Raw genomic sequence first — 50,915 nt, forward strand, 5'->3', positions numbered from 1 at the left:
GCGGCCACCGTGACGGCGGTCAGCGCCTCCATCTCCACCCCGGTGCGGTCGGTGGTCCGTACCGTGGCGGCGATCTCCACGGCGTCGTCGGCGACCACCAGGTCGACCGTGACGCCGGAGAGCGCCAGCGGATGGCAGAGCGGCACCAGCTCGGGCGTGCGTTTGGCGCCCATGATCCCGGCGATCCGCGCGGTCGCCAGCGCGTCGCCCTTGGGAACGCCCTCGCCCCGCAGCAGCTCCACCACCCGGGGGGCGACCAGGACGCGGCCGCTCGCGCGGGCGGTGCGGACGGTGACGTCCTTCCGGGAGACGTCGACCATCCGGGCCGCGCCCGCGTCGTCGATGTGCGTCAGCCTGCCGTCGCTGTTCATCTCGTGGTCGCCGCTCCCGGTCTGACGGTCGGGCCCGCGCGGGCCCAGCTGGGCAGATACGGTACCGCCCCGTGGGCCAGGGTCTTTCTAAGGACCTCCTGGGTCAGCCGAGGAGGATCACCTCCACCTCGGTGCCGGGGTCGACGGAGGTCTCCCGCTCCGGCACCACGATCAGGCAGTCGGCGTGGGCGAGGGCCGCCACCAGATGGGAGCCGGAACCGCCCACCGGGGTGACGGTGGCCGAGGCGGGGTCGTACGCGCCCCGGAGGAACTGGCGCTTCCCGGCCGGCGAACGCAGCGGCCCGTCCGCCTTCAGCACGGCGGGTGTGCTGGGGCGGTGGGGGTCCGTCAGGCCCATGAGGGTGCGGATCGCGGGCCGGACGAACAGCTCGAACGAGACGTACGACGAGACCGGGTTCCCCGGGAGCGCGAGCAGCGGGGTGTGGTCCCGGCCGATGGTGCCAAAGCCCTGCGGTTTGCCGGGCTGCATCGCGAGCGTACGGAAGTCGACCACCCCTCCAACAACACCGCCCACCCCGCCGCCACCGGCCGCCGTCTCGCCGCCGGGGCCGCCGCCGGCTCCGGCCGGGTCGCCCGCCGTCTCCCCGGTGGCGTCGCCGACGACTCCGGCGGTGGTCTCCCCGACGGTGGACAGTGCCTCCTTGACGACGTCGTACGCGCCGACGCTGACCCCGCCGGTGGTGACCAGCAGATCGGCGCGGATCAACTGGTCCTCGATGGTGGCGCGCAGGGTGTCGGCGTCGTCGGTGACGGCGCCGACCCGGTACGCGATGGCTCCTGCGTCCCGCGCGGCGGCGGCGAGGGCGAAGCTGTTCGAGTCGTAGATCTGGCCCTCGCCCAGGGCCTCGCCGGGCTGCACCAGCTCGCTGCCGGTGGAGAGCACGACGACCCGGGGCCGGGGCCGCACCCGCACGGTGGCGCGGCCGATCGCGGCGAGCAGCCCGATCTGCGGCGGCCCGAGGACGGTGCCCCGGGCCAGGGCGAGATCCCCGGCCTGGACATCGCTGCCGCGCGGGCGGACATGGGCGCCCTCGTCGGCGGGCCGGTTGACGCGGACCTCGCCGCTCGCGCCCTCGGGCGCGGCCTGGGCCGGGAGCATTCCGGTGGCCGCCCCGCCACCGGTGCCCCCGTCGGTCCACTCCACGGGGACGACGGCCTCCGCGCCCGGGGGCAGCGGCGCCCCCGTCATGATCCGCGCGGCCTGCCCGGGCCCGACGGTGGGCAGTCCCGCGCCGCCCGCCGCCACATCGCCGACGACGGCGAGCACGGCCGGGAACTCCTCGGTCGCCCCCCGGACATCGGCCACCCGGACCGCGTAACCGTCCATGGAGCTGTTGTCGAACGGGGGCAGGGCCACCGGCACCGTGATGTCCTCGACCAGGACGCAGCCCTGCGCGTCCAGCAGGTGCAGCTCGATCGGGTCGAGTGGCCGGATGGCCGCCAGGATGTCCTCCAGGTGGTCGTCCACCGACCAGATCGCGCTGCTCACCAGGTCACATCTCCTCGGTCACATAGCTGCGGAGCCAGCTCTGGAACTCCGGTCCCAGGTCATCACGTTCGCACGCGAGTCTGACAATCGCCCGCAGATAGTCGCCCCGGTCGCCGGTGTCGTACCGCCGGCCTTTGAAGACGACGCCGTGGACGGGGCCTCCGATGGACTCGTCCGCGACCAGCATCTCCAGGGCGTCGGTCAGCTGGATCTCACCGCCCCGGCCGGGGCCGGTCTGCCGCAGTATCCCGAAGACGGCGGGGTCGAGGACGTAGCGGCCGATGACGGCGAGGTTGCTGGGGGCGTCGGCCGGGTCGGGCTTCTCGACCAGCTGGGTCACCCGGACGACATCGGACTCGCCGGTGGGCGCGACGGCGGCGCAGCCGTAGAGGTGGATCTGCGCGGGGTCGACCTCCATGAGGGCCACGACGCTGCCGCCCTCGCGCTCCTGGATCTCGACCATGCGGGCGAGCAGCGGGTCGCGAGGGTCGATGAGGTCGTCGCCGAGGAGGACGGCGAAGGGCTGGTCGCCGACGTGCGGGGCGGCGCACAGGACGGCGTGGCCGAGGCCGCGCGGGTCGCCCTGGCGGACGTAGTGCATGGTCGCCAGGTCGCTGGACTCCTGGACCTTCTTCAGGCGGCTCTCGTCGCCCTTGCGGGTGAGCGCCTCCTCCAGCTCGTAGTTGCGGTCGAAGTGGTCCTCCAGGGCGCGCTTGTTGCGGCCGGTGACCATGAGGACGTCGGAGAGGCCGGCGGCGACGGCCTCCTCGACGACGTACTGGATCGCGGGTTTGTCGACCACAGGCAGCATCTCCTTGGGAGTCGCCTTGGTGGCCGGGAGGAAGCGCGTTCCGAGGCCGGCGGCGGGAATGACCGCCTTGCTGATCCTGGTGTTCGACTGAGTCATGTCCCGCACAATATCCGGAGATCGGAGCTACGTAACGGGTAAAAGATGATGCTCCGGTTAACTTCGTCCGCAGAGCAGGGGATAAGCGAGGTTTGCGAGCGGTGACACAGAGGGATTTTCCGGATATGCCGTCCGAGGATTTTTCGGACAAGAAGACCGTACGCGCCCAATTCCTTGCCGCTCGTCGGCTGCTGTCCGCACAGGCCGTCGAACAGGCCGCCGCCGACCTCGCCCGGCACGCCCTGGAGCTGCCGGAGCTGGCCGGCGCCGGCACGGTCGCCGCCTATGTCTCCGTCGGCACCGAGCCGGGCACCCGGGCGCTGCTGGACGCGCTGCGCGCGCGGGGCACGCGCGTGCTGCTGCCGGTCCTGCTGCCCGACAACGACCTGGACTGGGGAGAGTACCGGGGCCCCGGCCGGCTGGTAAGAGCGGGGCGGGGACTGCTGGAGCCGGACGGGCCCCGGCTCGGGCCCGACGCCGTCACCACGGCGGACGCGGTGCTCCTGCCGGGGCTCGCGGTGGACCGGCGCGGCCTGCGGCTGGGGCGCGGCGGCGGCTCGTACGACCGGGTCCTCGCCCGGCTGGAGCGGGCCGGCGCCCGGCCGGCGCCGGTGGTGCTCCTGTACGGGTCCGAGGTCGTCGCCCGGGTGCCGGCCGAGGCGCACGACCGGCCGGTGCGGGCGGCGGTCACCCCCGAGGGCGTGCACCGCTTCCCGCCCGACGGCGCCTGACACATTCCGGCCATCCGGCGCCTGACGCTGACCCCGCCCTGCCCGGCGCCCGACGCACGCGTGCCCCCGGAGTCCTGTCTCCGGGGGCACGTGCTCGTACTCGGCGCCGGGTCAGCGCGGGGTCAGCGTCAGCTTGTCGACGGTGTTGGTCTCCACGGCCTTCGGGGTGAAGGACCAGTCGAGCAGTTCGCCGTTGGCCCACTTGTCCGTCTGGTCGGTGTAGTGCGCGCTGTAGGCGTGGCCCGAGGCACCGGACAGGTTGATCCAGTCCGACTTGTCCCAGTCGCCCACGTTGACGACCATCCGCATCGACGGCACCCAGACGACGTCGTACCCGGCGGCCGCGTTCCAGCCGCTGGCGTTGACCGCCGCCTCGCCGCCGCCCAGGTTCCACGGTCCCCGGTTGAGCAGGAACTTCAGGAAGCCGGGGCCCTCGGTGCCGAGGGTCTGGTTCCGCAGCGTCAGCTGGTGCAGCCGGCCCCAGTTCCAGCTGGACATGTCCTTGCCGAGTTCGGCGACCAGCTCCCAGCGGGCGTCCTCCATGGCCCGCGCGAACAGCTCGTCACGGGTGTCGGTCGCCTTCTCCGTGCGCGTCCTGGGCGACTTCCACCACTCGTTCTTCTCGTCCTTGACGATGCCCCGGACCACCTCGAACCAGCGGTCGCCGCCGTCCGGCTGCGCCGAGTCCGCGTCCCGCTCACCGCACTCCAGCTCCGGCTCGACCTGCTCGTCCACGGGGCCGGTGCTGTCCGCCGGGCGGACGAAGAGGCAGTCGTCCTCGACGCGCAGCTCCTTGGGCAGCTTGTTGCCGAAGGACAGCTTGAGGATGTTGCGCCACACGGCGTTGAAGTACGCGGCGGCCGCCGAGTCCGGCTCCTGGGTGTAGTCCCAGGTCTCCAGCAGCTTCTGCGCCTCGCGGACGTGCTTGTCCTTGACGTCGATCTTCAGCAGATAGGGCGTGAGCAGCCGGGCGATCTCGCTGGCGTTGTCCATCTGCATCGTGCGCATGTCCTCGGTGGAGATCTTGCCGCCACCCTTGATCTTGGACTCGATCAGATTGTTGATCCGCTGGCTGCGCGCGCCGTAGCCGTAGTCGGTGGTGATGTGGTGCGGGTACTTCTCCGGGTCCATGACGGCCTGGTTGGCGGTGACGATGTAGCCGCGCTCCGGGTCCTCCTCGTACGGCATCTCGTCGAAGGGGACATAGCCGTCCCAGCCGTACTCCTTGTCCCAGCCGGGCGCGGGGACGGAGCCGTCGCCCTTGGTCCGCTGGGGGATGCGGCCGGGCGCCTGGTAGCCGATCTTGCCCTCGCTGTCGGCGTAGATGAGGTTCTGCGAGGGGACCTCGAACTTCTTGGCCGCCTTGCGGAAGGAGTCGAAGTCGTCGGCGCGGTTGAGCATGAAGACGGCGTCCATGGAGGAGCCGGGCTCCAGCGCGGTCCACTTCAGGGCGACGCCGTAGCCGGTGGCGCGGTCGGGGGCGGAGTTGGAGACGGGGGCCCGCTGGCCGACCTGCTCCAGCTCGGTGCTGCGGTCGGAGACCAGCGGCCCGTTGCGGGTGGAGCGGACGGTGATCGTCCGGCTCTTGCCGCCCGCGACCTGGATGACCTCCTTGCGGCTGGTCAGCTCCTTCTGCTCGTCGCCGACCTGGTAGCTGTTCCCGTTGAGCTTCTCCAGGTAGAGGTCGGTCACGTCGGCGCCGAGGTTGGTGAAGCCCCAGGCGATGTCCTGGTTGTGGCCGATGACGACGCCGGGCATGCCGGAGAAGGTGAAACCGGCGGTCTGGTACTGGCAGTCCTTGGAGACCTTCCGGCAGTGCAGGCCCATCTGGTACCAGAGCGAGGGCAGCTGGGGGGCCAGGTGCGGGTCGTTGGCCAGCAGCGGCTTGCCGGTCGTCGTGTACTTGCCGGAGACGACCCACGAGTTGGAGCCGATGCCGCTGCCGTTGGGGCCGAGGAGCTGGGGGATGGTGTCCAGGGTCTCGGAGAGGGCGGAGAGCTGGGTGTTCAGACCCTGCACGGCGTCCCCGGTGCTTCCGGTGCCTGTGCCTGTGCCGATCCCTGTGCCTGTGCCCGTTCCCGTACCGGTTCCGGTTCCGTTTCCGAAGGTCCCCGTCCCGGTGCCCGTGCCCGTACCCGTCCCCTGGCCGTCGGCGGCGCCCGACGGCTCCGCCTCCGGGTCGAAGGTCCCGGTGAGGGGGTCGATCCCGCCCTGGTCCACGATCGGCTTGTTCCGGTCGGTCGGATAGGCCGGATACAGCTCCTTGATCTGCTTCTGGTCGAGCCGGCTGGTCAGCAGCGAGCGATCGATCTCGTCCTGCATGTTGCCGCGCAGGTCCCAGGCCATCGCCTTGAGCCAGGCCACCGAGTCCACCGGGGTCCAGGGCTCGGGCCGGTAGCCGCTGTCCAGGTCCAGCGCCACGTACTCGACGGAGATCTCCTTCGGGGCCTTGCCGTCGAGATAGGCGTTGACCCCTTCCGCGTACGCCCGCAGGTACTTCTTCGTGGAGTCCGAGAGCTTCTCGTCGTACTCCTTCTGCGCCACCCGCCGCCAGCCGAGGGTGCGCAGGAACGCGTCCGTGTCGACCTGGCTCTCGCCGAACATCTCGGACAGGCGCCCCGCCGTCATATGGCGGCGCACGTCCATCTCGTAGAAACGGTCCTGAGCGTGGACGAAGCCCTGGGCGCGGAACAGGTCCTCGTCGGTGTCGGCGTAGATCTGCGGGATGCCGTAGTCGTCCCGCTTGACCTCGACCTCCCCGCTCAGCCCCGCTATCCGGATCGTGCCGGTGGTCTGCGGGAAGGAAGCACGAACTGCACTTACCCCCCAATAACCGGAATATCCGACACCACCGAGCAGTGCCAGCACCAACAGGATCACAAGGAAGCGGGCGCGTCGCCCCTTCTTCTTCTTGGGGGAAGAGGCGGAAGTGTTGGAGGGCATCGCTGTCCTTCGAGGCGCAGGCTGGTCCAGGAGTGCTGGAGCCAACCATAGGCGCAGCGCCCCACCACCCCTGACGCGGTATCCGGAAGCCGCCCGCCGCAGCGATGCGGAATCCCGCGCATCGGAGCGTCAAGAAAACGTTAAAGATTAGGTAAGGTAACGAAGTGTCGCCGCCCGGATCAGCGATCCGGCACGTAGAGGCGCGAGGGGAAGGATCGGCCACTGACTGTCCAGCAGCTCAACGAACTCCTGCTCAACTGCTCGCTCGTGCTGCTCATCGCCGTCGCGGCGGTACGCGTCTCGTCGCGCAGCGGACTGCCCAGCCTCCTGATCTACCTCGGCATCGGCGTCGCCATCGGGCAGGACGGCATCTTCGACGTCAAGTTCGACAACGCCGAACTGACCCAGGTCATCGGGTACGCGGCCCTGGTCGTCATCCTGGCCGAGGGCGGCCTCGGCACCAAGTGGCAGGAGATCAGACCGGCCCTCCCCGCCGCCGTCGCGCTCTCCACCGCCGGCGTCGCGATCAGCGTGGGCATCACCGCGGCCGCCGCGCACTACCTCGTCGGACTGGAGTGGCGCCAGGCCCTCATCATCGGCGCGGTGGTGTCCTCGACGGACGCGGCGGCGGTCTTCTCCGTGCTGCGGAAGGTGCCGCTCCCGTCCCGGGTGACCGGTGTGCTGGAGGCCGAGTCGGGATTCAACGACGCCCCCGTCGTGATCCTGGTCGTGGCCTTCTCCGCCGCCGGCCCGGTGGACTCGTGGTACGTCCTCGTCGGAACGATCCTGCTGGAGCTGGCGATCGGCGCGGCCATCGGTCTCGCGGCGGGCTTCCTCGGCGCCTTCGGACTGCGGCACGTGGCCCTGCCCGCGTCGGGCCTCTACCCGATCGCGGTCATGGCCATCGCGGTGGCGGCGTACGCGGCCGGCGCCATGGCTCACGGCAGCGGCTTCCTCGCCGTCTACCTCGCCGCCATGGTCCTCGGGAACGCGAAGCTGCCGCACGCCCCCGCCAACCGGGGCTTCGCCGAAGGGCTGGGCTGGATCGCGCAGATCGGGATGTTCGTCCTGCTCGGACTGCTGGTCACCCCGCACGAGCTGGTGGACGACTTCTGGCCGGCGATCATCGTGGGCCTGGTGCTGACGATGGTGGCGCGGCCGGTGTCGGTGCTGCTCAGCCTGGTGCCGTTCAGGATCCCCCGGCGGGAGCAGATCCTGCTCTCCTGGGCCGGGCTGCGCGGCGCCGTCCCCATCATCCTCGCGACCATCCCCATGGTCGGCGGAGTCGCGGACAGCGACCGGATCTTCAACATCGTCTTCGTCCTGGTCGTCGTCTACACCCTGATCCAGGGGCCCACCCTGCCCTGGCTCGCGCGCGCCCTGCGGCTGGGCCCCGGCAGCCCCTCCGACCTGGGTGTGGAGTCGGCACCGCTGGAGCGGCTGCGCGGACATCTGCTCTCGGTCTCGATCCCCGGCGAGTCCCGGATGCACGGGGTCGAGGTCTCGGAGCTGCGGCTGCCGTCCGGGTCCGCCGTCACCCTCGTCGTCCGGGACGGCAAGAGCTTCGTCCCGCTGCCGTCGACCGTGCTGCGGCGGGGCGACGAACTCCTCGTCGTCGCCACCGACCCGGTCCGGGACGCGGCCGAGAAACGGCTCCGGGCCGTCGGCCAGGGCGGCAAACTGGCGGGCTGGCTGGGCACGGGATAGCCCTCCACCGCCCGGTCACCGGCCCCGTCGCGGCCCTGTCCCGGGCCCGTCCCGGGCCCGTGGGCCGGGGATTCCCGGGGCGGGCGGTGGCCGGGCGCCCGCTGTACGATGGGACGACATTTGATCGATCCACCTCTGCCTGACGCAGAGCTGGCGCGACCGTATGGCGGCCGAGCAGTCCCGTTCCCGGACCCGGTATCTACCGCAGTCCCGCGCAAGAGGACAGCTCTCGGCCGCCCCCGCATCCCCGCGGGGGCGGCTACCAGGCGGCAGAAAGGCACGGGCCGTGGCACCCACGGTCTCCGACAGCGCCCGACCCGGGTACGGGCAGCTGCTCCGCACCCCCGGGGCGTGGACCTTCCTCCTCCCCGGCTTCGCCGCCCGGCAGCCCTTCGCCATGCTCACGATCAGCATCGTGCTGCTGGTCCAGCACACCACCGGCTCCTACGGGCAGGCCGGCGCGGTCGCGGCCGCCACCGGCGTCTCCATGGCCCTCTTCGCCCCGCAGAGCGGCAAGCTCGCCGACCGCTTCGGCCAGCGCGCGGTGCTGCTCCCCGGCGTCCTCGTGCACGCCGCCTCCGTCTCGGCGCTGACGGCGCTGGCCCTCGCCGACGCCCCCCTGTGGGCCCTGTTCGCCGCGGCCGTCCCCGCGGGTGCCTCGGTGCCCCAGATAGGCCCCATGGTGCGGGCCCGCTGGGCGGCGCGGCTCGACGGGTCGCCGCTGATGCCGACGGCCGCCGCCTTCGAGTCGGTGACGGACGAGTTCACCTTCGTCGTGGGCCCCGTCCTCGCGACCGCGCTCTGCACCGGGGTGCACCCGGCCGCCGGACTGATCGCCGAGGCCGCGCTGACCCTGGTGGGCGGCCTGCTCTTCGCCGCCCAGAAGCGCACCCAGCCCCCCGTCGTCCGCGCCGCCGCCGGTGACGGCTCCACCCCGCGCGCCTCCGCCCTCTCCATCCCGGGCGTCCGCGTCCTGGTGATCGCCTTCCTCGGCATCGGCTCCGTCTTCGGCGGCATGCAGGTCTCGATCACCGCCTTCACCGAGGAGATCGGCGACCCGGGCGTCAACGGCGTCCTGTACGGGATCTTCGCCGCGGGCAACATGCTCGCCGGCATCGCCTGCGGCGCCATCGCCTGGAAGAAGGGCCCGCTGCACCGCGTGGTGCTCGGTTATGTGGGTCTGACCCTGGCCGCCTCCACTCTGTGGGCCGTCGAATCGGTCGTCCTGCTCGCCGCCCTCGGCCTGCTCGTCGGTCTCTGCATCGCCCCCGCCCTGATCGGCGGCTACACCCTGGTCGAGTCCCTGGTCCCGGCCGGTGCCCGCACCGAGGCGTTCACCTGGCTGACCGGCGCCGTGGCCCTCGGCCAGGCCCTGGCGGTCACCGCGGCCGGTCAGCTCGCCGACACCCGGGGCGCCAGCGCCGGCTTCGTCGTCCCGCTGGTCGGAACGGCGCTGGCCCTGATCACCCTGGTCGCCCTGCGCTCCCGTCTGACGCCCTCCACCGGCCCCACCGGCCCCACCGGGGCCGCCGCCACCGGCCGGATCGCCGCCCGGGGCGCGAGTGGCGTGGATCACCGCTCGCGGGTGACGGTGGACTGAGACCGCGGAATACGTCACTATGGAACGTCGTTAGCACTCATTGAGTGAGAGTGCCAGGAGGAAGACCAGTGCCGACCTATCAGTACCAGTGCACCGAATGCGGCGAGGGCCTTGAAGCGGTGCAGAAGTTCACCGACGATGCCCTGACCGTGTGCCCGAACTGTGACGGACGCCTCAAGAAGGTGTTCTCCGCCGTCGGCATCGTCTTCAAGGGCTCCGGCTTCTACCGCAACGACAGCCGCGGTTCCTCGTCCAGCAGCACCCCCGCTGCCGCGTCGAAGTCGTCCGACACCAAGACCGCGTCGTCCTCGTCGACGGCGCCGTCCTCGGCCTCTTCGTCGTCCACCAGCTCCAGCGGCTCCTCCGGTTCCTCGTCGAGCAGCAGCTCGGCCGCCTGACCCAGGACTCCGCTCCGCCGGACCCCGCCGTCCCTGACGGTGGGGTCCTCGGCGTACCGGGCCCCCTCCGGCCACTCCCGGCCCGGGCCGGGACCGGCGGCGGACCGTCCCTGTCGGGGGCCGGCGGGCCGTCGCTAGGGTGAGCCGCATGGCTGACACGAGAGCAGAGATCGGTGTTATCGGTGGTTCGGGCTTCTACTCCTTCCTGGAGGACGTGACCGAAGTCGCGGTCGACACTCCTTACGGCAGCCCCAGCGACTCGCTGTTCCTCGGTGAGCTGGGCGGCCGGAAGGTCGCCTTCCTGCCCCGCCACGGCCGGAACCACAAGGTGCCCCCGCACCGCATCAACTACCGCGCCAACCTGTGGGCCCTGCGGTCCGTCGGCGTACGGCAGGTGCTGGGCCCCTGCGCCGTGGGCGGCCTGCGCCCGGAGTACGGGCCCGGGACCCTGCTCGTGCCCGACCAGCTCGTGGACCGCACCAAGACCCGGGCGCAGACCTACTTCGACGGCGAGCCCCGGCCCGACGGGACCGTCCCGAACGTGGTGCACGCGACCTTCGCCGACCCCTACTGCCCGGTGGGCCGGAGCGTCGCGATCAAGTCCGCGCGGGACCACGAGTGGGACGCTGTGGACGGCGGCACGATGGTCGTCGTGGAGGGGCCCCGCTTCTCCACCCGCGCCGAGTCCCGCTGGCACGCCGCCGCCGGCTGGTCGGTGGTCGGGATGACCGGCCACCCCGAGGCGGTCCTCGCCCGTGAGCTGGCCCTCTGCTACACCTCGATCGCCCTGGTCACCGATCTGGACGCGGGCACCGAGACCGGTGAAGGCGTCTCGCACACCGAGGTGATGCGGGTCTTCGGCGAGAACGTGGGCCGGCTGCGGAAGGTCCTCTTCGACGCGGTGGCCGGGCTGCCCCGGACCGAGGACCGGGACTGCCTCTGCACCGGCGTCCACGACGGCTGGGACCTGGGCATCGAACTGCCCTGACCCGGACCGGCCGGACCGGCCAGACCCGGACCGGCTGGACCCCGACCGTCCTGCCCCGGACCGGCCGGACCAGCCGGTCCGGCCCGCCGGGGGTGCCGGGAGCGCCGGAAGTACCGGGGGTGCCGGGGGCCGGGCGGCGGATGCGGCCCACCGGGCTCCGGCCGCCGCCGTACCCTGGAGGTATGAACCCCGCCCCCGCCCCCGGCCCGCGAGACGCGAAGCCTTCCCGACAGCGGCCCACCCGGCCGGGAATCGTCTTCGACGATCCGCTGGACCAGCAGTCCTCGGACGACACGGACCGCGGGTGGGGTGAGCGGCCGGCCACGAGCAGCAGCGCCGACGATCTGGCGCGCTTCCTCGACGAGAAGCCGCCCCACCACCTCTGAGCCGGCCCACCCCCTCCGAGCGGCGGACGGCGGTGAGCCGTGTCCGTGCCAGGGCCGCACCGACCGCCGCCAGCAGGTTCAGAACGGCCAGGAGGGTCAGAAGGACTTGCCGGGTGTGCCCGTCCCCGGACCGGAGCCGGTGCCACCGCCGAAGCCCGCACCACCACCGGAGCCGGAACCACCGCGCGACTGGGCGACCAGCGCGTCCCGGATCTCCTTGAGCACCTCCAGCTCGGACAGCTCCACGACTTCCTTCGTGCCTTCCTTCGCCGCGTCCCGGGCGGCCTTGCGCGCCAGGTAGCGGGCCATCGGCAGCACCATCAGGAAGTAGACGACGGCCGCCGTGATCACGAAGGTCAGGATGGCCCCGAGGACGGAACCCCACATGATCTGGATGCCCTCGGCCTGGCCGTTGACCACCCGGCAGGGGCCCTTGAGGCAGGAGCTGTAGGCGTCGAGATTCTGCGTGCCGAAGGCTCCGACCAGGGGGTTGATGACGCCCTTCACGACGGAGTTCACGACTTGGGTGAACGCCGCGCCGATGACGACGGCGACCGCCAGGTCGATCACATTGCCGCGCATCAGGAAGGCTTTGAAGCCTTCCAGGAGGCTGACCTTCTTCTCGCTCACGAGTGAGCCTTTCTTCGCTGGTACGACGGGGAACGGAGCTAAACCCTCCGCAACCTACGGCACCGCGCCGTCGCGCTGTCCACTTCGTACCCGCGAAGAGGTGACAGTCCGGTACTCCTGTACGAAGAAACGCGCCGGTCGTGCGCGGGGAGGTCAGCACACCGTCACCGCCAGCCGGGCGGTGACGCCGGCCGCCGCCAGCGCCGGGGCGAGACGGCGTGGCACGGAGATCGGCACCAGCGCCCCGCCACCCGCCTCGGCCGCGAGGGCCCTCGGCGCCGACGCGACGCGGACGCACGCCGCGACCACGCGGGCCGCCGGCGGCTCCGGCACCCCCGGAGCCGGGTCGGGGGCCGCGATCACATCGACCCGGTCCCCGGGGCGCAGCAGCCGGACCGTCTCCGCGTCCGCGATACGGACCGGGACCGTCACCGTGCGCGCCCCGGCCGCCGCCCGGAAGGACCGGCCGGTCCCGGTGGTGGTGGCCGTGGGTGCGGAGGCCATGGGGCCCTCGCCCGCTCCGGCCGCGCGGTCCCGCAGATCCCCGCCGCCCCGGTCCTGGCCCGCGCGGGGCCCGGAGGCGGTGAGGGCCGCGGCGGTCAGCGCGAGCCCGGCCGCCAGCGCGCGCCGACGCCGCCGCACCGCCCGCTTCAACCGCCGGGCGGCATGCCGGCCCCGCACCCGCCCCCGGGCCGCCCCGGGCACCACCAGCGCCTCCGGCAGGAACACCCGGCCCCGCCCGTGCCGGGGCCTCGGCACACACCGGTGCCGAACGCGGTGTCCCCCCGAGAAAGAGGAGGAAGGAGAGGAGCGGGAGGAGCGGGAGGAATGAGGAAGGGACATCGGCTGGAGCACCACCCATCGTTGAAGTCGCCCAAGAGGCCTGAGAAATCGAAGGGATCGAGGAGGTCAAGGGGGTCGAAGGGATCAAGGAGCACGAAGACCGGCGTACGAAGACCGAAGGATCCGGAGCAGGTCGCCGAGTCCACGATCCGGCATCCGCACCGATCCCGTCGGCGCCTGTGGATCGTCCACCGACTGTGGATAACTTCCTCGCCCGCGCGGGTGATCCTGCGGGCGCTCCCCCTCACCGCCCCGCCCCCGTCCACAACCCTTCTGCTCTGCTGAGCGCATGACCGCCTCAGGAAGTACCGGTCGCCCCGAAGACCACGAGGACCACGAAAACACCAAAGACACCAAAGACACCAAAGACATCTCCAGCACCACCGACAACGACGGCTACGCACCCCTGCGGCGGATGGTGCCCCGGCGGCGCGACGAGCCCCATCGCGCGGCCACCCCGCTGGAACTCTTCTTCGACCTCTGCTTCGTCGTCGCCGTCGCCCAGGCGGGCGCACAGCTCGTCCACGCCCTCGCCGAGGGCCACCCGGCCACCGGCCTCGTCGGATACGGCTTCGTCTTCTTCGGCGTCTGGTGGGCCTGGATGAACTTCACCTGGTTCGCCTCGGCGTACGACTGCGACGACGTCCCCTACCGGATCGCGACCCTGGTGCAGATCGCCGGGGTGCTCGTGTACGCCGCCGGGGTCCCGCGCGCCTTCAACGCGAACGACTGGACGATCGCCGTCATCGGCTACCTGATCATGCGGCTGGCGCTGACGACCCAGTGGCTGCGCGCGGCCGCCGCCGAGCACGGCGAGGCCCGCCGGGTCGCGCTGACCTACGTCACCGGGATCACGCTCTGCCAGGCGGCCTGGGTGGTGCTCCTCTTCGCCCCCGTGTCCGCGCGCCACTGGCTCTTCCCCATCGTGGTGGTGGCCGAGCTGCTGGTGCCCCCGCTGGCCGAGCGGCACCAGGAGACGCCGTGGCACGCCCACCACATCGTGGAGCGGTACGGCCTGTTCACGCTGATCGTGCTGGGCGAGACGATGGCGGCGGCCACGGTCGCCGTCCAGTCGGCGCTGGACGAGCACGACGCCGTCGGCGAGCTGCTGCCACTCGCGGCGGGCGGGCTGCTGATCATCTTTTCGGCGTGGTGGATCTACTTCGCGGTGCCCGCGCACGAGCGGCTGATCTCCAACCGGCAGGCGCTCCCCTGGGGGTACGGGCATGTACTGGTCTTCGGTTCGGCGGCGGCGATCGGCGCGGGCATGGAGGTGGCGGTGGAGCACGCGGTCGGGGTGGCACCCATCTCCGCGCTGGCGGCCGGTTCGGCGGTGACGGTGCCGACGGCGGTCTTCCTGCTGATGGTCTGGCTGCTGCACTCCCGGCACTTCAAACAGGGCGCGGTCCAGCAGGCGCTGCTGCCCCTCGCGGCGGTCGCGGTCCTGCTGTGCGGTCTCGCGGAGGGTGTGACGGTGTTCCCGGAGGGCTGGGCGGTGTTCGCGGCGGGTCTGGTGTCAGCGGCGACCGTGGCTGTCGGAGTGGCCCTCAGCCGCCGCGTGCGACCGGCCGCCACCGCATGACACCGGGGCCGCCCCGGGCCGCCCCGCCCCTCTACCCGGGCGTGGCGCACCCGACACCCGTGATACGCAAGGGGAATGAGTGACAGAACAGGCCAGTTGACCGGAAATGACGCTCTGACGGATGTGGCCGGGCTCCGGGTGGGCCATGCCCGGGTGCCGGGCGGCGGGGCCCTCAGCGGTACGACCGTCGTCCTCGCCCCGGAGGGCGGCGCGATCGCCGCCGTGGACGTCCGGGGCGGCGGTCCCGGCACCCGGGAGACCGACGCGCTGGATCCGCGCAATCTGGTGCAGCGCGTCGACGCCGTGGTGCTGACCGGCGGCAGCGCGTACGGGCTGGACGCCGCGTCCGGCGTGATGGCCTGGCTGGAGAAGCGGGGCCGGGGCGTGCCGGTGGGCAGCCCCGGGCAGGTCGTCCCGGTGGTCCCCGCCGCCTGCCTCTTCGATCTGGGGCGCGGGGGCGACTGGCGGGCCCGTCCGGGCGCCGCCACCGGGCGGGCCGCCGTCGAGACCGCCGCCCGTACCCCCGTCGGCGCCCCGGTGCCGACCGGCTGCGTCGGCGCGGGCACGGGCGCGGTCGCTGGCGGGATGAAGGGCGGCGTGGGGACGGCTTCCGTGCGGCTGCCGTCCGGGGTCACCGTCGGGGCGCTGGTCGTCGTCAACGCGGTGGGGGACGCGGTCGACCCTCGGACCGGGGTCCCGTACGGGCGGTATTTCGAGGGCCCGGTGACCCCGCCGGCGCCCGAGGTGCACGCGGAGGCGCAGCGACGGCTGGCCGCCGCCCGCGCGTCGAGCGGCCCGCCCCCGCTGAACACGACGCTCGCGGTGGTCGGCACCGACGCGGAACTGACCCGGGCACAGGCGCAGAAGCTCGCGGGGACGGCGCACGACGGCATCGCGCGCGCCGTCCGCCCGGTGCACCTCCTCAGCGACGGCGACACGGTCTTCGCGCTCGCCACCGGGACGGTCCCGCTGACCCCCGCCGGAGCCCCCGCCGGCCCCCTCGCGCTCAATGATGTGCTGGCAGCGGGCGCGGACTGTGTTTCCCGGGCCGTCGTCGGGGCCATGCTCGCGGCAGAGGGATTCAGCGGACCGGGCGGGGTCTTCCCGTCCTATCGGGAGTTGTACGACATCAACTGATCCACGACTTATGGGCGTTGCCCCGGACCGGGGAACTTCACAAAGACTTGCCTCGTTTTCCGGAACGACTGGACGCGGTGTCAGACCGAGAGGCTACTTTTAGCAATCATCGAGTTACTTGTGGCGACTGCCTGGAGACCCACGTGAACGATCCGTACGAGACGACCGAGACTCACCTCAAACGGCTCCTGGGCCGGGCGCTCAACTCGTTCGAGCTGCCCGACAGCGTCGTGGAGCGCCTCGACTCGGCGCTGGCACACGCGAGTTCACTGCACTCGTCGCACCACAGCGGCACCCTGGACCGGGCCACCTACAGGCACGCCTTCCTGCTGAGCGACGGCAGCCCGCTGGTCCTGTGGGAGCTGGTCCACAGCAGCGGCGCCGACGTCCCCGAGCAGCACGAGCTGTACACGGAGGAGGCGGAGGTCCGGCTCGCCGCCTCCCGGCTGCCCGCCGGTTTCCCGGGCTTCGCCGACTGCGGTGACGCGGCCGACTCCCACGGCACGAGGGGCTTCGGGGACCCGGTCGAGCCGAGCCAGCCCTTCGGCCATCCCTTCGGCCGCCCGGCGCGGGCCCCGGCCGGTCCGGACGAGCCACCGCAGCGGGACCGCCTGGGATCCGGCGGCGGGTTCGGGTCCGACGTCGACGCGGATTTCGCGCTGCTCGCCGGGCTGATGTCCGCCCCTCCGGCCGCGCTGCCCCGGATGTACGTCCCGGACAACTCGGCGGACCACGGCCGCCGGGTGCTCCGCCGCGCGGAGAACGCGGACCGCCCCGGCGCGGAGACGGCGGCGCTGCTGCGGTCGGCCTTCGCCCACCACATCACCCAGGTCTTCGCCCGGCAGTGCCAGGTGGCGGGCAAGGACGCCGGTTTCACCCTCTACGAGCACGCCTTCCTGCTGCTGGACGGCACCGAGCTGAGCCTGTGGGAGGTGGAGCACACGGCCACCCCGGACGGCCGCCACATGTGCGAGGTGTACGAGGCGGAGCACACCGCTCGGGAGGCGATGGAGCTGCGCGCCCGGGTCCGCTGAGCCGTCCCGTACCCACCGCTGTCCCCGTACCCGCACCTGTAGCCGTATCTGTAGCTGTAGCGCCACCCCCCACGCTCCACCCCCGGCGTGCCGTGAGCCCCGGCACCGCCCGCAGCACCCCGCAGCACCGCCGTACCCGGCATCACCGCAGAACCCGGCACCACAGCGCATCACAGCGCATCACAGCGCACCACAGCGAGAGACTGCCCCGAGACCACCCCGGGGCCGCCCCCGCCGCCCCTGCTCAGTGGCTGAGCACCGGCTCGCGCTCCTTCACCGTGCCGCCGCCGTCCGGATCATCGCCGTCCCGGCTGCCGCCGTCCGGGCCATCGTCGTCCGCCCCGCCGCCTTCAAGATGCTGCTTCGGCTTCGCGGGCAGCAGGAACATCAGCGCGAAGATCAGACCCAGCACCCCGGCGACCCATCCCAGGGAGTTCTGGAAGCCCTCCCCGAAGGCCGAGCCGACCATCTGCCGCATCACATCGGGATCCCCCTGGGGAGCGCCCGAAGAGCCCGGGTCGGCGCTGCCGTGGCCCGAGATGCCGTCGCCGACACCGCCGGGCATCGCCCCGAAGAAGACGACCGCCACCAGGCCGAGCCCCAGCGCGGTGCCCGTCTGCTGGACCGTGCTGAGCAGGCCCGACGCCGAGCCGGCGTGTTCCCTGGGCACCTCGGAGAGGATCGCGTCGGTCAGCGGCGCCACGATCAGCCCCATGCCGACGCCCATCACGACGAGGGCGGGCATCATCCGCCAGGGGCTCATGTCCGGGCCGTAGTGGTCGGAGGCCCAGAGGAAGAACAGCACGCCCACGGCCATCGCCAGCGCCCCGGCCTGGAGCACCTTCCGGCCGAACCGGGGGACCAGCTTCTGCACGGACATACCGGCGGCGACGGAGACCGCGATCGAGAACGGCACACCCGTCAGACCGGCCTTCAGGGCGCCCCAGCCGAGTCCTATCTGCATGTAGAGCGTCCACACCAGGAAGAAGACACCCATGACGACGCCCATGGTGAGCTGGACGGCGATACCGGCGGCGAAGCTGCGCACCCGGAACAGCGACAGCTCCACCAGCGGGGAGCCGTCCTTGCGGGTCTTGTACCGCTCGTACGCCACGAAGGCGGCGAGCACCACCGGGCTCGCGAGCATGGAGACATGGCCCCACAGCGGCCAGTCCAGCTCCCGGCCCCGGGTCAGGGGGTAGATCAGCATCAGCAGCGCGGCGGTGACCAGGACGACGCCGACCAGGTCGAGCCGGAGCGCCTTGGGCGCGCGGGACTCGGTGATGTAGATCCGGCCCAGGATCACGCCCGCGATGCCGACCGGCAGGTTGATCAGGAAGATCGGCCGCCATTCGAGACCGAAGAGGTTCCACTCGGTGAGCAGCGCCCCGAGCAGCGGTCCGGAGACCGCGCCGAGGCCGACGATCGCGCCGAAGAGGCCGAAGACCTTCCCGCGCTCATGGGCGGGGAACGTGGTGTGCACGATGGCCAGCACCTGCGGCACCATCATCGCGGCCATGGCGCCCTGGAGGATCCGGGAGCCGACGAGCATCTCGGTGCTCAGGGCGAAGCCGCAGAGCGCGGAGGCGATGGTGAAGCCGGTGATGCCGATGAGGAAGAGCCGCTTGCGGCCGTAGATGTCGCCGAGCCGCCCGCCGGTGATCAGGCCGGCCGCGAAGGCGAGGGCGTATCCGGCGGTGATCCACTGGATGGCCCCGAAGGAGGCGCCGAGGTCGCGTTCGATGGCGGGGATCGCGATGTTCACGATGGTGACGTCGACCAGGTCCATGAAGGCGGCGGTCATCACGATCGCGAGGGCTATCCAGCGGCGGCGGTCCTGCTCCGTACCGGCAGCACCCGGAGCGCCGACGGCAGCCGGAGCACGGGTGGCCCCCGGAGCGCCGGTGGTTCCCGGAGCGGCCCCGGCTTCGGTAGTGGCGGGGCTCGGGGCGGCGGCCCCGGACGGCTGCGCGGGAACCGTCGGTGTCGCGGGCTTGGCGGGTGTCGCGGGCGTTGCCTGTTCTCCCAGGGGTGCGGTGGTGTTCGGTGAAGGCGGCGGGCCGCCGTCGGCGTGGTGCTCTGAACTCATACCCCGACAGTAGGAGGCATCTAGGCCAGTCCGCGTCCTCTTTTGACGGCATCCTGTGCGCATGACGGACACTCCGGCGAGACTTCTGAACCTTCTCTCCCTGCTCCAGACCCCGCGCGAGTGGCCGGGCAGCGAACTGGCCCGGCGGTTGGAGGTGAGCCCCCGGACGATCCGCCGGGACATCGACCGGCTGCGTGACCTGGGCTATCCCGTCGAGGCCACCCGGGGCGCGATCGGCGGGTACCGCCTGGTCGCGGGCTCGGCGATGCCACCGCTGACCCTGGACGACGAGGAGGCGGTGGCGATCGCCGTGGGGCTGCGGGCGGGCGCCGGACATGCGATCGAGGGCGTCGAGGAGGCGTCCGTCCGGGCGCTGGCCAAGCTGGAACAGGTGCTGCCGCCCCGGCTGCGGCACCGGGTCTCCGTGCTCCAAGCGGCGACGGTCCCCCTGACCAGGGGCGACGGGGCGACGATCGACCCGTCCACCCTGACGACGATCGCGGGCGCCATCGGCAACCAGGAGCGGCTGCGCTTCGGCTACCGGGCGGGGGACGGCACCCGGACCAGACGGCGGGTCGAGCCGTACCACCTGGTGTCGGCGGGGAACCGGTGGTACCTCGTGGCGTACGACATGGAGCGCTCGGACTGGCGGACCTTCCGGGTGGACCGGCTGTCGGAGCCCTTCCCCACGGGGGAGCGCTTCCCGGCCCGGGAGCTGCCGGAGGGCGATGTCGAGAAGATGCTCGGGCACACGGTGGTGCCCCGCCAGGAGCACGACGTGGAAGTCGAGTTCGACGCTCCGGCGGAGCGGGTGGCGGCCCGGCTGCCGCGCTCGTTCCCCGCGCCGGAGCCCCGGGGGGACTCGGCCTGCCGGCTGCGGATGCGGTCGACGGACACCCCGGAGTGGCTGGCGATGCGGCTGGCGCTGGCGGACTGCGAGTTCCGGGTGGTCCGCCCCGAGTCGCTGATCACCCACGTGGGCGCGGTGGCGGCCCGGCTGGCCCGCGCGGCGGGCCTGACCGCGCCGGGAACCGGGACCGGGACCGGAACCGGGACCACGCCGGGAGCCAGGCCACAGCAGCCACAGCAGGGCTGAGCGACCGACCGACCCGCCGCCCGATCCACGGCACCCCGGCACGGCGGCCCCGCCGAGACCGAGGCCAAGGCCGGACGCCAGGCGCCAGGCGCCAAACGTCAGACGCCAGGCGTCAGGCGGCCGCGTCGAAGCCCGTGTCGCGAGCCATCCGCTTCAGCTCCAGCAGCGCGTGCTTCTCGATCTGCCGTATCCGCTCACGGGTCAGCCCGTGCTCCTTGCCGACCTCGGTCAGCGTCCGCTCGCGGCCGTCCATGATCCCGTACCGCATCCGGATGATCGACGCCGTCCGCTGGTCCAGCTTGCCGATCAGATCCTCAAGGCCCTCGCTGCGGAGCAGGGTCAGGACGGACTGCTCGGGCGAGACCGCCGAGGTGTCCTCCAGGAGGTCACCGAACTGGGTCTCACCGGCGTCGTCCACCGGCATGTTCAGACTGACCGGGTCACGCGCCCAGTCCAGGACGTCCACGACGCGCTCCGGCGTGGAGCCCAGCTCGGTCGCGATCTCGACGGGCTCGGGCTCGCGGCCCTTCTCCCTGTTGAACTCGCGCTGGACGCGGCGGATCCGGCCCAGCTCCTCCACCAGGTGGACGGGGAGCCGGATGGTGCGGGACTGGTCCGCTATGGACCGGGTGATCGCCTGGCGGATCCACCAGGTGGCGTACGTGGAGAACTTGAAGCCCTTGGCGTAGTCGAACTTCTCGACCGCGCGGACCAGGCCCGCATTGCCCTCCTGGATCAGGTCGAGCAGGGGCAGCCCGCTGCGCGGATAGCGCCGGGCGACCGCCACGACCAGGCGGAGGTTGGACCGGATGAAGACGTCCTTGGCCCGCTCGCCCTCGGCGACGAGGGCCTCCAGCTCGGCGCGGCTGGCGCCGGCGGCGTCACTCTCGATCCCCTCGTCGAGGATCTGCCGGGCATACACGCCCGCTTCGATGGTCTGGGACAGCTCGACCTCCTTGGCGGCGTCGAGCAGCGGCGTCCGCGCGATCTCGTCGAGGTACATACCGACCAGGTCGCGATCGGCCGTCTCCCCGCTGACTGCGCGCGCACTGCCGGCCCGACCAGCGGTCCCCTTGCTCTCGGACTGGCGACGGGCGACGGCACGGGTTGCCATGCGAGCTCCCTTGCTGAGTAGGTCGCGACACCCTTCCGGGTGCCCTGCATCCGATGGAAACAACGACTGGAATCCGGACAGAATTCCCAGGCCCCTCGTCAATTTTTACGATCTTGCAGTATCCTGCCCGGCCACCAGGGGAGGGCAGCTCCCTGAAGGGGCGGGAGAAATGCAGGTCAGCCCCGTCACGGACGGTGCTTTCCCGCACTCGCCGCGCATGGCCACCACGGCCTCCATGAGACGTCCGTCACACGGGATCCCGTATCCGCCCATGGCCGCTCCCCCGGTCGCTCCCCCCCACCGGAAAGGACGGCCCGCACCCGCCCGATGGTTGCCTGCCCCTCGTCAGAGGCTCACGGGACGGGACGGCAGGTGGACGGGTACGAGGGGACTCGGCCCGCAGACGTAGGTCCCGGGCCCGTACCCGAGGGGTCCTCCGGCCCGTTACGGAGAGGTACCGCCGCTGCCTAGTCTCCACGCCATGGAGAAGCCCACGCAGACGCTCCATCGAGCTGAACGTCCCGTTCCTCCCACCGAGGCGACCGACCGCGTGACCAGCCGCGCGACAGACCGCGCGACCAGCCGCGTGACAGACCCCGCGACCGACCGCATGACCGGGCTACCCGTACTGCACCGAGCGCTTCGCCAGCCCCATCCAGAAGCCGTCGATCACGCTCCGCCCGCCGTCCAGCTCGTCCTGGGCGGCCCCGAGGGTGACGAAGAGGGGCGCGAAGTGTTCGGTCCTCGGGTGGGCGAGCCGGCCCGCAGGGGACTTGTTCTCGAAGTCGAGCAGGGCGTCGACGTCCGCCGCCGCGAGGGCCCGCTGCCCCCAGTCGTCGAACTCGGCGGACCAGGCCGGTACGCCGCTCTGCCGCAGCGCGGCGAGGTTGTGGGTGAAGAACCCGCTCCCCACGATCAGGACGCCCTCGTCCCGCAGCGGGGCGAGCCGGCGGCCGATCTCCAGCAGCTTTCCGGGGTCGAGCGTCGGCAGGGAGATCTGGAGCACCGGAATATCGGCGTCCGGGTACATCTCGACAAGAGGGACGTAGGCGCCGTGGTCGAGCCCACGGTCGGGCACGTCCTGTACGGGGGTGCCGGCGCGGCCCAGCAGCTTGCGCACGGCGCCGGCGAGCCAGGGGGCGCCCGGGGCCTCGTACCGCACCGTGTAGTACCGCTCCGGGAACCCCCAGAAGTCGTACACCAGCGGCAGCGTCGTGGTGGCGCCGAGGGCGAGCGGCGCCTCCTCCCAGTGGGCGGAGACCATCAGGACCGCCCGGGGGCGCGGCAGCCCGGCGGACCAGGCCGCGAGCTGTCCGGGCCACAGAGGGTCGTCCGCGAGCGGCGGCGCCCCGTGGGAGAGATAGAGCGCGGGCATCCGCCCACCGGAACTCCAGTCGGAACTCCAGTCGGATCCCCCGGAGCCCCCGGCATGCTCAGCACCGCTGCCGACACGGTCCGCACTGTGGTTCATGGCGTCCTCACAGCTCCACTCGCTCCAGCGTATCCATCGACCATTACTTGAAACTTAAAGCTAGAACCCATCATAAAGGTATGTAGTTCAACTTTCAATGACAGTCGTAGAGTGGTGTACATGAATACGGCATCCAAGTCCGGAGGCGACCTCGCCCCGCGCTGGCTCACCGACGAGGAACAGCGCGTCTGGCGCGCATACCTGCACGCGACCACCCTGTTCGATGATCATCTCGATCGTCAGCTCCAGCGGGACGCCGGGATGCCCCACATCTATTACGGGCTGCTCGTGCAGCTCTCGCAGGCCCCGCAGCGGCGCCTGCGGATGACCGAGCTGGCGATCGACGCCAAGATCACCCGGTCCCGGCTCTCGCACGCCGTCGCCCGCCTGGAGCAGAAGGGCTGGGTCCGCCGCGAGGACTGCGACACCGACAAGCGGGGGCAGAACGCCGTCCTCACCGACCTGGGCTTCGAGGTGCTGGAGCAGGCGGCGCCGGGGCATGTGGAGGCGGTCCGTCAGGCGATGTTCGACCGGCTCACCCCGGAGCAGGTGGAACGGCTCGGCGAGATCATGCGGATCATCGCCGAAGGACTCCAGCCGCAGGACTCGGGCGCGGACCTCCCCTGGCTCCGCTGACCGCCACCGGACGCCGCCCGCCGGCCGCCGGCCGCCAGGTGCCGCTACCGGCGCACACAGGTGTGCCCCGCCCGGAGGAACCGATCCCGGACGGGGCACACCTGCATTCAGTCGTTCAGTCGTTCAGTCGTTCAGTCATTCAGTCACGCGGCACGTACGTCAGCGGACTCAGTGGACTCAGTGGACGACGACGGGGATCTTGATCTCCTCGTCCGAGCCCTCGCCGTCGGCCGACACGGGGCCCATCTGCGGACGCCCGCTGTTGATCAGCGCGAAGGCGATGGCCGCCGAGGCGACCAGGATGCCGACCGCCCACCAGATCGCCGTGGTGAAGCCGTGCACCATGCCCTCGAACTGGAGCACCTGGGCATTGGTGGCCCCGGCCGCGTTGTCCTTGACGAACGCGGTCGTCGCCGACGCGGCGATCGTGTTCAGCAGCGCCGTACCGATGGCGCCGCCGACCTGCTGCGAGGTGTTCACCATCGCGGAGGCCACCCCGGAGTCCGCCGGGTCGACGCCGAACGTCGACAGCGACATCGCCGGCATGAACGCCGTACCCATACCGAGGCCCAGCAGCAGCTGCGCCGGAAGCACCACGGTCGTGTACGAGCTGGTCAGGTCGAGCTGGGTCAGCAGCAGCATGCCGAGGGCGGCCAGCAGGAAGCCGGGCGCCATCAGCAGCCGGGGCGCGACCCGGGTCATCAGCCGCGTACCGATCTGGGTGGAGCCCACGATCATGCCGACGACCATCGGCATGAAGGCGAATCCGGTCTTGACCGGCGAGTACCCACGGACCACCTGGAGGTAGTACGTGAGGAACAGGAAGAGGCCGAACATCGCGATGACGGCGAGACCCAGCGAGAGGTAGACACCGGCACGGTTGCGCTCGGTGAGCACCCGCAGCGGCAGCAGCGGGGCCTTCACCTTGGACTCGACGGCGACGAACGCGGCCAGCAGCACCACCGACAGGACGAACATGCCGATCGTCAGGCCGTCCGTCCAGCCGGAGTGCTCGGCGCGGGTGAAGCCGTACACCAGGGCCACCAGACCCGTGGTGGAGAGGATCACGCCGGGGACGTCGAGCGGCGAACGGTTGCGGGCGCCGCTCGGCTCCCGGATGACGAAGTACGCGCCGACGGCCGCGACCACGGCGAACGGGATGTTGACGTAGAAGGTCCAGCGCCAGTTCAGGTACTCGGTCAGGAAGCCGCCGAGCAGCAGACCCACGGCACCGCCACCACCGGCGATGGCACCGTAGATGCCGAACGCCTTGGCGCGCTCACGGGCGTCGGTGAACATCACCGCGAGCAGGGAGAGGGCGGCGGGCGCCAGCAGCGCGCCGAACACGCCCTGGAGGGCGCGGGAGGCCAGCATCATGGCCTCGGTGGTCGCGGCGCCGCCGAGTGCGGAGGCGATGGCGAAGCCCACGAGTCCGGCGACGAAGGTGCGCCGGCGGCCCCAGATGTCGGCGATCCGGCCGCCGAAGAGCAGCAGACCACCGAAGGCCAGGGCGTAGGCCGTGATGACCCACTGGCGGTTGCCGTCGGATATGCCCAGGTCCTGCTGGGCGGTGGGCAGCGCGATGTTCACGATCGTCGCGTCGAGCACCACCATCAGCTGCGCCAGGGCGATGAAGATCAGCGCCTTCCAGCGCTTCGGATCGGCCCCGGTGTCGCCCGGCGCGACGGAGGAGGAGGTTTTTGACATGGGTCTAGCCACCTAAGAGTACGAACGCATCAAAAACGGACAGTTGGCTGACAGGCGGGACGGACAGGGACAGCCGGGACGGACAGCCAAAGCAACAGCCAAAGCAACGGCCAAAGCGACATCCGAAGCGGCGTCCGAAGCGACATCCGGCGGACAGCCAGGGGAGGAGAAGGGGGCGACGGCATCGTGGATCAGGCCACGCCCGCCGGTCTACGGCTTGTTCACAGCGCCCCCACACTGGCTCCGCAGGTCACCCAGCGTCACCGGACTGCCGGTCAGCTCGGAGCGCGCGGGCGCTTCGAAGCCGTCGAGCAGGATGTCGAGGTGCCGGTGGACGAACCGGTCGAGGGTGGTGGGACCCGTCCCCGGCAGCGGCCGGGTGAGTTGGGAGAGCGCGACCACCAGATCCCCCAGTCCGACGTCGGACCGCATCCGGCCCGCGTCCTGGGCCCGCCGGACCAGCAGGCCGGCGGCCGCGTCGAGCCGTTCCCGGCAGGCGACCAGATCGGGATGGTGGTGGTCGAACGAGTCGGAGATCATCAGGCAGAGCGCGCCCATCCGCTCGTCGGCGGCGGCGTGGGTGAACTCCCGCAGCGCGACGAAGGGGTCGCCCCCGGACGCGAGGGCCGCCTCCGCGCGCGCCGTGGTGCTGGAGACCACCGCGAGCACGACCGCGTGGACCAGCGCGTCCCGGTCGGGGAAGTGCCGGTAGAGGGTGGCATTGCCGACGCCGGCCCGCCGGGCGACGTCGTCCAGCGGCACGGCGGAGCCGAACTCCACGAACAGCCCGCGCGCCGCCGCCACGATCCGCTCCCGGTTCCGCAGGGCGTCCGCCCTGGGCCGGGGCACACCGGGGCGCGCAGTCTCCGTGACCGTCATGGGTCCATCCCCCATCCGTCTCCCACCGCCGAAGCGGGGACCTTCTCCCCGTTTTCCGGGGCCGTGAGTGCAAACGGGGAAGAGATCCCCGCTTATTTCCCCATCCGCCTGTGACCCGCGTCACCCTCCCCGCCCACCCCCGGACGGACCACCCCGCGCGCGCCCGGCCGCCCGCCGCCACAGGCTGATCGGAAGCGCGGCGCGGAGGCCGCCCGGCAGAAGGCGGTGGGCGATATGCGGCGCGGAGGACGCCACCGGATACCCGGCCTGCGCCATGTCGGCACGCTCGCCGCTCTCACGGCCTTCGCCTTCGCCGCCCTCACTACCTCGGGCGGCACCCCCACCGCCCCCGTGCGCACCGCCCCGGCGGGCCCGGCGGCCGTCCCCGGCCGGCCCGGCGTCGGCCTCTGCCGCATCGCCCCGGGCGCCGGCATCCAGATGTCCGAGGGCATGCCGACCCCCGTCGGCTACTCCCGCTCCACCGGCGAGGTCCGCGCCCTCAATCTGATGATCGACTTCCCGGACGCCCCCGGCGAGGGCAAGGCACTGGACCGGCTGGCCGAATTCTTTCCCCAGACCTCGGAGTGGTTCAGCACGAGTTCGTACGGACGCCTCCGCTATCGGCCGTACTCACCCATACGCACCTGGCTCCGCATGCCGCTCCGGTTCGAGGAGTACGGGATAGAGCGGGGCGCCCCGTACGACCCCGCCTACCGCAAGCTGGTCGACGACATGATCACCGTGGCCGACCCGGACATCGACTTCAGCGCGTACGACCTGGTCAACATCCTGGTCACCCCCAACGCCGGGCCGTCCGCCCTGGACACCGTGCTCTCCGTGACCTTCTCCGGCAACGCCGAGGCCCCCGTCGCCGACGGCGTCCCCCTCGCCAACACGTCCTTCGTCTACAGCCGCCAGGACGACGGCTCGGGCACCCACGCCGAGACCGGCTACCGGGTCCTCCCCCACGAGAACGGCCACGTCTTCGGCCTGCCCGACCTCTACACCTCCGAGGGCGGCGCCTCCGTCGGCCACTGGGACATCATGTCCGAGGACTGGGGGGTCAACAACGACCTCCTCGCCTGGCACAAATGGAAGCTCGGCTGGCTCGACAACGAGCAGATCACCTGCGCGTCCGCCCCCGGCAGCTCCATCTACACCCTCACCCCCCTCTTCCGGCCGGGCGGCCGGAAAATGACCTACATACCGCTGACCGAGGATTCCGGTTACGCCGTCGAGGTCCGCGCCCGGGGCGGCAACGACGAAGCCGTCTGCGACCCCGGCGTCCTCGTCTACCGCGTCCACGGAGGCATCGACACCGGCGAGGGCCCGGTGACGGTCATGGACAGCGACCAGAACAGCGGCGGCTGCACCCGCCGCCCCAACGTCCACGCGGAACTCTCGGACGCGCCCTTCCAGCCCGGCGAGACCTTCACCGACCGCGAGCACGGCGTCAAAGTCGCCGTGATCTCCGGCAAGCAGGGCGAGTACCGGATACGCGTCACCCGCGCGTGAACAGCCCTCGCGACTCCCCCAGCTCGCCCAGCTCCCACAGTTCCCGCAGCTCGTGTTTGAGGATCTTCCCCGTCGGATTCCGGGGCACAGCGGCGAACGCCACCAACTCGGGCACCTTGAACGCGGCGAGCCGCCCACCCGCGTACGCCCGCAGCCCCTCCGCGCCCACCTTCGCACCGGGACACAGCTGCACCACGGCGGCGACCTCCTCGCCCAGCTCCGGATGCGGCACCCCGAACACGGCCGCGTCCTCCACCTCCGGGTGGCCCTGGAGCACCGCCTCGACCTCCACGCAGTACACGTTCTCGCCGCCCCGGATCACCATGTCCTTGAGCCGGTCCACGATGCTCACCCGGCCGTCGCACACGGTCGCCAGATCCCCTGTCCGAAACCAGCCGTCCCGGAACGCGGCGGCGGTCGCGGCCTCGTCCCGCCAGTACCCCCGTACGAGCGACTGCCCCCGCAGCCACAACTCCCCGACCTCGCCCTCCGCCAGCAGCTCCCCGTTCGGACCGGCGATCCGCACATCCACGGCGGGTACGGGCCGGCCCACGCTCCCCGGGTCCTCCCGGTACTCGTCGCCGTAGCTCGCGAGCACGCCGCCGCTGGTCTCCGTCAGCCCGTAGCCGTTGCGCGGCACGATCCCGGCCCCGACCTTCCGTACGAGATCGGGCGGCGGAGGGGCGCCGCCGGTACTGAGCACCTGGAGCGACTCCAGACCGCCCCGGCACTCGGCGGCGGCCAGCAGCTGGAGCGCGGTCGTCGGCACACCGGCGTACCCGGTGACGCGGTGCCGGGTGACCAGATCCAGCGCCCGGTCGGCGTCCCACTTGCGCATGAGCACCAGGGTTCCGCCGACGCCCATCGTCACGTACAGCGTCGCGAACGCGGCGACGTGGAAGAACGGGAACGTCATCAGCGTCACCGGCGCGGGCCCCTGCCCGGGAACCCTGCCCTCCGCGAGCGTCGCGGCGGCCCCGTAGAACTGGATGTGCCGGGCCGACCCCGCCTGCGCCAGCTGGGTCGCCACGGCGCCCTTGGGGCGGCCGGTCGTCCCCGACGTGTAGATGATGGTGGAGTCGTCCTCGGGCCGCACCTCCAGGAGCGGGGGCGCCTCCATCGGATCGGGCGCGGGGAAGTCCTCGTACCGCTCGACCCCGTCCCCGGCGGACCCGGTGACCTCGGCGTCCCCGGACCCGCCGTGGAACACCACCGTCCGGACCGTGTGCGCCCGCCGCCAGGCGTCCACCCGGGGCAGCCGCTCACCGTCCACGAGCAGCACGGAGGGGGTGCAGTCGTCCAGCGCGTACGTCAGCTCCGCCTCGGTCCACCAGGCGTTGAGGGGTACGGCGATCAGCCCGGCCAACTGAGTCGCCCAGAACGCGATCTGCCACTCGGGGTGGTTCCGCATCGCGATGGCGGCACGCTCACCGGGGCGCAGCCCGTACGTGTCGTGCAGCCGCCGCGCGAGGGCGCAGGAGGCGGTGAAGAACTCGCGGTAGGTGTAGGTGGCGGACTCCCCGACCAGGAACGGCCGGTCGCCGTAGGCCCAGGTGGTCTCCACGAACTCCTTGAGCGTGCGGGGGCCGTCGGCGTAGACGGGCACCCCGTCGTCGTCCCGTACGACCGCGAACGGCGCACCGGGTGCGCTGAGGGCGGCCTCGAACTCCCGGGCCTGCGACACGTTTACGCCTCCCGCCAGCGGCTTTCTCCGTCCGTCGGGCGACGCTATGCGGAGCCTCCGCGCCGGTCAAGGGACGCGAACAGGCCCCGGTCGCCGAAGGCTGACCGAGGCCTGTGGGGCCGTCTCTACGCCTCGCTGCGGGCCAGGCGTACGAAGGCGCGGAAGGCGCGGGGACCGACCATCAGGACGGGCCCGTGGGCCTGCTTGCTGTCCCGCACGGGGACGGTGCCGTGCGCGGCGGCGAACGCGGGCGCCCACTCGACGCAGTTGCCTTCTCCGCCACTGTGGCTGGACTTGACCCATACGCCGGCCTCGATCGCCGGCTGCGGACGGCTAGACATCGCCCCTGGCCAGCCGCACGAGACCGTCAAAGGCACGAGGGCTGACCATGAGCACGGGTCCGTGGGCCTGCTTGCTGTCCCGCACCGGAACCATGCCCCGTGCAACGGCGAACGCGGGCGCCCACTCGACGCACTCGCCTTCGCCACCGCTGTAGCTGGACTTGACCCATTCGAAGCTCATCTGCCGTACTCCTCTGCGACCTGGGTGATAAACGCCTGCGATTTCTCACACGGCAGGGCGGCAGCCCGCAACCGATCGTACGTCGCCTGGCTCTCCGTCACATCCCCACGGGAATCAGACACATGGCCGAGACCTAGGGTTTCCGAATAGAGGACGGTGGATCCGTCCTCCTGCGCAAATAGCGTGAACGGGAGATTGGACGCGGGGGCTCCGGCCACGAAGGGGAGAACCTGCACCGTGATGTTCGGACCCACCGAGTTCACGATGTGGTGCAGCTGCTCCGCCATCACCCTGCGACCCCCCACCACCGTGCGCAGCGTCGACTCATGCAGGATCGCCCACAGCAACGGCGGGGTGTCTCGCTCCATCACCTCGCGACGGCGCATCCGGTCGTCGATCCGTGCGGCTGTGCGCTCCTCCGACTCCCTCGGGAAGGCTGATTTGAAGATCGCTGACGCGTACGCGGGGGTCTGAAGCAGTCCCGTGACGGTGGAGTTGCTGTACTGAGCGATCTGCGTGGCCTCCCGCTCCAACTTCAGGAACGGGATGAACCACGAGGGATGGCCACCGCGCTCGGAGATCCGGACCAGCGTCCGCGCGAAGAACCCCGAGGTGTCGAAGAACGCGTCGCACTTGCGAGCGAATTCCGGCGACGGCTTCGCCTGCCCGTGCCGCACCTTCGAGACGTACGGTTCCTTGTACCCGGAGTAGGCCACCAGGTCCCGTGCCTTGGCGCCCTTGTGCCTGAGCGCTTCCTCGACTTCGCGCCCGAACCATTCCAGGCCGTTCGCCGGTTCGCCTGACGACTCGCGCATATGTTCAACTCCCTAACTTGTCCGCGCCATTTGGAAAGGGATTCCGCTTGGTGCCGGGCCCCTGGATGCGTCATTGTGGAAGAGCCAAGGGAAAAGCACCACCCGCATGGAAGGGAATTGGCCACCGGCATGCACACCACCCTCTACAGCTCCGCCATAGCCCTCGCGGCCCTGGCGGCACGGCGAGCGCGGGTACGGGCGCGGGTGCGGGAATGATCGACCGCAGGCCCGGACTTTCCCCCGGACGGGAATTCAACCCGTTCGATTTCGGTCCCTGCCACTGCCCGAACCCGTCCTGTCCGCTGAAAACGAACCGGCCGCCGGCGATCCCACGGAAGAAGTACTCGGACCGGCCCGCGCTGGAACGTCTGCGTGCGGAAATCCAGGCGGACATCGAAAGACGTCAGAGATTCGGCACATGGGGTCGCGACGGATTCTGAAAGGCGCCGCTCAGTGAAACGAAAGCGTATGCGCGCGCCCGAATGGCTGCCGTGGTCCTGTCTGCTCGCGGTGACGTGCCTGTCGTCCATAGGGCTGCTGGGCGCGGGCATAGCCGAACAACTCTGACGGTCAGAAAACGGCCGTCCGCCGCAGGACCGCCCGATCAAGTGCGACCACGCCTCCGCACCCCGGGCACGCGACGGACGGCACCCCCGGCCTGCCCCTTGCCCCTGCCCGGGCCGGGCCGGGGGAACAGGTGGGGCCCCGGCGCCGACCCCGCACCCGGCCACCGGGGCCCCACCCACACCCGTACGACGGGGACTACTTAGCGTCGCCCGCAGACCCCTCCGGCTTGACGTGCAGGAGGTCGCGGGCCTGGTTCGCGGCGCGGGTGATGCTCTCGCTGACGAAGTCCACGAAGCGGGCGATGTTCTCCAGGCGGACGGCGGCGGGGGTCTGGGGGCCGAGGACGCCGACGCCCTGCCGTGCGATCGCCGCGAGCTGGTCGATACCGCGCGCGCTGCCGATCATCGACTGGTACCAGACGTCGTCGTCCACGACATAGCGCTCGCGGCGGCGTTCGTCGCGTTCCCGGCGTACGAGGTCCTGGCTTTCGAGGAACGCGACGGCCTTGGAGACGGACGCGGGGCTGACCTGGAGCCGCTGGACGAGGTCGGACGCGGTGAGACTGCCGGAGTCGCTGGTGTAGAGGCAGGTCAGGACCCGGGCCATCATCTTGGGCGTGCCGTTCCGGATGAGGGCTTCGGTGAAGACGTCCTCGTACGCGCGCACGGCCTCCGCGTCCCGCCCATGGGCGAGCGGGGCCGCCTCCGCGCCTCCCCCTGTGGACTGCCGGCTCCGCTGCGCGCGGCTCCCGGTGGCGCGGTGGGCCGCGTCGGCGCGGTAGGCGGTGGGGCCGCCGTTGCGCATCACCTCGCGTGTGACGGTCGAGGTGGGGCGTTCGAGGCTGCGGGCGATCTCCGCGTAGGCGAGGCCGTCGGCCAGCCCCAGCGCGATCTGCCGGCGTTCCTGCTGGGTGAGCCTGCCTCCGGGCATCGTGATCTCCTCCGTGGTCCCTGGTCTCCGTAGCCCCCGCTGCTGCGGCCAGCATAGCGTTCACTCTCACCTCATTGCAACGCAACGACTCTCTGTCGTTGCGTTAGATGCCAACCCATTGCAACACTTTCTCCACTCTGACCTGCATCAATGCCCATCTTGCGCAACGATTACGTTGCCAGATTCCTGAATGCAACGTAGCGTTTCTCTTGCCAGAAAGAGCGAGCGCAAGGAGAGAACGATGCAGAAGTTCGACACCACCGCCCCCATCACCGCCGTCCTGGACATCCCCGCCGGAAGCGTCCGGCTGATCGCCGCCGACCGGATCGACACCACGGTCGAGGTCCTGCCCCTGAACGCCGCCAAGAGCCGGGACGTGGAGGCGGCCGAGCGGACCACGATCGGGTTCGCCAACGGTGTCCTGCGGATCGAGGCCGCGCCGCCGAAGAACCGGGTCCTCGGCAACCCGGGCGCCGTCGAGGTGACGGTCCTGCTGCCCGCCGGCTCCCACGTCGAGGCGAAGACGGCGGCCGTGGAGTTCCGGGGCGTCGGGCGGCTCGGGGACGTCACCTTCGACGGCGCGCAGGGCCCGGTGAAGCTGGACGAGGCCGCCGGCGCCCGGCTCACCCTCCTCTCCGGTGACATCGAGGTCGGCCGCCTCGGCGGGACCGCCGAGATCAGCACCCAGAAGGGCGACGTCACCGTCACCGAGGCCATGGGCGGCACGGTCACCCTGCGCACCGAGTACGGCGACCTGTCGGTCGGCGCCACCCGGGGCGTCTCCGCCTCCCTGGACGCCGGGACCACCAGCGGCCGGATCCACAACGCGCTCACCAACACCGGCGACAGCACCGGCCTCGCCATCCACGCGACCACCGCCTATGGCGACATCACCGCCCGCAGCCTCTGAACCGCCCGCGCCCAGAGAACTTCCGAGACCTCAGGAGTCCCGACCATGACCAACCTGGCCATCGCGGCGAACGGGCTGCGCAAGTCCTACGGCGACAAGACCGTCCTGGACGGAGTCGACCTGGCCGTCCCCGAGGGAACGATCTTCTCCCTGCTCGGCCAGAACGGCGCCGGGAAGACCACCGCCGTCAAAATCCTCTCCACCCTGATCGGCGCGGACGCCGGGGACATCCGCATCGGCGGCCACGACCCGGCCACCGACCCCCGGGCGGTACGGTCCGCGATCGGCGTCACCGGCCAGTTCTCCGCCGTCGACGGCCTGATCACCGGCGAGGAGAACATGCTGCTCATGGCGGACCTGCACCACCTCTCCCGCAGCGAGGGACGGCGCACGGCCGCCGAACTCCTGGAGCGCTTCGACCTGGTGGAGGCCGCGAAGAAGCCCGCGTCCACCTACTCCGGCGGGATGAAGCGCCGTCTCGACATCGCGATGACGCTGGTCGGCAGCCCCCGGATCATCTTCCTGGACGAGCCGACCACCGGCCTGGACCCGCGCAGCCGCCACAACATGTGGCAGATCATCCGCGATCTGGTCTCCGGGGGCGTGACCGTCTTCCTCACCACCCAGTACCTGGAGGAGGCCGACCAGCTCGCCGACCGCATCGCGATGCTGAACAACGGCAGGATCGCCGCCGAAGGCAGCGCCGAGGAGTTGAAGCGGCTCATTCCGGGCGGACATGTCCAGATCCGGTTCACCGACCCCACCGCCTACCGCGCCGCCGCCACCGCACTGCGCGAGGTCACCCGCGACGACGAGGCACTGGCGCTGCGGATCCCCAGCGATGGCAGCCAGCGCGAGTTGCGATCCCTTCTGGACTGGCTGGATTCAGCCGGTGTCGAGGCGGACGAGCTGACCGTGCACACCCCCGACCTCGATGACGTGTTCTTCGCCCTGACCGGCCCCACCCCCACCGCCGCCCCCACCGCCGTCCCCGCCGCCGTCCCCGCCGCCCGCAAGGAGACCGTCCGATGAGCAGCACCCTGACCCTCGCCGTCCGCGACTCGACCACGATGCTGCGCCGCAACCTCCTGCACGCCCGGCGCTACCCGTCGCTCACGCTGAACCTGCTGTTCACGCCGATCATGCTGCTGTTGCTGTTCGTCTACATCCTGGGCGACACGATGAGCGCGGGCATCGGCGGCGGCGGTCCGGACCGCGCCGCGTACCTCGCGTACGTCGTCCCGGGCCTGCTGCTGATGACCATCGGCAGCACGGTGATCGGAACGGCGGTGTCCGTCTCCAACGACATGTCCGAGGGCATCATCGCCCGCTTCCGGACGATGGCGATCCACCGCCCCTCCGTGCTCGTCGGGCACGTCGTCGGCAGTGTGCTCCAGTCGATCGCCAGCGTGGTCCTCGTCGGCGCGGTCGCCGTCGCCCTCGGCTTCCGGTCGACGGACGCGACCGCCTTGGAGTGGCTGGCGGCCTTCGGCCTGCTGGTGCTGTTCGCCCTGGCGCTCACCTGGATCGCGGTCGGCATGGGCCTGGTCAGCCCGAACGCGGAGACGGCCAGCAACAACGCGATGCCGCTGATCCTGCTGCCGCTGCTGTCCAGCGCGTTCACCCCGGTCGACTCCATGCCGGGCTGGTTCCAGCCGGTGGCCGAGTACCAGCCCTTCACTCCTGCCATCGAGACCCTGCGGGGCCTGCTGCTCGGCGGCGAGATCGGCCACAACGGATGGCTGGCGGCCGCCTGGTGCGTCGGCCTCACGGTCCTCGGCTACTTCTGGTCGACGTCGACTTTCAACCGTGACCCGAAGTAATCGCCATGCCGACCGCCTCCCCGGACAGCACAGAGCCCCGGACCCCCTCGTGGGGGATCCGGGGCTCCGGCGTTACGGGACCGTCCGGCTCAGCTCGGCTGAACCCGGCTCAGGTCGTCGTACGGCGGCGACGGCCACCCGGCCGGCGCTCGGACGGGCGCAGCACGTGCTCCCCCGCCTCCACCGCCGCGCGGCGGCGCGCGGCGCCGAACTCGGCGAGCGCTTCCGCCAGCCGGTGCACGGACGGCTCGGGCGACAGGACGTCCACCCGCAGCCCGTGCTCCTCGGCCGTCTTCGCGGTCGCGGGACCGATGCACGCGATCACGGTGACGTTGTGCGGCTTGCCGGCGATGCCGACGAGGTTGCGCACGGTCGAGGACGAGGTGAACAGGACCGCGTCAAAGCCGCCGCCCTTGATCGCCTCGCGGGTGTCGGCCGGCGGCGGCGACGCGCGCACGGTCCGGTACGCGGTGACGTCGTCCACCTCCCAGCCCAGGTCGATCAGGCCCGCGACCAGGGTCTCCGTCGCGATGTCGGCACGCGGCAGGAAGACGCGGTCGATCGGGTCGAAGACCGGGTCGTACGGAGGCCAGTCCTCCAGCAGGCCCGCCGCCGACTGCTCGCCGCTGGGCACGAGGTCCGGCTTCACACCGAAGTCGATCAGGGCGCGGGCGGTCTGCTCGCCCACCGCCGCGACCTTGATCCCGGCGAACGCGCGCGCGTCGAGCCCGTACTCCTCGAACTTCTCGCGGACCGCCTTGACGGCGTTCACCGAGGTGAAGGCGATCCACTCGTACCGCCCGGTGACCAGGCCCTTGACGGCACGTTCCATCTGCTGCGGCGTACGCGGCGGCTCGACGGCGATCGTCGGGACCTCGTGCGGCACGGCACCGTAGGAACGGAGCTGGTCGGAGAGGGACGCGGCCTGCTCCTTGGTGCGGGGCACGAGGACCCGCCAGCCGAAGAGGGGCTTCGACTCGAACCAGGCGAGCTGGTCGCGCTGTGCCGCGGCGCTGCGTTCGCCGACGACGGCTATCACCGGACGATGTCCGTCCGGGGACGGCAGCACCTTCGCCTGCTTGAGGGTCTGCGCGATGGACCCGAGCGTCGCCGTCCAGGTCCGCTGCCGGGTGGTGGTGCCGGCGACGGTCACGGTCAGCGGGGTGTCGGGCTTGCGGCCCGCCGCGACCAGCTCGTTCGCGGCGGCGGCCACGGAGTCGAGGGTGGTGGAGACGACGACGGTGCCATCGCTCGCGCCGACCTCGGTCCAGCAGCGCTCACTCGCGGTACGGGCGTCCACGAAACGGACATCCGTGCCCTGGGCGTCCCGCAGCGGGACACCCGCGTACGCGGGCACGCCGACAGCGGCCGCGATACCGGGGACGACTTCAAAGGGAATCCCCTCGGCGGCGCAGGCGAGCATCTCCTGCCCGGCGTCGCCGTCGAGACCGGGGTCGCCGGCCACCGCTCGGACGACCCGCTTGCCGCCCCGCGCGGCCTCCATGACAAGATTGACCGCATCCCTGATTGCAGGGATTCCGGCGGCTGTTGACGCATCGTCAACAACCGTCAGCTCCGGCGCGCTGACGCTCGCCCGCGCATGGCCGCGTACCACGTCGAGCACATCAGGCTCGGCGATCAGTACATCGGCCCCCGCGAGTGCCTCGACAGCGCGCAGGGTCAGCAGTCCGGGATCGCCGGGACCGGCGCCGAGGAAAGTGACGTGCCCGTGTGCCGAGAACGCCGAGGACGGGTTGGTGGTGGGGCTCAATGTGCTCGCTCCCCCATAAGACCGGCCGCACCCTTGGCGAGCATCTCGGACGCGAGTTCGCGACCGAGCGCGATGGCGTCGCCGTGCGACGTGGGTACGGGACCGGTGGTGGACAGCTGCACCAGCGTCGAGCCGTCGGTGGTGCCGACGACGCCGCGCAGGCGCATTTCGGTGACAACCTCCTCCTCGCCCAACAGGTCGGCGAGCGCACCCACGGGTGCGCTACAGCCGGCCTCCAGGGCGGCGAGCAGGGAACGCTCTGCGGTCACGGCGGCCCGGGTGAGCGGGTCGTCCATGTCCCCCAGAGCGGCGGCGAGGTCCGCGTCGGACGCGGCACACTCGATCGCCAGGGCCCCCTGGCCGGGGGCGGGCAGCATGAAGTCCTCCGACAGCACGTCGGTGACCTCATCGGCCCTTCCGATGCGGTTCAGCCCGGCCGCGGCGAGTACCACCGCGTCGAGTTCCCCGCTGTGGACGTATCCGATCCGGGTGTCGATATTGCCCCGGATCGGCACGGTCTCCACGCGCAGACGGCGCGCGCGGGCGTACGCGTTCAGCTGCGCCATGCGGCGCGGCGAACCGGTCCCGATCCGGGCCCCGTCGGGGAGCCGGTCGAGGGTGAGGCCGTCGCGCGCGATGAGCACATCACGCGGGTCCTCGCGCGGCGGCACGGCCGCCAGCACGAGGTCGTCGGGCTGCGCCGTCGGGAGGTCCTTGAGCGAGTGAACGGCGAAGTCCACCTCACCCCGGGCCAGCGCCTCGCGCAGCGCGGCGACGAACACACCGGTGCCGCCGATCTGTGCGAGATGCTCGCGGGACGTGTCCCCGTACGTGGTGATCTCGACCAGTTCGACGGGACGTCCGGTCAGTCGGCGCACCTCCTGAGCCACTTGTCCGGACTGGGCCATGGCGAGCTTGCTGCGCCTGGTCCCCAGCCTCAGTGCCCTCTCGGTCATACGCGTCCTCGGTTCTTGACGTCTGCGTCATTCAGGTCGGCCCGGCTGACGGAGGCGACCGTCTCCGGGTCGAGATCGAAGAGAGTCCGCAGCGCGTCGGCGTACCCGGCGCCACCGGGCTCGCTGGCCAGCTGCTTCACCCGCACGGTGGGCGCGTGAAGGAGCTTGTCGACCACGCGGCGGACGGTCTGGGTGATCTCCGCGCGCTGCTTCTCGTCCAGCGCGGGGAGCCGCCCTTCGAGCCGGGCGATCTCACCGGCGACGACATCGGCGGCCATGGTGCGCAGGGCGACCACCGTCGGCGTGATCCGGGCGGCGCGCTGGGCCGCGCCGAAGGCGGCGACCTCGTCGGAAACGATCCGGCGCACCTGGTCGACGTCGGCGGCCATGGGCGCGTCGGCGGAGGCGTCGGCCAGGGACTCGATGTCGACCAGCCGGACGCCGGGGATCCGGTGCACGGCGTGGTCGATGTCGCGGGGCATGGCGAGGTCGAGGAGGGCGAGCCGCACGGGGCCGCCGCCGTACCCGGCACCGGCCGCAGGCACGCGCGGGGCGGCGGGACGGTCGGCGTTCTCCAGCCACAGGCCGTGCTGGGCCAGCTCACCGGGGGTGTGCTGGTCGTCCAGGCCGACGGGGCAGGTGTCGGCGCCCTCGCCCGTACCCGATCCCGTACCCGTGTCCGCGTCGGCGGTCAGGGGCACGGCGACCGTCTCCACGGAACGGTCGTGCACCCGCCCGTCACGGGCGGCGGTCGCGGCGAGCCGGGCGACCAGGCTGCCGTCGGGCGCGCGCAGGTCGGCGGGGAGCGCGGGGGACGGGACCACGGCGGACGCGGCCGTCCGGGAGGCGGCGAGCGCGGTGACCACGGCGTCGGCGGTCAGGACGAGACCGGTCGCACCGGTGCAGGACACCACCGCGTCGGCACGTGTCAGCTCGTCGGCGACCGAGGACATCGGGACGGCTCGGGCGACGACGGCACCGGACGCGGAGAGCACGTCGGCCAGCCGGGAGGCCCGCTCCAGCGTGCGGTTGGCGATCACCAGCTCGCGCACGCCCAGGCGCGCGAGGGTGGTCGCGGCGAGCGAGGACATCGAGCCGGCGCCGATGACGAGCGCCCGCTTACCCGCGACCCACTCCGCGACGTCCGCGCCCTCTCCCTCGGCGAGTTGTTCGAGACCAAAAGTGACGAGCGACTGCCCGGCACGGTCGATCCCGGTCTCGCTGTGGGCGCGCTTGCCCACCCGGAGGGCCTGCTGGAAGAGATCGTTGATCAGCCGCCCGGCGGTGTGCAGGACCTGCCCGCGCGCAAGGGCGTCCTTGATCTGGCCGAGGATCTGGCCCTCGCCGACGACCATGGAGTCCAGCCCGCAGGCCACCGAGAAGAGGTGGTGGACGGCCCGGTCCTCGTAGTGGACATAGAGATAGGGAGTCAGCTCCTCCAGACCCACCCCGCTGTGCAGGGCGAGCAGGGTGGACAGCTCGGCGACTCCCGCGTGGAACTTCTCCACGTCCGCGTACAGCTCGATGCGGTTGCAGGTGGCAAGTACGGCCGCCTCGGCGGCCGGCTCGGCGGCCAGGGTGTCCGCGAGCAGCTTGGCCTGCGCGTCCGCCGAAAGCGAGGCACGTTCCAGGACGCTCACCGGCGCGCTGCGGTGGCTCAGTCCGACGACCAGGAGACTCATGCGGGCATCACGGCGGGCATGTCCCCGTCAGGTCCCTTCCGGCCCTGGGCCGCGGACTCCTCGCCGGCCTTGCGCTGCTCGTGGAAGGCGAGGATCTGGAGTTCGATCGACAGGTCGACCTTGCGCACGTCGACGCCCTCCGGCACGGAGAGCACCGTGGGCGCGAAGTTCAGGATGGAGGTGACACCGGCGGCGACCAGGCGGTCGCACACCTGCTGGGCGGCGCCGGCGGGGGTGGCGATCACGCCGATCGACACCCCGTTGTCGCTGATGATCGTCTCCAGCTCGTCGGTGTGCTGGACGGCGATGCCGGCGACGGGCTTTCCGGCCATCGCGGGGTCGGCGTCGATGAGCGCGGCGACGCGGAAGCCACGGGAGGCGAACCCGCCGTAGTTGGCGAGGGCGGCGCCGAGGTTGCCGATACCGACGATGACGACGGGCCAGTCCTGGGTGAGGCCCAGCTCGCGGGAGATCTGGTAGACGAGGTATTCCACGTCGTAGCCGACACCGCGGGTGCCGTAGGAGCCGAGGTAGGAGAAGTCCTTGCGGAGCTTGGCGGAATTCACGCCCGCCGCCGCCGCCAGCTCCTCGGAGGAGACCGTCGGGACGGAGCGCTCGGAGAGCGCGGTCAGCGCCCGCAGATACAGCGGGAGCCGGGCGACCGTGGCCTCGGGGATTCCTCGGCTGCGAGTCGCCGGTCGGTGATTTCGGCCAGTTGCCACGGTGCTCCTGCGGGATGAGCGAGGCTCTGGGCGGCCAAGTGTTCCCAGACCGCCCCGTCGACAGCAGGCTATGTCTTTGTGAACGCGTGCACAAAGATGGTGTCCGTTTTGTCCGAGCAAAGTGATCGGGGTCACGCGCTTTGTCCGCGTAAACATGGAACCGCGAGCCGCGCCGGACCGTTCGTGGGACGAAGGTCGCAAAGCAGGACACACTCCTCAGGTATCGGCCCGCAGGACGCTCCACTGTGCCCCGGTCCCCCCGCATCCCGATAGTGCCGTGCTTGCTGAGGATGGGTTCACTCCCGGAGCGCTCCAGCGCCGATGCGGGGACAGGGGCGGGGCAACCGGGGGGCAGAGGACCGGAGGGTCCGGTTCCGCCGGCTCCGTCAGCCGGTCAGCTCGCGCCGCAGCCGCTCCGCGTCCACCCGCCAGAACGTGTGCTGCTCACCGTCGACCAGCACCACCGGGATCTGCTCCCAGTACTGCCGGTGCAACTCCTCGTCGCGGCTGATGTCCTTCTCCTCCCAGGCCGCGCCCGTCTGCGCGCAGACCGTCTCGACCACGCTGCGGGCGTCGTCGCACAGATGGCACCCCGGCTTCCCGATCAGCGTGACCACGCGCTCGCCGGGCTTCTTCTTCGTACGCCGAAAGAGAGGACTCATGCTCCCCATTCTCGTCCCTGGTTCCGGGACGGATCGTCGACAGAACGGGGACGGGACCGGGGCCGGACGGCCTCCCCCACCCTGTCCACGGAGCCCGCGCCCGGAGAGTTCACCCCCGCGTCCCCGGGCGGGGCGGGCAGGGCCGAACGGACTGGCTATGCTCGCCCCATGGCCGGACTGGGATGGCTCACCCCCCGTAGGCGCTCCGCGACCGCCCGGAGTGTCCTCGCAGGCGAGGCGGCAGCCGAGGCAGCGCGCAAGACCTCGCAGCAGCTGGAAGCGGAGGAGCGGGCCGCGGCGCCCGCCGAGGAGGGCGAGAGCCCGTTCCCCGTGGAGGGGGACGAGCGCGCGGCGGCCTTCTTCGACCTCGACAACACCGTGATGCAGGGCGCCGCCCTCTTCCACTTCGGCCGGGGCCTGTACAAACGGAAATTCTTCCAGCGCAGCGAGCTGGCCCGGTTCGCCTGGCAGCAGACCTGGTTCCGGCTGGCCGGCGTCGAGGACCCCGAGCACATGCAGGACGTCCGCGAGTCCGCGCTCTCCATCGTCAAGGGCCACCGGGTCTCCGAGCTGATGAGCATCGGCGAGGAGATCTACGACGAGTACATGGCGGACCGCATCTGGCCCGGCACCCGGGCCCTCGCCCAGGCGCACCTGGACGCGGGACAGAAGGTGTGGCTGGTGACGGCGGCACCGGTGGAGACCGCCACGATCATCGCCCGCCGGCTGGGGCTGACCGGGGCCCTGGGCACCGTCGCCGAGTCGGTCGACGGCGTCTACACCGGCCGGCTGGTCGGGGAGCCGCTGCACGGCCCGGCGAAGGCCGAGGCGGTCCGGGCGCTCGCGGCGGCCGAAGGGCTCGACCTCGCGCGCTGCGCCGCGTACAGCGATTCGCACAACGATATTCCGATGCTGTCGCTCGTCGGCCATCCGTACGCGATCAACCCGGACACCAAGCTGCGCAAGCACGCGCGGGAGCGCGAGTGGCGGCTGCGGGACTACCGGACCGGCCGCAAGGCGGCCAAGGTCGGCATCCCGGCGGCGGCCGGGGTGGGGGCGCTGGCGGGCGGCACGGCCGCCGCCGTGGCCATCCACCGCCGCCGCCGCTGACACCCCCTCCCCCTTCACCCCCTCCCCCTTCACCTCCTCCTCCCTTCACCTCCTTCGCCGGTCACCCTCCGCTGCCGGTGCACCGGTCGGCCGGTCCGTTGATGTCCTGATCCGGTGATCGGCCGGTCCGTCAATCCTTCGATCCTTCGACACGCTGATGTGGCGATCCGCCGGCTCCCGCCGCCTTCCGGCCCGGCGGCGCCGCTCCGGGACCGGCCCGCCACGGCGGCGCCCACGCCCTCATGGGCGTACGCGGGGCGGACGCGCCCGGACGGCACGCCGGACGGGTGCGCCGCCCCCGATACCGGAACTCCCTGCCGTACCGTTCCGCCTTCCCCCGAAGAGACGGAAATCGATCAAATTCGATCAACATCCGTTCACAATTAGTTACTTATTCTGTCCCTAAAGTGGCAGGGAAGTGACGGAAACGGTGATTTGAGCAACTGGGTGTAGCACTGCCTTTACGAAGCGTTATTCTCCTCAGACGCACACGCGGACTCACCAGTCGCCACAACGGGTGATGGGTACCGCACTGCTCGTGATGGAAGCTCTGCCTCTGGGAGTCCCGTGTACCCACACGTCGGGGTTGACGCCTCGGGCCTGGCTACGCTCCGCGCGGCGGTCCTCGACCACTTGCGCGGCTATGTCCCTGCCGCGCACCACGTCCCCGCCCTCGCCCTGCCCCGCCTCGCCACCAGTGGTCCCCCCACCACCATCTGTTACGCCCTGGCCGACGGATTCAAGGAGAGCCCGGCCCGCGGCGCCGTCGTGGAGGGACGGCGCCCGACCGGTGGCCGGGTCGCCAGACGCGGCCGCAGCGGGCCCGGCGCCCCCACGACCACCCGTCGGCCCAGCGCCGACAGCGACAGCGCCCGCATGATGGAACTGGTCGAGCGGGCCCAGGCCGGGGAGGCCGAGGCCTTCGGCCGGCTGTACGACCAGTACAGCGACACCGTCTACCGCTACATCTACTACCGCGTCGGCGGAAAGGCGACGGCCGAGGACCTCACCAGCGAGACGTTCCTGCGCGCCCTGCGGCGCATCTCCACCTTCACCTGGCAGGGCCGCGACTTCGGCGCCTGGCTGGTGACCATCGCCCGCAACCTGGTCGCCGACCACTTCAAGTCCAGCCGCTTCCGGCTGGAGGTCACCACGGGCGAGATGCTCGACGCCAACGAGGTCGAGCGCAGCCCCGAGGACTCCGTCCTGGAGTCCCTCTCCAACGCCGCGCTGCTGGAAGCCGTGCGGAAGCTCAACCCCCAGCAGCAGGAGTGCGTGACCCTGCGCTTCCTGCAAGGACTGTCGGTCGCCGAGACCGCCCGGGTGATGGGCAAGAACGAGGGCGCGATCAAGACCCTCCAGTACCGCGCCGTCCGCACCCTGGCCAGGCTTCTGCCCGACGATGCCCGCTGACCTGCACCGCCTCCCTCAGCCGACCTCAACCCACCATCGGTGACGCCTCGATGACGCACTGGTCCGATCATCCTCCGCGCGTAACCCAAGTGCCGCGACGCTCGTTGTCCGGGATGCAGGCTCCCTGGGGCCATGCCCTGTCCACAGCCACTCACTCGAACGTGTGGATGTGCTCAAGGCGTGCAACCATCCAGACACTCAGGGGAGTCGACCGTCATGACGAGAGGAGGTGCCGCCAGTGATCGCGAACGTATCGGCGCACCGGCGGGCGAACGCCTTCGCCCAGTCCTTGGAAGACCAGGCGTCCGGAGATCCGGCGGAGGACTCGGTCGAACCGGGCGAGCGCGGACGCATGTTGTCTCTGGCCTCCCGCCTCGGCGAAGTGCCGCGGCCGGAGCTGGACCCCGAGGTCAAAGTGGTGCAGCGCGCCCGGCTCGTGGCCGCCATGGAAGCCATGTTCCAGGAGGGCACCGCCCGGGGCAGCGAGTCCCTGGGCCCTACGGTGCCCGAGCAGCGGAAATCCGGCCGCGGCGCCCATCGGGCATCCCCGCTCCGGAAACTCCGCCCCCGTACCCGCTGGCAGAAGGGGCTCGCCGCCGGCGGCCTCACCGTCGGGGTGGCGGCGGGGGCGTTCAGCGGGGTGGCCGCGGCCAGCTCCGACGCCCTCCCCGGTGACACCCTCTACGGCCTCAAACGCGGCATGGAGGACATCCGGCTCAATATGGCCGATGGGGACTCCGACCGGGGCGAGCTCTATCTCGACCAGGCGTCCACCCGGCTCAGCGAGGCCCGCCGCCTCATGGAGCGGGGCCGGGTCGGCGATCTGGACCACGAGTCACTGGGCGAGGTCCGCCGCGCGCTGAACGGCATGCGCCACGACGCCCGCGAGGGCCACCGGCTGCTCCATGCCGCCTACCAGCGCGACGGGTCGCTGGGGCCGATCCAGAAGCTCAGCACGTTCTCCCGCTCGCACCGGGGCGCGTGGGACGGGCTGCGGGACCGGCTTCCGGCCCAGCTCACGGATGTGGGCCGGGAGGTGAGCGATGTCTTCGACGCCATAGAGCAGGAGGTCCAGCCGCTCCAGGCACTGCTGCCCCAGCCGCCGCCGGAGCGCCGGGGGCCGTCCCAGCGCACCGGCAGCACGCCCCCGAAGAGCGACGGTTCCGCCACCCCCGGCGAGCGGGCCCTTCCGTCGTCGCCGGAGGCGCCCGGCAGCCCCTCCGGGTCGCAGACCACGAAGCCGGCCGGGCCCACCGGCTCCCCGGCGCCCGAGCGGCAGGGGCTGCTCCCGACCGAGGGGCTGCTCACCCCGCCGTCCCCGCCCACGCCCGCCGTGCCGTCGTCGCCGCAGCAGCCCGATCCGGCCTCGCCGGACGTCACGCTGCCGCCGCTGCTGCCCGGCATCCTCGGGCTCGACATCACCGGTGAGGACGGGCCCTGAGGCCCCTTCCCACCGGCGCCGGTACGGGCCGGTCCGGGGTCCTCACCCCCCGGACCGGCCCGTTCCGCTGTCTTCGTCAGCTGACTCCGCAGAACGTCAGAAGAAGACCGACCGGCGCTGCACCAGCAGCTTGTACAGCGTGTGCTGGATCTGCTCGCGGACCTGGTCCGTCAGGTTGAACATCAGCATCGGGTCCTCGGCCGCCTCCGGCGGATAGCCGTCGGTCTCGATCGGCTCCCCGAACTGGATCGTCCACTTCGTCGGCAGCGGCACCGCGCCCACCGGCCCCAGCCACGGGAAGGTCGGCGTGATCGGGAAGTACGGCACCCCCAGCAGCCGTGCCAGCGTCTTCGCGTTCCCGATCATCGGATAGATCTCCTCCGCGCCGACGATCGAGCACGGCACGATCGGTACGCCCGCGCGCAGCGCCGTCGACACGAAGCCGCCCCGGCCGAAGCGCTGGAGCCGGTAGCGGTCGCCGAAGGGCTTGCCGATGCCCTTGAAGCCCTCCGGCATCACGCCGACGACCTCGCCCCGGCGCAGCAGCCGTTCGGCGTCGTCCGAGCAGGCGAGGGTGTGCCCGGCCTTGCGGGCCAGTTCGTTGACGACCGGCAGCATGAAGACCAGGTCCGCCGCGAGCAGCCGCAGATGGCGGCCGGCCGGGTGCTGGTCGTGCACGGCGACCTGCATCATCAGTCCGTCGAGCGGCAGCGTCCCGGAGTGGTTGGCCACCACCAGGGCCCCGCCCTCGGCCGGGATGTTCTCGATGCCCTTCACCTCGACCCGGAAGTACTTCTCGTACAGGGGTCGCAGGAGCGTCATCAGTACCTGGTCGGTCAGCTCTTCGTCGTAGCCGAACTCGTCCACCTCGTAGTCGCCGGTGATCCGGCGGCGCAGGAAGGCCAGGCCGTCCGCGATCCGCCGGTCCAGGCCGCCGCCACTGCCGCCGCCGCCCCGGGACGGGCGCGGACGGGTGCCGGTTTCGTCCGCGGCCGGCGCGGGGTCCGGTTCGCGGCGGGCGGGCGGTACGGGGCCGACGGCCTTCGGGCCCTTCGCCGGCCGGCCGGGCGTCCTCGGGGTCGCGCTCCCCCCGGTCTTCGGCTCCGCGCGCTTCCGCGCGGCCGGTTTCTGGCGTACGACCCGGGAGGCGCCGGAGCGCCGGCCGCCGGGGGTGTTCCCGGAGGCGCCGCCGGACGTTCCCCCGGCACCACCCCGGGCACGGTCGTCGTCGAACGGAATGACCTTGGCGTCCGCCATCGTTCCCTACGCTCCTTGTCCCGCGTCGTTCGGGGCCGCGGCGCCCGCCGCCCGGCCGTCCCCCGGGCCGTCCCCACGGCCGTGCCCGCCGCCGAAGTCCCGGGCGGACCCGCCGAGGGCCCGCAGCCGGTCGCCCAGCCGGTCCACGGCCCGCGCCACGGACTGCGGGGGCAGCAGCCCGGGACCCTTGCCGCGGGCGAAGTCGGTGAAGGTCTCCGCGGTGGTGAACTTCGGTTCAAACCCGAGCGTCTCCCGCATCTGCGCGGTGCTCACCACCCGGCCGTGGGTCAGCAGCCGGATCTGCTCGGGCGAGAAGTCCGTGACCCCGACGGTCCGCAGCGCGGAGCCGATCCAGGTGACGGCGGGCAGCAGGACGGGGACGGTGGGCCGGCCCAGCCGCCGCGAGCACTGCGACAGCAGCAGTACGCCGTCGCCCGCGATGTTGAAGGTGCCGCTGTTGAGGGTGGAGCGCCGGGGTTCGCGCAGCGCGATCCCGAGCACGTCGACGACGTCGTCCTCGTGGACGAACTGGAGTCGCGGGTCGTAGCCGAGGACGGTCGGCAGCACCGGCAGCGAGAAGTACTCGGCGAGCGGCGAGTCCGCGCACGGCCCCAGGATGTTCGCGAACCGCAGCACGCAGACGGCCACGTCGGGGCGGCGGCGCGCGAAGCCCCGGACATACCCCTCGACCTCGGCGGCGTCCTTGGCGAAGCCACCGCTGGGCAGCGACTTCGGCGGCGTGGTCTCCAGGAAGACCGCCGGGTCGCGGGGGGCCGCGCCGTAGACACTCGTACTGGACTTGACCACCAGGCGGCGGACCGTCGGCGACTTCTGGCAGGCGCCGAGGAGCTGCATGGTGCCGATGACGTTGGTCTCCTTGACCGCCGTCCGGCCGCCGGCCCCCAGCGGGGTGCCGGTGACGTCCAGGTGCACGACCGTGTCGACGGCGTGCTCCGCGAGGACCCGGCCGATCGCGGGCTGCCGTATGTCGGCCCGGACGAACAGGGCGCCGCCGAGCCGGTGCTCGGGCTCCACCGCGTCGACCCCGATGACCCGCTCCACCTCGGGGTCCCGCTGGAGACGCCGTACGAGACGGCCGCCGAGCTGCCGGGCGACGCCGGTGACGAGCACGATCTTTCCCAAGATCAGCGCCTTCCCTGAGGTGGAACGTGCGTGGGGCCGGCACCGTACGTGCGCGCGGGACCGTACGTATGCGCGGGACCGCACCTGTGCGCGGGACCGGAGGGACCGCGGGGGCCTCCCCCAGCGTCACCGTAGCGGGTGACGGTGACACTGTGACGGTGACCGGGGGCTCTTTCGCGGAGCACTCCAGCGGAACGCGACCGGATTCCCCGGCCGGGCCCGTCGCACCGGCGGTGGCGGGAAAGCCATGGAAGTCGAAGGTCCCGGAAAGCGCCGTGGCCCTCCCACCAGGTCGGTGGAAGGGCCACGATCACGTACAGCTGCCGTCTTACTTCTTGTTACGACGCTGCACGCGGGTGCGCTTGAGCAGCTTGCGGTGCTTCTTCTTGGCCATCCGCTTACGCCGCTTCTTGATAACAGAGCCCACGACTACCCTCGCTCACTTCTCTTCACTCGGTGCGGGGCGTCTGGGCCCACACGACCTACGTCGGTCCAGCCTACCCGCCAGAGCATCGAGTTCGTAATCCGAGGGCAGCCGCCCGCCCGGCTACGCGGATTCCACCCCCACAAAGGATTCGCGGAGGTAGTCGTGCACCGCCTGCTCCGGTACCCGGAAGGACCTGCCCACCCGGATCGCCGGCAGATGACCGCTGTGCACCAAGCGGTACACCGTCATCTTCGACACCCTCATCACCGAGGCGACTTCCGCCACGGTAAGGAACTTGACCTCGTTGAGAGGCCTCTCGCTGCCAGCAGCCATGACCCACCTGTACCTTCCGCACACGACGCCCACCGGCTTCCCCTCCGGTGACTCTTCGTCGCTGTGCGCTCACTCCCCAGACTAGGGGCGGGTGGTGCGAGTGGGGAAGAGGAGCAGCCATCGGCCGCCTACTGTGACAGACACGCTCGATTGAGTACATAGCGTGTCAGCGGTCGGTAGTAACGGGACCGCACCGCGTCATCGAGGGGGACCACGGCGGCGATCCGTCCCTCGGCCTCGCCGACAAAGGGCGCGGGGTCGTCCGCGTCGGCCAGGGCGATGACCTCAAGACCCAGCTGACCTGCCCCGCAGGCCCAACCGTGGTCCCCGATCACCAGGTCGGGAAGGGGGCCTCCCAGCTCCGCCAGGCCCTCCAGAGCGACCCGGAGAGGGAGGGGGGAATGGGTGTGTGCGCCGGTTTCACCACTGATTGACCGCGCGCCGGGTTCCCGCACCATCGCGACTCCTCGTACGTAGTCGAGCTGGCGCAGACGTACCCCGAACCGGGTCGTTATGTCGACACATCGGCCCTGCGCGGGGGTGAGAACGATGCAACCCGCCGCCGACAATGCGTCTGCCAGCCCGGCGTAGAACCCCAGCAGCGGGCGCGGATGGCCGGTCCCGAGCAGGACGGCACCGCGCCGGGCGGCCACGGCGGACAGCCGTTCCGCGAAGGCGTCCAGGGCATCGAGGGTGCGGCCGGGGTCGATGACATCGGGGCCTCCGGTACGGGCAGGGTCGGCCGGTACGCCGCAGCGGCGGGCCATGAGCGCCAGGACGTCGGCCTCGCCCCACTCCCGGGCCGGGGTGAGGCCGAGGGTGCCCCGGGGGTCCCGGGCGGCGAAGAGACGGTAGCTGCGCAGGCTCTTCTCGCGCGGGGTGGCGACGGGGCCGGCCAGCCGGGCCGCCAGCAGGTGCGCCCGCAGGGCTGTGGCTTCCGCTGCTTTCGTGGCTTCCGTGGCCTCCGGGCGGGCCGGAAGGGGCGTCCGGATCGCGCTGCCGACCGCGCCGCCGGCGGGACTGCCGGCCGCACTGCCGAGGGATACGCCACCGATGGTCACGCCGCCGATGGTGCCGGAGCGGGCCGCCGCAGGGGTCGAAAGGCCGGTACCACCGCACAGTTGGCGTAATCCCGCCGTCGGCCGCCAGCCGCCGGGGGCCGAGGAGCCCGCCAAGGGCCGTCGGCGCCCGCCGTACGCCCTCGACGGGGTCCAGAGCGGAAAAGGTCGGACGACCGCCCCTCCGGACGCCTGACGGGCCCCTGGCCGCCTCAACCGGTGGCGGGCCGGTGTCGGGCCGACGTCCGGCCGGCATGGGGTCGCCGAGAACGCTCCCGGCGGCCGCTCCGGACGGGCCCCACCCCGCCGTCTACACCAGCAGCCCCCGCAGCGGGAACACCGCCCGCCGGGTCGCCAGGACCGCACGATCCAGCTCGTCCGCCGGGTCGTACCCCTCCGACCAGTCCCGCCACACCGGCGTCCGCCCGTCGGTCATCCGCCACGGACCGGGCTGCCGGGTACGGGCGTAGACCTCGTTCCGCCACTCCTCCGGAATCGCTGACGCCGGATCAACCGGCCGATGGGCGGCGATCGCCACCAGATGCGTCCAGGACCGGGGCACCACGTCGACCACCGCATACCCGCCACCGCCCAGCGCCAGCCACCGCCCCTCCTCGGTGTACTCGTGCGCCAGCGTGTGACACGCCTCCTGGACCGCCCGCTGCGCGTCCAGCGACACCGCCAGATGCGCCAGCGGGTCCTCGAAATGGGTGTCCGCGCCGTGCTGGGTCACCAGGACCTGGGGGCGAAAATCGGCCAGCAACTCCGGTACCACCGCGTGGAACGCCCGCAGCCACCCCTCGTCCCCGGTACCGGCGGGCAGCGCCACATTGACCGCGCCGCCCTCCCCCGGGCCCGTCTCGCCGGTCTCCTCCGGCCAGCCGGTGCCGGGGAAGAGCATCCGGGGGTGCTCGTGCAGCGAGACCGTCAGCACCCGGGGGTCGTCCCAGAACGCCGCCTGGACGCCGTCGCCGTGGTGCACGTCCACATCGACGTACGCGACCCGCTCCGCGCCCAGCTCCAGCAGCCGGGCGATCGCGAGCGAGGCGTCGTTGTAGACGCAGAAACCGGCGGCGGCCCCGGGCATCGCGTGGTGCAGACCGCCGGCGAAGTTGACCGCGTGGTCGGCCTCGCCCCGCCACAGCGCCTCGGCGGCCGCGACGGACTGCCCGGCGATCAGCGCCGACGCCTCGTGCATACCGGCGAACGCCGGGTCGTCCAGCGTCCCGAGCCCGTACGCCTGGTCGGCCGCCTTCGGATCGGCGGAGGCCGCGCGGACCGCGGCCACGTAGTCCTCGCGGTGGACGAGCCGCAGCGTCGAGTCGCCGGCCGGGCGGGCCGCCGCGACCTCCAGGGCCGCGTCGAGCCCGTAGGCCCGCACCAGATCCATGGTCAGCGTGAGTCGCACCGGGTCCATGGGATGCCCGCGCCCGAAGTCGTACGCCGTCACCGCCTCGTCCCACATCAACAACGCACGGCTGCTCATCGCACGGCTGCTCATACCCGCCACCGTATCCGCCGCCCGCCGCCGTCCGACTACCGGACCGGCTGCTGGGACGGCTGCTGGGCCGACTGCTGGGACGGCTACCGGACCAGGAGCGCGGGCAGTTCAGCCATGGCACCGAAGTGGCCCGTGGCATCGGCCAGTCGCTCCGCCGAGGTCATCGCGGTGTAGCCGTACACGTCCATTCCGGCGGCCACGGCGGCCGCGACGCCCAGCGCGCTGTCCTCCACGACGACGCAGCGCCCGGGAGCGGCCCCCATCCGCTCCGCCGCGTGGAGGAAGAGGTCCGGCGCCGGCTTGCCCCGGCCCACGTCCTGCGCGCTGAAGACGATCCCGTCCCGGAACCAGCGGTCGAGCCCGGTCTTCCGGTGCCCGGCCCGGATCCGCTCATGGCTCCCGGACGACGCCAGGCAGTACGGCATTCCCTCGGCGACCAGCTTCTCCAGCACCTCGATCACGCCCTCGACGGGCTCCAGCTCCCGATCGAACGCGGCGACGGTACGGGCGTGCAACGCCTTGTCGAAGTCCTCCGGCAGCCGCTGCCCCGTCCGCTCCAGGACCAGGTCGTGTATGCGGTGCACGGCCGCGCCCATGTAGTCGCGGACCGAATCCTCGAAGGTGGTGGGGTGCCCCAGCTCGGTCAGATACGCCGCCAGGACCTCATTGGCGATGGTCTCGCTGTCCACCAGGACGCCGTCATTGTCGAAAATCACCAGGTCGTAGCTCATGGCCAATACCCTAGAACGCAAAAAAGCCCCGGTCCCGTACACACAAGGTGTACAGGACCGGGGCCCAAAATTTGTTCGGCGGCGTCCTACTCTCCCACAGGGTCCCCCCTGCAGTACCATCGGCGCTGAAAGGCTTAGCTTCCGGGTTCGGAATGTAACCGGGCGTTTCCCTAACGCTAAAAC

At 71.6% G+C, this 50,915-nt stretch carries 46 protein-coding genes and 1 rRNA gene (1 of these 47 running past the window's edge); 18 read left to right on the forward strand and 29 right to left on the reverse strand.

Annotation, left to right across the window (positions count from 1 at the left end; genetic code table 11):
- From moaC to galU, 3 genes are all read right to left on the reverse strand, one after another.
- Positions 1-371 carry the 5' portion of a cyclic pyranopterin monophosphate synthase MoaC gene (gene moaC, locus SYYSPA8_RS34650; RefSeq protein WP_323451414.1) on the reverse strand. The gene continues 109 nt to the left of window position 1, outside the view, so only the first 371 of its 480 coding nucleotides appear in the window; its start codon is at positions 369-371; the stop codon falls past the left edge of the window.
- A 103-nt stretch (positions 372-474) separates the two neighbouring features.
- Complete coding sequence (locus SYYSPA8_RS34655; protein ID WP_323451415.1) at positions 475-1,881, reverse strand: molybdopterin molybdotransferase MoeA; 1,407 nt, start codon at positions 1,879-1,881, stop codon at positions 475-477.
- A gap of 4 nt (positions 1,882-1,885) precedes the next feature.
- Positions 1,886-2,788, reverse strand: coding sequence for a UTP--glucose-1-phosphate uridylyltransferase GalU (galU, locus tag SYYSPA8_RS34660; RefSeq protein ID WP_323451416.1), 903 nt, complete (start codon positions 2,786-2,788; stop codon positions 1,886-1,888).
- Positions 2,789-2,913: 125 nt separating this feature from the next.
- Between galU and SYYSPA8_RS34665 the strand changes: the two genes are divergently transcribed.
- Positions 2,914-3,519: a 5-formyltetrahydrofolate cyclo-ligase gene (locus SYYSPA8_RS34665; RefSeq protein ID WP_323451417.1), complete on the forward strand. Its 606-nt coding sequence runs from the start codon at positions 2,914-2,916 to the stop codon at positions 3,517-3,519.
- Between the two features lie 111 nt (positions 3,520-3,630).
- Here SYYSPA8_RS34665 and SYYSPA8_RS34670 read toward each other — a convergent pair whose 3' ends face one another.
- Positions 3,631-6,462, reverse strand: a complete 2,832-nt coding sequence (locus SYYSPA8_RS34670) for a penicillin acylase family protein (RefSeq protein WP_323451418.1) — start codon at positions 6,460-6,462, stop codon at positions 3,631-3,633.
- Positions 6,463-6,729: 267 nt separating this feature from the next.
- Between SYYSPA8_RS34670 and SYYSPA8_RS34675 the strand changes: the two genes are divergently transcribed.
- From SYYSPA8_RS34675 to SYYSPA8_RS34695, 5 genes are all read left to right on the forward strand, one after another.
- Entirely contained in the window at positions 6,730-8,169 is a 1,440-nt protein-coding gene (locus SYYSPA8_RS34675) for a potassium/proton antiporter (protein ID WP_323451419.1), read from the forward strand.
- Positions 8,170-8,455: 286 nt separating this feature from the next.
- Positions 8,456-9,769, forward strand: coding sequence for an MFS transporter (locus tag SYYSPA8_RS34680; protein ID WP_323451420.1), 1,314 nt, complete (start codon positions 8,456-8,458; stop codon positions 9,767-9,769).
- Positions 9,770-9,837: 68 nt separating this feature from the next.
- Positions 9,838-10,167 (forward strand): FmdB family zinc ribbon protein, encoded by a 330-nt coding sequence (locus SYYSPA8_RS34685; RefSeq protein WP_323451421.1) that lies wholly within the window; start codon positions 9,838-9,840, stop codon positions 10,165-10,167.
- Positions 10,168-10,315: 148 nt separating this feature from the next.
- The gene (locus tag SYYSPA8_RS34690; protein WP_323451422.1) at positions 10,316-11,155 is read left to right on the forward strand and encodes an S-methyl-5'-thioadenosine phosphorylase; all 840 of its coding nucleotides are present in this window, start codon (positions 10,316-10,318) and stop codon (positions 11,153-11,155) included.
- Positions 11,156-11,337: 182 nt separating this feature from the next.
- The gene (locus SYYSPA8_RS34695) at positions 11,338-11,541 is read left to right on the forward strand and encodes a hypothetical protein (protein WP_323451423.1); all 204 of its coding nucleotides are present in this window, start codon (positions 11,338-11,340) and stop codon (positions 11,539-11,541) included.
- Between the two features lie 96 nt (positions 11,542-11,637).
- On the opposite strand, the gene mscL is transcribed toward SYYSPA8_RS34695, so the two are convergent.
- Positions 11,638-12,171: a large conductance mechanosensitive channel protein MscL gene (mscL, locus tag SYYSPA8_RS34700; RefSeq protein ID WP_323451424.1), complete on the reverse strand. Its 534-nt coding sequence runs from the start codon at positions 12,169-12,171 to the stop codon at positions 11,638-11,640.
- A gap of 153 nt (positions 12,172-12,324) precedes the next feature.
- Complete coding sequence (locus SYYSPA8_RS34705) at positions 12,325-12,900, reverse strand: hypothetical protein (protein ID WP_323451425.1); 576 nt, start codon at positions 12,898-12,900, stop codon at positions 12,325-12,327.
- A gap of 529 nt (positions 12,901-13,429) precedes the next feature.
- Here SYYSPA8_RS34705 and SYYSPA8_RS34710 point away from each other — a divergent pair.
- The 3 genes from SYYSPA8_RS34710 (at position 13,430) to SYYSPA8_RS34720 (ending at position 16,767) form a co-directional block, all read left to right on the forward strand.
- Complete coding sequence (locus tag SYYSPA8_RS34710) at positions 13,430-14,596, forward strand: low temperature requirement protein A (protein ID WP_407706154.1); 1,167 nt, start codon at positions 13,430-13,432, stop codon at positions 14,594-14,596.
- 75 nt (positions 14,597-14,671) lie between these two features.
- The gene (locus SYYSPA8_RS34715) at positions 14,672-15,733 is read left to right on the forward strand and encodes a P1 family peptidase (protein WP_323451427.1); all 1,062 of its coding nucleotides are present in this window, start codon (positions 14,672-14,674) and stop codon (positions 15,731-15,733) included.
- Between the two features lie 143 nt (positions 15,734-15,876).
- The gene (locus SYYSPA8_RS34720; protein WP_323451428.1) at positions 15,877-16,767 is read left to right on the forward strand and encodes a DUF6227 family protein; all 891 of its coding nucleotides are present in this window, start codon (positions 15,877-15,879) and stop codon (positions 16,765-16,767) included.
- Between the two features lie 244 nt (positions 16,768-17,011).
- Here the strand turns inward: SYYSPA8_RS34720 and SYYSPA8_RS34725 are convergent, their stop codons facing one another.
- On the reverse strand, positions 17,012-18,571 hold the full coding sequence (locus SYYSPA8_RS34725; protein WP_323451463.1) for an MFS transporter: 1,560 nt from the start codon (positions 18,569-18,571) through the stop codon (positions 17,012-17,014).
- Between the two features lie 346 nt (positions 18,572-18,917).
- On the opposite strand from SYYSPA8_RS34725, the gene SYYSPA8_RS34730 reads away from it, so the two are divergent.
- On the forward strand, positions 18,918-19,952 hold the full coding sequence (locus SYYSPA8_RS34730) for a helix-turn-helix transcriptional regulator (RefSeq protein WP_323451429.1): 1,035 nt from the start codon (positions 18,918-18,920) through the stop codon (positions 19,950-19,952).
- Positions 19,953-20,064: 112 nt separating this feature from the next.
- Here the strand turns inward: SYYSPA8_RS34730 and SYYSPA8_RS34735 are convergent, their stop codons facing one another.
- Both SYYSPA8_RS34735 and SYYSPA8_RS34740 read right to left on the reverse strand, forming a co-directional pair.
- The gene (locus tag SYYSPA8_RS34735) at positions 20,065-21,066 is read right to left on the reverse strand and encodes a sigma-70 family RNA polymerase sigma factor (RefSeq protein WP_323451430.1); all 1,002 of its coding nucleotides are present in this window, start codon (positions 21,064-21,066) and stop codon (positions 20,065-20,067) included.
- A gap of 619 nt (positions 21,067-21,685) precedes the next feature.
- A complete protein-coding gene (locus SYYSPA8_RS34740) occupies positions 21,686-22,441 on the reverse strand; it encodes a dioxygenase family protein (protein WP_323451431.1) in 756 nt (251 codons plus the stop codon).
- Between the two features lie 216 nt (positions 22,442-22,657).
- On the opposite strand from SYYSPA8_RS34740, the gene SYYSPA8_RS34745 reads away from it, so the two are divergent.
- Positions 22,658-23,173, forward strand: coding sequence for a MarR family winged helix-turn-helix transcriptional regulator (locus tag SYYSPA8_RS34745; RefSeq protein WP_323451432.1), 516 nt, complete (start codon positions 22,658-22,660; stop codon positions 23,171-23,173).
- Positions 23,174-23,350: 177 nt separating this feature from the next.
- On the opposite strand, the gene SYYSPA8_RS34750 is transcribed toward SYYSPA8_RS34745, so the two are convergent.
- Both SYYSPA8_RS34750 and SYYSPA8_RS34755 read right to left on the reverse strand, forming a co-directional pair.
- Complete coding sequence (locus SYYSPA8_RS34750) at positions 23,351-24,880, reverse strand: MFS transporter (RefSeq protein ID WP_323451433.1); 1,530 nt, start codon at positions 24,878-24,880, stop codon at positions 23,351-23,353.
- Positions 24,881-25,090: 210 nt separating this feature from the next.
- Positions 25,091-25,759: a TetR/AcrR family transcriptional regulator gene (locus SYYSPA8_RS34755; protein ID WP_323451434.1), complete on the reverse strand. Its 669-nt coding sequence runs from the start codon at positions 25,757-25,759 to the stop codon at positions 25,091-25,093.
- Between the two features lie 234 nt (positions 25,760-25,993).
- Here SYYSPA8_RS34755 and SYYSPA8_RS34760 point away from each other — a divergent pair, with 234 nt between their 5' ends.
- Complete coding sequence (locus tag SYYSPA8_RS34760; protein ID WP_323451435.1) at positions 25,994-27,274, forward strand: M6 family metalloprotease domain-containing protein; 1,281 nt, start codon at positions 25,994-25,996, stop codon at positions 27,272-27,274.
- On the opposite strand, the gene SYYSPA8_RS34765 is transcribed toward SYYSPA8_RS34760, so the two are convergent.
- From SYYSPA8_RS34765 to SYYSPA8_RS34785, 5 genes are all read right to left on the reverse strand, one after another.
- A complete protein-coding gene (locus tag SYYSPA8_RS34765) occupies positions 27,261-28,958 on the reverse strand; it encodes a class I adenylate-forming enzyme family protein (protein WP_323451436.1) in 1,698 nt (565 codons plus the stop codon). The genes SYYSPA8_RS34760 and SYYSPA8_RS34765 overlap by 14 nt on opposite strands.
- Positions 28,959-29,083: 125 nt before the next feature.
- Entirely contained in the window at positions 29,084-29,299 is a 216-nt protein-coding gene (locus SYYSPA8_RS34770; RefSeq protein WP_323451437.1) for a DUF397 domain-containing protein, read from the reverse strand.
- Entirely contained in the window at positions 29,292-29,480 is a 189-nt protein-coding gene (locus tag SYYSPA8_RS34775; RefSeq protein ID WP_323451438.1) for a DUF397 domain-containing protein, read from the reverse strand. The genes SYYSPA8_RS34770 and SYYSPA8_RS34775 overlap by 8 nt, the downstream gene beginning before the upstream one ends.
- Positions 29,477-30,295 (reverse strand): DUF5753 domain-containing protein, encoded by an 819-nt coding sequence (locus SYYSPA8_RS34780; protein WP_323451439.1) that lies wholly within the window; start codon positions 30,293-30,295, stop codon positions 29,477-29,479. The genes SYYSPA8_RS34775 and SYYSPA8_RS34780 overlap by 4 nt, the downstream gene beginning before the upstream one ends.
- 762 nt (positions 30,296-31,057) lie before the next feature.
- On the reverse strand, positions 31,058-31,792 hold the full coding sequence (locus SYYSPA8_RS34785) for a GbsR/MarR family transcriptional regulator (RefSeq protein ID WP_323451440.1): 735 nt from the start codon (positions 31,790-31,792) through the stop codon (positions 31,058-31,060).
- A gap of 241 nt (positions 31,793-32,033) precedes the next feature.
- Between SYYSPA8_RS34785 and SYYSPA8_RS34790 the strand changes: the two genes are divergently transcribed.
- From SYYSPA8_RS34790 to SYYSPA8_RS34800, 3 genes are read left to right on the forward strand one after another with little or no spacing between them, the layout of a single operon-like run.
- Positions 32,034-32,702 carry a DUF4097 family beta strand repeat-containing protein gene (locus SYYSPA8_RS34790; protein ID WP_323451441.1) on the forward strand — a complete coding sequence of 223 codons (669 nt, stop codon included), beginning with the start codon at positions 32,034-32,036 and terminating at the stop codon, positions 32,700-32,702.
- A gap of 45 nt (positions 32,703-32,747) precedes the next feature.
- On the forward strand, positions 32,748-33,734 hold the full coding sequence (locus tag SYYSPA8_RS34795) for an ATP-binding cassette domain-containing protein (RefSeq protein WP_323451442.1): 987 nt from the start codon (positions 32,748-32,750) through the stop codon (positions 33,732-33,734).
- Complete coding sequence (locus SYYSPA8_RS34800; protein WP_323451443.1) at positions 33,731-34,525, forward strand: ABC transporter permease; 795 nt, start codon at positions 33,731-33,733, stop codon at positions 34,523-34,525. Before SYYSPA8_RS34795 ends, SYYSPA8_RS34800 begins: the two co-directional genes overlap by 4 nt.
- A 109-nt stretch (positions 34,526-34,634) precedes the next feature.
- On the opposite strand, the gene SYYSPA8_RS34805 is transcribed toward SYYSPA8_RS34800, so the two are convergent.
- The 5 genes from SYYSPA8_RS34805 to SYYSPA8_RS34825 form a co-directional block, all read right to left on the reverse strand.
- Positions 34,635-36,296, reverse strand: coding sequence for a bifunctional uroporphyrinogen-III C-methyltransferase/uroporphyrinogen-III synthase (locus SYYSPA8_RS34805; protein ID WP_323451444.1), 1,662 nt, complete (start codon positions 36,294-36,296; stop codon positions 34,635-34,637).
- Positions 36,293-37,252 carry a hydroxymethylbilane synthase gene (hemC, locus tag SYYSPA8_RS34810; protein WP_323451445.1) on the reverse strand — a complete coding sequence of 320 codons (960 nt, stop codon included), beginning with the start codon at positions 37,250-37,252 and terminating at the stop codon, positions 36,293-36,295. Before hemC ends, SYYSPA8_RS34805 begins: the two co-directional genes overlap by 4 nt.
- Positions 37,249-38,934, reverse strand: coding sequence for a glutamyl-tRNA reductase (locus SYYSPA8_RS34815; RefSeq protein WP_323451446.1), 1,686 nt, complete (start codon positions 38,932-38,934; stop codon positions 37,249-37,251). The genes hemC and SYYSPA8_RS34815 overlap by 4 nt, the downstream gene beginning before the upstream one ends.
- Positions 38,931-39,656, reverse strand: a complete 726-nt coding sequence (locus tag SYYSPA8_RS34820) for a redox-sensing transcriptional repressor Rex (protein WP_323451447.1) — start codon at positions 39,654-39,656, stop codon at positions 38,931-38,933. The genes SYYSPA8_RS34815 and SYYSPA8_RS34820 overlap by 4 nt, the downstream gene beginning before the upstream one ends.
- A gap of 386 nt (positions 39,657-40,042) precedes the next feature.
- The gene (locus SYYSPA8_RS34825; RefSeq protein ID WP_323451448.1) at positions 40,043-40,318 is read right to left on the reverse strand and encodes a glutaredoxin family protein; all 276 of its coding nucleotides are present in this window, start codon (positions 40,316-40,318) and stop codon (positions 40,043-40,045) included.
- A gap of 168 nt (positions 40,319-40,486) precedes the next feature.
- On the opposite strand from SYYSPA8_RS34825, the gene SYYSPA8_RS34830 reads away from it, so the two are divergent.
- The 3 genes from SYYSPA8_RS34830 to SYYSPA8_RS34840 all read left to right on the forward strand — a co-directional run bounded on the left by SYYSPA8_RS34830 (position 40,487) and on the right by SYYSPA8_RS34840 (position 44,282).
- Entirely contained in the window at positions 40,487-41,428 is a 942-nt protein-coding gene (locus SYYSPA8_RS34830; protein ID WP_323451449.1) for an HAD family hydrolase, read from the forward strand.
- Positions 41,429-41,995: 567 nt separating this feature from the next.
- Positions 41,996-42,841, forward strand: a complete 846-nt coding sequence (locus SYYSPA8_RS34835) for an ECF subfamily RNA polymerase sigma factor, BldN family (RefSeq protein ID WP_323451450.1) — start codon at positions 41,996-41,998, stop codon at positions 42,839-42,841.
- A gap of 238 nt (positions 42,842-43,079) precedes the next feature.
- A complete protein-coding gene (locus SYYSPA8_RS34840; protein ID WP_323451451.1) occupies positions 43,080-44,282 on the forward strand; it encodes a DUF5667 domain-containing protein in 1,203 nt (400 codons plus the stop codon).
- 96 nt (positions 44,283-44,378) lie between these two features.
- On the opposite strand, the gene SYYSPA8_RS34845 is transcribed toward SYYSPA8_RS34840, so the two are convergent.
- From SYYSPA8_RS34845 to rrf, 8 genes are all read right to left on the reverse strand, one after another.
- Positions 44,379-45,539, reverse strand: a complete 1,161-nt coding sequence (locus SYYSPA8_RS34845; protein WP_323451452.1) for a lysophospholipid acyltransferase family protein — start codon at positions 45,537-45,539, stop codon at positions 44,379-44,381.
- Between the two features lie 6 nt (positions 45,540-45,545).
- The gene (locus SYYSPA8_RS34850) at positions 45,546-46,682 is read right to left on the reverse strand and encodes an NAD-dependent epimerase/dehydratase family protein (protein WP_323451453.1); all 1,137 of its coding nucleotides are present in this window, start codon (positions 46,680-46,682) and stop codon (positions 45,546-45,548) included.
- 328 nt (positions 46,683-47,010) lie between these two features.
- Positions 47,011-47,109 (reverse strand): 30S ribosomal protein bS22, encoded by a 99-nt coding sequence (locus SYYSPA8_RS34855; RefSeq protein ID WP_003948845.1) that lies wholly within the window; start codon positions 47,107-47,109, stop codon positions 47,011-47,013.
- 120 nt (positions 47,110-47,229) lie between these two features.
- Positions 47,230-47,442 (reverse strand): helix-turn-helix domain-containing protein, encoded by a 213-nt coding sequence (locus tag SYYSPA8_RS34860; RefSeq protein WP_003958488.1) that lies wholly within the window; start codon positions 47,440-47,442, stop codon positions 47,230-47,232.
- Between the two features lie 128 nt (positions 47,443-47,570).
- Complete coding sequence (locus tag SYYSPA8_RS34865; protein ID WP_323451464.1) at positions 47,571-48,368, reverse strand: phosphatase; 798 nt, start codon at positions 48,366-48,368, stop codon at positions 47,571-47,573.
- 442 nt (positions 48,369-48,810) lie between these two features.
- Complete coding sequence (locus SYYSPA8_RS34870) at positions 48,811-49,986, reverse strand: acetoin utilization protein AcuC (RefSeq protein ID WP_323451465.1); 1,176 nt, start codon at positions 49,984-49,986, stop codon at positions 48,811-48,813.
- Between the two features lie 98 nt (positions 49,987-50,084).
- On the reverse strand, positions 50,085-50,732 hold the full coding sequence (locus SYYSPA8_RS34875; RefSeq protein ID WP_323451454.1) for an HAD family hydrolase: 648 nt from the start codon (positions 50,730-50,732) through the stop codon (positions 50,085-50,087).
- Positions 50,733-50,805: 73 nt separating this feature from the next.
- A 5S ribosomal RNA gene (gene rrf / locus SYYSPA8_RS34880) occupies positions 50,806-50,915 on the reverse strand; the annotation flags it as partial.

Origin of the sequence: Streptomyces yaizuensis (assembly GCF_034961445.1) — a bacterium.
In the GTDB taxonomy this organism is placed as follows: Bacteria; Actinomycetota; Actinomycetes; order Streptomycetales; family Streptomycetaceae; genus Streptomyces; species Streptomyces yaizuensis.

Coding starts and splice junctions, on each gene's coding strand:
- galU (WP_323451416.1), bottom strand. CDS start 2,788: ATGACTCAGTCGAACACCAGGATCAGCAAGGCGGTCATTCCCGCCGCC.
- SYYSPA8_RS34665 (WP_323451417.1), top strand. CDS start 2,914: ATGCCGTCCGAGGATTTTTCGGACAAGAAGACCGTACGCGCCCAATTC.
- SYYSPA8_RS34670 (WP_323451418.1), bottom strand. CDS start 6,462: ATGCCCTCCAACACTTCCGCCTCTTCCCCCAAGAAGAAGAAGGGGCGA.
- SYYSPA8_RS34690 (WP_323451422.1), top strand. CDS start 10,316: ATGGCTGACACGAGAGCAGAGATCGGTGTTATCGGTGGTTCGGGCTTC.
- SYYSPA8_RS34695 (WP_323451423.1), top strand. CDS start 11,338: ATGAACCCCGCCCCCGCCCCCGGCCCGCGAGACGCGAAGCCTTCCCGA.
- SYYSPA8_RS34710 (WP_407706154.1), top strand. CDS start 13,430: ATGGTGCCCCGGCGGCGCGACGAGCCCCATCGCGCGGCCACCCCGCTG.
- SYYSPA8_RS34715 (WP_323451427.1), top strand. CDS start 14,672: ATGAGTGACAGAACAGGCCAGTTGACCGGAAATGACGCTCTGACGGAT.
- SYYSPA8_RS34725 (WP_323451463.1), bottom strand. CDS start 18,571: ATGACCGCCGCCTTCATGGACCTGGTCGACGTCACCATCGTGAACATC.
- SYYSPA8_RS34730 (WP_323451429.1), top strand. CDS start 18,918: ATGACGGACACTCCGGCGAGACTTCTGAACCTTCTCTCCCTGCTCCAG.
- SYYSPA8_RS34735 (WP_323451430.1), bottom strand. CDS start 21,066: ATGGCAACCCGTGCCGTCGCCCGTCGCCAGTCCGAGAGCAAGGGGACC.
- SYYSPA8_RS34740 (WP_323451431.1), bottom strand. CDS start 22,441: ATGCCCGCGCTCTATCTCTCCCACGGGGCGCCGCCGCTCGCGGACGAC.
- SYYSPA8_RS34745 (WP_323451432.1), top strand. CDS start 22,658: ATGAATACGGCATCCAAGTCCGGAGGCGACCTCGCCCCGCGCTGGCTC.
- SYYSPA8_RS34750 (WP_323451433.1), bottom strand. CDS start 24,880: ATGTCAAAAACCTCCTCCTCCGTCGCGCCGGGCGACACCGGGGCCGAT.
- SYYSPA8_RS34755 (WP_323451434.1), bottom strand. CDS start 25,759: ATGACGGTCACGGAGACTGCGCGCCCCGGTGTGCCCCGGCCCAGGGCG.
- SYYSPA8_RS34760 (WP_323451435.1), top strand. CDS start 25,994: ATGCGGCGCGGAGGACGCCACCGGATACCCGGCCTGCGCCATGTCGGC.
- SYYSPA8_RS34770 (WP_323451437.1), bottom strand. CDS start 29,299: ATGTCTAGCCGTCCGCAGCCGGCGATCGAGGCCGGCGTATGGGTCAAG.
- SYYSPA8_RS34775 (WP_323451438.1), bottom strand. CDS start 29,480: ATGAGCTTCGAATGGGTCAAGTCCAGCTACAGCGGTGGCGAAGGCGAG.
- SYYSPA8_RS34780 (WP_323451439.1), bottom strand. CDS start 30,295: ATGCGCGAGTCGTCAGGCGAACCGGCGAACGGCCTGGAATGGTTCGGG.
- SYYSPA8_RS34785 (WP_323451440.1), bottom strand. CDS start 31,792: ATGCCCGGAGGCAGGCTCACCCAGCAGGAACGCCGGCAGATCGCGCTG.
- SYYSPA8_RS34790 (WP_323451441.1), top strand. CDS start 32,034: ATGCAGAAGTTCGACACCACCGCCCCCATCACCGCCGTCCTGGACATC.
- SYYSPA8_RS34795 (WP_323451442.1), top strand. CDS start 32,748: ATGACCAACCTGGCCATCGCGGCGAACGGGCTGCGCAAGTCCTACGGC.
- SYYSPA8_RS34800 (WP_323451443.1), top strand. CDS start 33,731: ATGAGCAGCACCCTGACCCTCGCCGTCCGCGACTCGACCACGATGCTG.
- hemC (WP_323451445.1), bottom strand. CDS start 37,252: ATGACCGAGAGGGCACTGAGGCTGGGGACCAGGCGCAGCAAGCTCGCC.
- SYYSPA8_RS34815 (WP_323451446.1), bottom strand. CDS start 38,934: ATGAGTCTCCTGGTCGTCGGACTGAGCCACCGCAGCGCGCCGGTGAGC.
- SYYSPA8_RS34825 (WP_323451448.1), bottom strand. CDS start 40,318: ATGAGTCCTCTCTTTCGGCGTACGAAGAAGAAGCCCGGCGAGCGCGTG.
- SYYSPA8_RS34830 (WP_323451449.1), top strand. CDS start 40,487: ATGGCCGGACTGGGATGGCTCACCCCCCGTAGGCGCTCCGCGACCGCC.
- SYYSPA8_RS34845 (WP_323451452.1), bottom strand. CDS start 45,539: ATGGCGGACGCCAAGGTCATTCCGTTCGACGACGACCGTGCCCGGGGT.
- SYYSPA8_RS34860 (WP_003958488.1), bottom strand. CDS start 47,442: ATGGCTGCTGGCAGCGAGAGGCCTCTCAACGAGGTCAAGTTCCTTACC.
- SYYSPA8_RS34870 (WP_323451465.1), bottom strand. CDS start 49,986: ATGAGCAGCCGTGCGTTGTTGATGTGGGACGAGGCGGTGACGGCGTAC.
- SYYSPA8_RS34875 (WP_323451454.1), bottom strand. CDS start 50,732: ATGAGCTACGACCTGGTGATTTTCGACAATGACGGCGTCCTGGTGGAC.